At 62.0% G+C, this 45,965-nt stretch carries 34 protein-coding genes, 1 tRNA gene and 1 pseudogene; 11 read left to right on the forward strand and 25 right to left on the reverse strand.

The features are described from left to right. Positions 1-227 precede the first annotated feature (227 nt). From BTIS_RS01520 to BTIS_RS01535, 4 genes are all read left to right on the forward strand, one after another. Positions 228-2,378 (forward strand): GmrSD restriction endonuclease domain-containing protein, encoded by a 2,151-nt coding sequence (locus tag BTIS_RS01520; protein ID WP_094661993.1) that lies wholly within the window; start codon positions 228-230, stop codon positions 2,376-2,378. Between the two features lie 126 nt (positions 2,379-2,504). Further along, positions 2,505-3,125: a hypothetical protein gene (locus BTIS_RS01525; RefSeq protein ID WP_094661995.1), complete on the forward strand. Its 621-nt coding sequence runs from the start codon at positions 2,505-2,507 to the stop codon at positions 3,123-3,125. A 121-nt stretch (positions 3,126-3,246) separates the two neighbouring features. Beyond that, entirely contained in the window at positions 3,247-4,533 is a 1,287-nt protein-coding gene (locus BTIS_RS01530) for a hypothetical protein (protein WP_094661997.1), read from the forward strand. A 91-nt stretch (positions 4,534-4,624) separates the two neighbouring features. Beyond that, positions 4,625-6,001 (forward strand): hypothetical protein, encoded by a 1,377-nt coding sequence (locus BTIS_RS01535; RefSeq protein ID WP_143248834.1) that lies wholly within the window; start codon positions 4,625-4,627, stop codon positions 5,999-6,001. Between the two features lie 234 nt (positions 6,002-6,235). On the opposite strand, the gene BTIS_RS12190 is transcribed toward BTIS_RS01535, so the two are convergent. The 3 genes from BTIS_RS12190 to BTIS_RS01545 form a co-directional block, all read right to left on the reverse strand. Continuing rightward, on the reverse strand, positions 6,236-6,361 hold the full coding sequence (locus BTIS_RS12190; RefSeq protein WP_275542037.1) for a hypothetical protein: 126 nt from the start codon (positions 6,359-6,361) through the stop codon (positions 6,236-6,238). A 168-nt stretch (positions 6,362-6,529) separates the two neighbouring features. Then, on the reverse strand, positions 6,530-10,306 hold the full coding sequence (locus tag BTIS_RS01540) for a DEAD/DEAH box helicase (RefSeq protein WP_094662001.1): 3,777 nt from the start codon (positions 10,304-10,306) through the stop codon (positions 6,530-6,532). A gap of 76 nt (positions 10,307-10,382) precedes the next feature. Then, positions 10,383-11,057: an alpha/beta hydrolase gene (locus BTIS_RS01545; RefSeq protein WP_094662003.1), complete on the reverse strand. Its 675-nt coding sequence runs from the start codon at positions 11,055-11,057 to the stop codon at positions 10,383-10,385. Positions 11,058-11,350: 293 nt separating this feature from the next. Here BTIS_RS01545 and BTIS_RS01550 point away from each other — a divergent pair. The 4 genes from BTIS_RS01550 to BTIS_RS01565 all read left to right on the forward strand — a co-directional run bounded on the left by BTIS_RS01550 (position 11,351) and on the right by BTIS_RS01565 (position 13,710). Next, positions 11,351-11,427 (forward strand) — tRNA-Arg (locus BTIS_RS01550). A 243-nt stretch (positions 11,428-11,670) separates the two neighbouring features. Further along, complete coding sequence (locus BTIS_RS01555) at positions 11,671-12,381, forward strand: hypothetical protein (protein WP_094662005.1); 711 nt, start codon at positions 11,671-11,673, stop codon at positions 12,379-12,381. Positions 12,382-12,457: 76 nt separating this feature from the next. Further along, positions 12,458-13,093, forward strand: coding sequence for a pyridoxamine 5'-phosphate oxidase family protein (locus BTIS_RS01560; RefSeq protein WP_094662077.1), 636 nt, complete (start codon positions 12,458-12,460; stop codon positions 13,091-13,093). Between the two features lie 74 nt (positions 13,094-13,167). Beyond that, entirely contained in the window at positions 13,168-13,710 is a 543-nt protein-coding gene (locus tag BTIS_RS01565; RefSeq protein WP_094662007.1) for a DNA-deoxyinosine glycosylase, read from the forward strand. On the opposite strand, the gene BTIS_RS01570 is transcribed toward BTIS_RS01565, so the two are convergent. Next, positions 13,688-15,022 (reverse strand): gluconate:H+ symporter, encoded by a 1,335-nt coding sequence (locus tag BTIS_RS01570; protein WP_094662009.1) that lies wholly within the window; start codon positions 15,020-15,022, stop codon positions 13,688-13,690. The genes BTIS_RS01565 and BTIS_RS01570 overlap by 23 nt on opposite strands. Positions 15,023-15,296: 274 nt before the next feature. After that, positions 15,297-16,070, reverse strand: coding sequence for an SDR family NAD(P)-dependent oxidoreductase (locus tag BTIS_RS01575; RefSeq protein ID WP_094662011.1), 774 nt, complete (start codon positions 16,068-16,070; stop codon positions 15,297-15,299). 290 nt (positions 16,071-16,360) lie between these two features. Between BTIS_RS01575 and BTIS_RS01580 the strand changes: the two genes are divergently transcribed. Next, positions 16,361-17,395, forward strand: coding sequence for a LacI family DNA-binding transcriptional regulator (locus tag BTIS_RS01580; protein ID WP_094662013.1), 1,035 nt, complete (start codon positions 16,361-16,363; stop codon positions 17,393-17,395). Positions 17,396-17,439: 44 nt separating this feature from the next. On the opposite strand, the gene dnaG is transcribed toward BTIS_RS01580, so the two are convergent. The 3 genes from dnaG to BTIS_RS01595 all read right to left on the reverse strand — a co-directional run bounded on the left by dnaG (position 17,440) and on the right by BTIS_RS01595 (position 22,084). Further along, positions 17,440-19,548: a DNA primase gene (dnaG, locus tag BTIS_RS01585; protein ID WP_094662015.1), complete on the reverse strand. Its 2,109-nt coding sequence runs from the start codon at positions 19,546-19,548 to the stop codon at positions 17,440-17,442. Positions 19,549-19,779: 231 nt separating this feature from the next. Beyond that, positions 19,780-21,138, reverse strand: a complete 1,359-nt coding sequence (gene alr / locus BTIS_RS01590) for an alanine racemase (protein ID WP_094662017.1) — start codon at positions 21,136-21,138, stop codon at positions 19,780-19,782. A gap of 97 nt (positions 21,139-21,235) precedes the next feature. Continuing rightward, on the reverse strand, positions 21,236-22,084 hold the full coding sequence (locus BTIS_RS01595) for an ATP-binding cassette domain-containing protein (RefSeq protein ID WP_094662019.1): 849 nt from the start codon (positions 22,082-22,084) through the stop codon (positions 21,236-21,238). 260 nt (positions 22,085-22,344) lie between these two features. Here BTIS_RS01595 and BTIS_RS01600 point away from each other — a divergent pair. Then, positions 22,345-23,781: pseudogene (locus BTIS_RS01600) on the forward strand (APC family permease); the annotation flags it as partial. Positions 23,782-24,075: 294 nt separating this feature from the next. Here the strand turns inward: BTIS_RS01600 and BTIS_RS01605 are convergent. The 12 genes from BTIS_RS01605 to BTIS_RS01660 all read right to left on the reverse strand — a co-directional run bounded on the left by BTIS_RS01605 (position 24,076) and on the right by BTIS_RS01660 (position 37,622). Then, positions 24,076-24,864, reverse strand: coding sequence for a FadR/GntR family transcriptional regulator (locus tag BTIS_RS01605; protein WP_245819197.1), 789 nt, complete (start codon positions 24,862-24,864; stop codon positions 24,076-24,078). A 237-nt stretch (positions 24,865-25,101) separates the two neighbouring features. Continuing rightward, on the reverse strand, positions 25,102-25,890 hold the full coding sequence (gene nagB / locus BTIS_RS01610) for a glucosamine-6-phosphate deaminase (RefSeq protein ID WP_094662024.1): 789 nt from the start codon (positions 25,888-25,890) through the stop codon (positions 25,102-25,104). A gap of 46 nt (positions 25,891-25,936) precedes the next feature. Beyond that, on the reverse strand, positions 25,937-26,893 hold the full coding sequence (locus BTIS_RS01615; RefSeq protein WP_094662025.1) for a dihydrodipicolinate synthase family protein: 957 nt from the start codon (positions 26,891-26,893) through the stop codon (positions 25,937-25,939). A 122-nt stretch (positions 26,894-27,015) separates the two neighbouring features. Further along, complete coding sequence (locus BTIS_RS01620; protein WP_094662027.1) at positions 27,016-27,861, reverse strand: ABC transporter ATP-binding protein; 846 nt, start codon at positions 27,859-27,861, stop codon at positions 27,016-27,018. Next, on the reverse strand, positions 27,858-29,933 hold the full coding sequence (locus tag BTIS_RS01625) for a dipeptide/oligopeptide/nickel ABC transporter permease/ATP-binding protein (protein ID WP_094662029.1): 2,076 nt from the start codon (positions 29,931-29,933) through the stop codon (positions 27,858-27,860). The genes BTIS_RS01620 and BTIS_RS01625 overlap by 4 nt, the downstream gene beginning before the upstream one ends. A gap of 1 nt (position 29,934) precedes the next feature. Next, positions 29,935-30,891, reverse strand: a complete 957-nt coding sequence (locus tag BTIS_RS01630; protein WP_094662031.1) for an ABC transporter permease — start codon at positions 30,889-30,891, stop codon at positions 29,935-29,937. Between the two features lie 272 nt (positions 30,892-31,163). Beyond that, positions 31,164-32,735 (reverse strand): ABC transporter substrate-binding protein, encoded by a 1,572-nt coding sequence (locus BTIS_RS01635; protein ID WP_094662033.1) that lies wholly within the window; start codon positions 32,733-32,735, stop codon positions 31,164-31,166. 354 nt (positions 32,736-33,089) lie between these two features. Continuing rightward, a complete protein-coding gene (locus tag BTIS_RS01640) occupies positions 33,090-33,764 on the reverse strand; it encodes an N-acetylmannosamine-6-phosphate 2-epimerase (protein WP_094662035.1) in 675 nt (224 codons plus the stop codon). Positions 33,765-33,796: 32 nt separating this feature from the next. Beyond that, on the reverse strand, positions 33,797-34,810 hold the full coding sequence (locus tag BTIS_RS01645) for an ROK family protein (protein ID WP_245819199.1): 1,014 nt from the start codon (positions 34,808-34,810) through the stop codon (positions 33,797-33,799). Further along, complete coding sequence (locus tag BTIS_RS01650; protein WP_094662037.1) at positions 34,807-35,721, reverse strand: DUF4862 family protein; 915 nt, start codon at positions 35,719-35,721, stop codon at positions 34,807-34,809. Before BTIS_RS01650 ends, BTIS_RS01645 begins: the two co-directional genes overlap by 4 nt. A gap of 390 nt (positions 35,722-36,111) precedes the next feature. Beyond that, positions 36,112-37,005, reverse strand: coding sequence for a phosphogluconate dehydrogenase (NAD(+)-dependent, decarboxylating) (gnd, locus tag BTIS_RS01655; protein ID WP_094662039.1), 894 nt, complete (start codon positions 37,003-37,005; stop codon positions 36,112-36,114). 86 nt (positions 37,006-37,091) lie between these two features. After that, positions 37,092-37,622 carry a gluconokinase gene (locus BTIS_RS01660; RefSeq protein WP_094662041.1) on the reverse strand — a complete coding sequence of 177 codons (531 nt, stop codon included), beginning with the start codon at positions 37,620-37,622 and terminating at the stop codon, positions 37,092-37,094. Positions 37,623-37,969: 347 nt separating this feature from the next. Between BTIS_RS01660 and BTIS_RS01665 the strand changes: the two genes are divergently transcribed. Continuing rightward, complete coding sequence (locus tag BTIS_RS01665) at positions 37,970-38,725, forward strand: FadR/GntR family transcriptional regulator (protein WP_245819201.1); 756 nt, start codon at positions 37,970-37,972, stop codon at positions 38,723-38,725. A gap of 187 nt (positions 38,726-38,912) precedes the next feature. Here BTIS_RS01665 and BTIS_RS01670 read toward each other — a convergent pair whose 3' ends face one another. The 5 genes from BTIS_RS01670 to BTIS_RS01690 all read right to left on the reverse strand — a co-directional run. Continuing rightward, positions 38,913-39,407 carry an S-ribosylhomocysteine lyase gene (locus BTIS_RS01670; RefSeq protein ID WP_094662045.1) on the reverse strand — a complete coding sequence of 165 codons (495 nt, stop codon included), beginning with the start codon at positions 39,405-39,407 and terminating at the stop codon, positions 38,913-38,915. Positions 39,408-39,663: 256 nt separating this feature from the next. Next, complete coding sequence (locus BTIS_RS01675; protein WP_245819203.1) at positions 39,664-41,610, reverse strand: RecQ family ATP-dependent DNA helicase; 1,947 nt, start codon at positions 41,608-41,610, stop codon at positions 39,664-39,666. Positions 41,611-41,725: 115 nt separating this feature from the next. Continuing rightward, complete coding sequence (locus tag BTIS_RS01680) at positions 41,726-42,898, reverse strand: cystathionine gamma-synthase (RefSeq protein ID WP_094662049.1); 1,173 nt, start codon at positions 42,896-42,898, stop codon at positions 41,726-41,728. Positions 42,899-43,056: 158 nt separating this feature from the next. Further along, entirely contained in the window at positions 43,057-44,085 is a 1,029-nt protein-coding gene (locus BTIS_RS01685; protein WP_094662051.1) for a cystathionine beta-synthase, read from the reverse strand. 827 nt (positions 44,086-44,912) lie between these two features. Continuing rightward, the coding region (locus BTIS_RS01690) for a glycoside-pentoside-hexuronide (GPH):cation symporter (RefSeq protein ID WP_094662053.1) at positions 44,913-45,965 on the reverse strand (1,053 nt) is incomplete at its 5' end.

A 45,965-nucleotide genomic window follows, 5' to 3' on the forward strand; every position in this document is an offset into this window, starting at 1 on the left:
CTTTACTCGGCAACAAACCCGCAGCGAAGGGTCTCCCTCAGTGCGGGTTGTTCACGGCCATAGGGCAAACCCGCAGATAACGGGCCTCTCCGCTGCGGGTTTATCGAGGATTGGCACCCAACCCGCAGCAAACGGCCAACGACCAGCCACACCACCGCAACACGCAACTCGAATACTGTCCGCATCGCGGCGGCTATAGTCGGAATCAACCAACGAAGGGAGTCGGGATGGGTATCAACGCAAGCGAAAAGCCACTGGGCAAGGTGTTCTCCACCGACTACCAATTCGTCATCCCCGCATTCCAGCGCGCCTACTCGTGGCAGGTGAGCAACATGCTGCAGCTGGTGGAGGATCTCGAGGACGCCGCACGCGACCCGGAGCATCCATACTTCCTCGGCTCGCTGATCCTGGTGGGCGGCACGGATTCCACCGGACGCCTGTATCAGGTGATCGACGGCCAGCAGCGACTCACCTCGCTCACCATCATCATCGCCATTCTGCGCGATCTCGAAACGGACCCCGAACTCGTCGCCAACCTCAACACGCTGATCCTCGAGGAAGGCAACCGACTGTTCGGACGCGAGGCCGAACCGCGTCTGGCACTACGCGAACGCGACGCCGAGTTCTTCCGCAACTACGTGCAGGAAGGCAATCTCGAATCGCTGTTCGATCTGCGCGACAGCGACATGGAATCGAACGCGCAACGCAACATCGTGCAGAACACCAAGGCCGCCTACGATGCGCTGGATGCGTTGGACGAGAAGGAGCGCAGGGCCCTGGCAGGCTATCTGGTAAGCAACGTGTTCCTGATCATCGTGCGCACCGACGATCTGGCCGGCGCGCACCGCATCTTCGACGTGATGAACATGCGCGGACTGCCGCTGACCGCATCCGACGTGTTCAAGGCCAAGGCCGTATCGGCAATCCCGCTGGCCGACCGCGACATCTACGGCAAACGCTGGGATGATGCGATCGATCCGCTGGGCGACGACGTGGAGGCGTTCTTCAACGATCTGCTGCTGGTCACCTCGCCCAAGTCCGGCATGCGCGGACCGGTCGACGGATTCCGGATCAAGGTGTTCGACGAGTATCTGAAGAAGAACACAGCCGCAGAATTCATCAACGGCATACTGGCGCCGTACGCCCGCGCATGGCTGATGGTGAACCAGCCGCACGCGTTCGCGCTGCCACAGGAGGTGTCGGACTGGCTCGTGTCGCTCAACGATTTCCAGTCCACCGAATGGAAGCCCGTGGCCATGTGGGCGCTGACGAACATGGGCGGACTACAGTCCCTGACGAACGGCGACGTGAACGGCACCGCAGCCAACGCAGCCAACGACGACACGGCAGACACGGCAGACACAGGCGGCAAGACCGGCAAGGATGCTGACAGGGCGGAGCAGCAGATGCGCAAACTCGTGAATCTGCTGGCCGCACTGGAACGCGTGACCGGCGTGGACAATCTGGCACGACAGACATCGGCTGCACGCCGCACCCGCGTGGTGCAGATCCTCAAGGATCTCAAGAAGGGCAAGGACATCGGCAAGTCCACTGGATTCGCGATCAGCGACGATGAGCGCAAGACCGCGCTCGCCCGACTGCGCGGCGAACTGCAGGCCACAGGCACGCTCAAGAAGCTGTTGCTGCTGCGCGCCAACGATCAGCGGGCCGGCGAGCGCATCGTACGACCACGCAACATCAACGTGGTGCGCATACTGCCGGAACGGATCGGCGCGAATTCGTCGTTCGCGGTATGGCCGGAGTCCACGCGCGACCATTGGGTGGACAGGATCGGCAATCTGGTGCTCACCTCCACGAACGAGCAGATAATCGCCAAACTCGACAGCTACGCCCCACGCGCGGAACGGATTCTGGCCCAGCACAAATCGTTGAAATATCCGCTGACCGCCGAGCTCGAATCGGTCCGGGAGCTCACGCCGGATGTGCTGGAACGCCGGCAGGAGGAGATCGTGCATCTCATCGCCGAATACTGGCGGATCAGGTTCGATGCCGACAAGGTCGATCTGACCACGCTCAGCGAGGATCATCTGACGCGCGGCAGTGGCAGGTCGACGACCGGGTCGAAACGCATCACGATCGCACAGGTAATCGACGCCGGGCTGCTGGTGCCGGGCGAGACGCTGGTATGGAAGCGGCCGCGACTCGGCCAGGAGTGGATCGCCACGGTGACGCGAGACGGCAAACTGCAGCTGGAGGACGGATCGAAGCATTCCACGCCCACGGCGGCGGCCCGCGCGGCAAGCGGCAAGGCGTCGGGCGCAGGGCTGGACGTGTGGCGGAGGCAGTCGAACGGGCAGAAGCTCAGCGAGATCTGGCAGGCGTACCGTCTCAAGGCACTGGGTGGCCGCGGCCAATAATTCAACGCAGCATGTCGCACGTATGAACACTCGGCAAATCCTGATATACGCGCCTTTCCCGCCCGCATACCCGCGGAATACTGGAATTACGGGGTTGTTGCAGTATTCAATGCAAAGGGGGAGCGAGTGGAAGACGACGCATACGCGCACATTGGCATCAAGCGCGCCAAACGTAAGATGGTCACCAAAGTGATTCTGTTTGGCGTCGCGACCGTGCTTCTGACAGGACAGTTGATATCGTCGCTGTCCCTGCTCGTAGGCCCGGGAATGTTCCCGACTATGGTGGGGATGCTGTTGATGACGAACATCATTCCGATCATCCTGCTCATCGTATGTGTATGGAGACTGGTGGTCTGGCTGAAGGCGCTGAACACTCCCCCATCTCAGGATCATGGCGTGGTGGCGGAATTCAATACCACCACCGATGACGATGACGACACCACCACAACACATATCCTGCAACTCGACAACGGGAAGAGGGTGGATCTCAGCGACAAGTTGTCGTCGATATTCCAAGGAGATGACGAGACACGGAAGCGGCTGATCACCCCCGGTACACGAGTGGTCCTCATCTGGTATCGCGACACGCCGGTCTATGCATCGATTGCACTGGAGCAACCGCAGCAAGTGCAACAGGCAACGGCACAGCAGGCTCAGACGCCGCTGGCACCGCAGACATCATTGCCGCCGCAGACGCCGGTACAGCCAAATGCCGCGCCGAACCCGATCCATACCGCTCGCGCATGATCGACCTGATCGGCGCTGACAACACACGACTCGTACAGATGCACGCAATCACAGGATCGCAGGATTCACGATATACGCGGAAACCAAAGCATTCCAGATCATTCGGAAAGGAATCGGATAGATGATTCGCCTGATTGAGCGGTTGACGGCTGCGGGATTCGGCATCATTGTCGCGCTGTACATCATCTGGTTGGCCGTCGTGGATATTGCGAGTGGGTCGTCGAATGCCGGCGGCGCGATGGCCGGCGGCGCGATGGCGCTGGCACTGCTGTGCTTCTGCCTGTACAAGGCTGCCATCTATGTGATCGCCCTGCATCGAGGCCCCCGTACGGCTCACGCCATGGTTTGGCGGTATGTGCAGGTGCATGGTACGGATTCTGATGGCGATCCGACCACTGACACCATTCATACCCTACGACTGGATGACGGGGAAATCATCCATGTGTCGGACATCAGGATCGAATCCCTGCGCGACGGCATGACCATGAGGCAATTCACCACGCCCGGCGAGCATGTGATCATCACCTGGTATGAGAAACCGTTCATCTGCACGTCGGTGATCCTCGATCCGGAACGTCCGGTCCGCGCCACGCCCGAAGAACGCCATCGTATCCTCAACCCCAATTGGACGCCAGGCAATACGACCACCACGGCCAGCACGGCATCTGTTGTCGGAAACGGAACCGACTCCCCCGACGACGGATCATGGATCGACACCGATAATCTCGCTCCATCAGACGGTCCGAAACCCACCATCAAGGATCTGGCGCCGACGGCGTTCCGCACACTGAACTACGTACTCACCACCATCACGGGCGTACTCATTGCGGCAGCGGCGTTCACCTCGTCCCGACTGGGACAGTACGGCATACAGAGCGTGATCAAGGGTCTGCTGATCGGTCTGATACTCGCATGGTTCGCCCTGTGGGTATTCATTCATATGGTCGTCAAGCAGGTGCTCATGCATCGGGCCGTCACGGATCCGAACTTTCGCGCACGCGATGGGCATGAATCGATGTATCTGCCGCAGGAACAGGTCGATAACGAACAGCGTCGCAGTCTCATCCATCATCTTCTCGGCGTGATCGCCCTGTCGCTTCTGCCGGCATTCGCGCTGTCCCAATCGGTGGGTGCCCTGATCGAAGGCCCCCAGACCGTACCTGTCACCTATCAGGGCGTGGAACGACGCGTGGAGGAAGGCGACGATTCCGTCAATATCTACGCCGACTTCCAGTTCCGCACCGAAGACGATAAGACGATCACCATCACCACCGATTGGGACAAACGAGCCACGATTGAGCGGCAGGTGGGCGAGGAGAGCGGTCGGCATCTGCTGCTCACCTACTGGACCGACAACGGAAGCGTACCCACCTTTGACAACGCCAAACCGGATCCGAAATACGAGTGATCACATGTCGTGCGCGAACGGGCGTCGATTCACGCATGACAGGAGCAGCAACGACAGACAACGGCAATGACGCCTCAGGAAAGGTAGAAACATGGGTCGACTTATTGTGCGAATGGCGGCGGCGGGATTGGGCATTCTGATCTCGTTGTGGAACATATGGGGCGCGGTCTATAATCTGCTGGCCCCGGTGCCGTTCGCGTGGATGCGGAATGTATTCGGCGATATTGTCGGCTTTGTCATATTTCTCCCCTTGCTGTGCTTCTGCATATACAAGCTCGCCATGTATATCGGTCTATTGCGTCAGGGACCGCGGAACGCTTACGGCATGATCTGGGAGTACAGCAAGACGGAAACCACGGATTCCGATGGGGATACCGTAACGAGCATCACGCACACGATTCGTCTGAACAGCGGCGAAATGATCAACGCCAGTAGTATTCCCCAGTCGGCGTTTCAGGACGGTATGATGTGGCCGCAATTCATCACGCCCGGCACATACGTGATCCTGACCTGGTATGAGAAGCCGTTCATCCCCGTGGCATTGCGGCCCGATCCCGTGCATCCGGTGCCGGCGACCGACGATGAGCGTCATCGAATCATCGACCCGACCTGGAGGTCGGAGCCGACGATGACGCCGGTGCCAAATACGGTCTTGGCGGGAACGACGAATGGCACGCCTTCTGCCGTGACGAGCGACGATGCCGTTACGAACGGGACCGGAGCCGATGCCAACAACAACAGACACGTGGCACAAGCCGACACCAAGGACGCCGCCAAGGATTCGGAATCCACGCCAAGTATCGAGAAGCTGAATCCGAAGCCGTTCAAGCGGCTGAACGCCATCTTCAACATCATCATAGTGTTCGTCCTCGCCGGGGTCATGCTGCGATCGACTGGCCTCACGCCGTTTGGTATAGAGGGTATATACAAGCGCATGGCGTTGGGAGTGGCCTTTGGCTGCTTCGCCGTATGGACACTAGTGCGCATGGTCGCCCAATATGTGCTGCTGAGCGTTGTCGGCAAAACTACAACGATACGCGATCACGTTACGGGGGATCAGGTTCCGCTGCCGCAAGACACCATAGCCGCAGAGAAGAAAACCACCCTGATAATGCATCTGATCGGCGCAGCCATCGTGGCGGTAATCGCCACATTCATGCTGATCGGGCCCGTGCAGACGCTGATCGCCGGCCCGCAATCCGTGTCCGTCACCTATCAGGGCGTGGAGCGCCGCGAGGAGACCGATGAGGACGACGACACCACCAGCGTCTACGCCGACTTCCGCTTCCGTACCGAAAACGGGGAGACCCTGACCATCACCACCGATTGGGATTGGCGTTCCACCATCGAGAAACAGGCGGGAAACAACGGCAACCATCTGCTACTCACCTATTGGGGTAGCCAGAACAATTTCTTCGACCACAAACTCATCTTCGACAATGCAAAACCGGACCCGAAGTATTCGTGATCATATTGAAACAAAAAACCAGTGCCATTACAGCACTATTACCGAATAAAAGATGAACAGGACACGGACGCCATTGGCCGTATCTTCTTCAATGATTGGAGATGTATTGCAAATATAATGCAATGCGTTGGAACCGATGCAATATCTAGGATGATTCCGAATACCTGCAACGATTCCGGACATCCGAGACGATTCCGAAATGATTGTCTGATTCGCGAATGGCGAATCATTGAATCACTTCTCCTCTTCGAGCTGACGAGCCACGTACTGCATGGTCTTCAGCGTCTCACCGTTCACGTAATCGGTAGAGGCAAAATCAGCCATGGCCAGACCCAGAGACATCATCTTTCTGAACTTCATAATTTCCTCCTTGGTTATCGTGTTGGATCATTTCCAACTGACACCTGCGACTATAAGAACGCGATTATTACATGGCAATGATTTTCCACCTGTTGCACGCGGATTCCACAAAAAAAAGTTACGTAGATCACGTTTAGAACCTTCATATATTACGTAATGTATAGCAGATCACATTTGTCCAAGCAGGCGAAGCAGATCGTCCTTGGTGAGCGCGCCGATGGCGTTGCCGCCGGTGGATGCGGCATCCACGAAGCGTGACGCGAGATCGGTTTTGGTGTGTTGCAGGTTGAGGATGCGCTCCTCGATCGTGTCCTTGGCCACGATCTGATACACGTTCACGTCCTGCGTCTGCCCGATGCGATGCGCGCGGTCGGTGGCCTGATTCTGCGCGGCGGCGTTCCACCATGGGTCGGCGTGCACCACCACGCATGCGCCGGTGAGATTGAGGCCCGTATTCCCGGCCTTGAGCGAGATGAGGAACACGGGGGTGTCGTCGCGGTTGAAGGCGTCGACCAGCTCGAGCCGCTTGCGTTTGGGCGTGGAACCGGTGATCACGTCGTAGGGCACGTCGTCGGCGCGCAGCCGCTCGGCGATGAGGTCGAGATAGCTGGTGAACTGCGAAAAGATGAGCATCTTGCGTCCGGCATCGCGGCAGCTCGACACCAGTTCCTCGATGGCGTCGAGCTTGGCGGACGAGGCACGTCGTCCTGCCCGATGCGTGGTTGCACCAGCCGTGGCTGCGCCAGCCCCATCACCCGTACCGTTCTCATTCTTCTCACCGAACGCGAGCCTCGGATCGCAGCACACCTGGCGCAACCGTGTCAGCTGTGCCAGCACCTGGATCTTGGACTCGTCGAAGTCCTTGCCCTTCTGGTGAAGGATCGTATCGCGCAGCCGCTGCTCGAGCGCCGCATACAGTCGCCGCTGCTCACCAGTCAATTGCACGGTGATCACGTTTTCGATCTTGTCGGGCAGATCATGGAGCACATCGGCCTTGAGCCGTCGCAGAATGAACGGATTGACGAACGCCCGCAGCTTGTCCTGCGCCTTCGAGTCACCGGCGAGGATCGGCATTTCGAACCGTTCGCGGAAATGCGCGTACGATCCGAGCATGCCCGGCATGAGGAAGTCGAAGATGCTCCACAGTTCGCTCAGTCGGTTCTCGATCGGCGTGCCGGTGAGCGCAAACCGATGCCGCGCCCCGATGCGCCGTACCGCACGCGACACCTTGGTGGCGTGATTCTTCACGTACTGTGCCTCGTCGAGGGCCATCACATCGAAATCGATACCGTCATAGTCGTCGATATCACGACGCAGAAGATCGTATGAGGTGATGACCACGTCATATTCGCCGTGCGCGGCGGCTTCGATCATCGTGCGACGTGCGGCCTTGGTGCCGGCGATCGCCACCGCACGCAATCCGGGTGCGAACCGTCCGCATTCGGCGAGCCAGTTGTAGACCAGTGACGCCGGGCAGACGATCAGATTCATTGCCGGAGTCGCCGCCTGATTCGCTGCCTGATTCGCCGTCGCATCGGCACTCGCCCGCTCATGACGCTCCGCCCTCTCATGACGCGCCACCAGCAGCGACAGCAGCTGCACGGTCTTGCCCAAGCCCATCTCGTCGGCCAGAATCCCGCCGAATCCCTTGTCGCACACCGCATTCAGCCAGCGGAATCCCTCCACCTGATACGGTCGCAGCACACCGGCCAACGAATCAGGAACCGTATAGGTCGTCGGGTCGATCACACGCAGATCATTCAGATATGCGGTGAAACTCGCGCTTTTGTCGGCATCGTCGACTTGATGATCAAGATAGTAGGCCTCGTAGGCGGGCACCTGCAGCGTTCCCGTTTCCAGACTGGCGGCGGAAACGCCCAGATCGGCGGCAAGCTCGTCGATGGCACTGGTATCCACGTCACGCATCTCAACGAACGCGCCGTTCGACAGTCGATGAAACCGGCGTTTGCGACGATAACTGTTCAGCAGCGCCGGCACATCCTTGGGATCGATCTCATCGGCGATGGGCGAAATCCGAACCAGATCGGACGCAACGGACAGACCGACCCGGATCTTCGGACGCGGCGTGGCGGTCAGACCGTCGAACGCAGGCGTGGCGAACACCTCACCGAGCCCGCGCAGCACCGGCAGCCCTTCGGTGATCAGTCGGTGAATGGCCTCATCGTCGGATTCGGGAATGCGCGCCACCACATCGTCGGGCTGGGGGAAGTAATGCCGCACCGCCTCCACGGCAAGCCGTTCGGTATCCGCATCACGCGTCACATCGCCGGGCGCAATGCCGGCGAACACGTGGAACCGCCGATCGCCATACCGTGCCTGTACATCGCAGCTCACACCGTCACGCCCACGGTCCAGATAGGTTTCGATCACACATGGCAGACGCTTGCGCCGCAGCAGATCACTGGGCAGTTCGGCCGGAATGCCATGCGTTTCGGTCGAACCGTCCGCGTTCACGGTCACGCTCGTCCCCAGATACGGCAGTATGGTTCGGCTGAACGTGTCCAAGTCGTCACGATTCAGGAACAGCCCATGCTCCGAATCGTTGCACAGGATGGACAGCATGTCGAAGTCCTTGACGAACCGTGCGCTGCATCGGTGAAACACCGGCTGTCGTGAATCCGCCGTCCGTCGCACAACAACGTAGGACGTGTTGCGTCCCTCGGCCAGCAGATCAAAATACGTACTGTGTTCGATCACATACCCGTCTCCGGATTCGCTTTCCCGGATCGTGAGTCCCGGATCGGGATCGCCGTCGACCACCGCGGCGGCGACCGGGCCACGCGATGCGCCCAATCCGACCGACGCGGATAACGATGCCGGAGAAGCAACGGGAATATAGTCGATGGTCTCATCGGCATCGCAATACAGGTCCAGCAGTTCGACAACCTCATCGACGACCAGCGACATCTCGTTCGCGGTGGATTTCCGATGGTAGTAGTAGCTGTCGTACGGCTCGGTCACGCCAAGCGCCGCGCGGATATCGAACGCCTGCGTCAGCACGTCGATCAGCCGGCGAGAACGCTCGTCGAACGCATCACGGGAATGGACGAACCCGAGTTTCTTGCCGTAGTACAGATACGTGCCGACGCGTATCGCCTGCAGCAGCTCGCGAATGTTCTTCACCGCATATTCGATATTTCGATCGGGAACGCGAATTCGCAACTTCAGCCGCCATCCGTCATCAGACGGGTGCAGACATGGCCGCAGACGGACGCTACCGATGGGCATATGCCGACTGCCGTCGGCGGCACTCCCCCGGACGAGCGAAGACCGATCCGACGGCCCTTGGGAATCGCCGTGGGAATCAGCGAGCGCACTGACCTGTTTGAGCAGGTTCAGCCGCTGCTCGCGCATGGCCTGCGCCGCGTCATGCTCCCGTTGCCGCATGTAGACCTGCAATAGCCGCGAGGTGTGATGCGTGGCTGCCGCACGCGTGGGATCTCCAGTCTGGGTGAACGATTGCGGATGGTCGTTGTATTGCATGATCAGTGCGATCACATGCTTGCAAATTCCGCTGTACACCCCGTAGGCGGGGCAGGTGCAGGCCGAGTCGACCAGTTCGTGGTCGTTTTCATCGATGGTGGCGTGCACTTCGTAGTCGCCGCGGCCGCTGGCGTTGCTGCGGACGAGTGCGGAGATCACCGTGTCGCCGTCAGCGTCCGCATCGCAGTGCAGGTCGTGCATGCGGCCGCTGGTGATCACGTTGTAGGCACGGTAGAAGGCGGTGCCGCCGAGTGTGCGCAGTTCGTATTCGGGTATGGCGTCGGACTGGTGGCCGTAGGCGGATGTGTCGGAATGGCTGTCGTCGTCGGGGTCGACGGTGTAATCGTCGTAGTAGCCGTCAGCGTTGCCGAAACTGCCGCCGAAACTGCCGGCACCGCCGGTTCCACCGTTACGCCCGTATACGTCCGACCGCCAGTTCATTCACGCGCCTTTCGATCAGCCGGCCGATCAGCCGGCCGCATCCGCTTCGACCATATCAGCCACGACCGTCAGCGGCTCAGATGCGCGGCAGGGACTGCAGAAAACGGTGAACGTCGGTGAGTTCGGCGTCGCAGACGTCGTGGCGCATGCCGAGGTAGGCGCGTTCCTCCACGGTGGCGAATGCGGCGAGCGCCGCGCGGATCGACGTCTTCTGTTCTTCGGGGATCTGACGGTCAAGACTGCCGTAGCCGAGGAAGACCTTGGGACGACGCGTCGGCTCGGCGAATCGTGGCTGTTCATCGTGAAACGACGGCGCAAGCAGCACTGCGGCCGCAAACGTATCGGGGTGGTCGGCGAGAATGCGGTATGACAGGTATCCGCCCTGCGAGAAGCCGACGAGCACCTTGCGGCGCCCTTTGAGCGCCGACGAATCAAGCATGGACACGATCTGATCGCCGATGGCGGAACACTGCGACTGGATGCGCGCGTTGTCCCAGCCGGCGCTGTCGTACCAGGCATGGCCGCCGAGATACTGGCGATGGATGGGTCCCTGTACGGAGATGTAGTCGCTACTGGGGTCCACCGCGTCGATGATGCGGACCATTTCATGCTCGTCGTTGCCGTATCCGTGGAACATCACGTACACGATGTCGCTGGTCGCGGTGTCCGGCGGCAGAATCTGCCCGGTGATGGGTTCGGCGGGCGATCCGGCCGATTCCATGGTCAGTCGGGTCAGCATGTTCAGTCGCATATCAGCTCTCTTTCCTCAACAACGCCCACCAACGATACCATCCATATTCAGTCACTGCGCACGTCGACCCTAGTGATGACGACGACGGTGACGGTGACGACTGCGGCATAGTTGTGCAGCGGGCAGCCGCCTCTCCCTATCGTAGGCCTCCGATCCGATATGCTACGGAACTGCCATATGCCCGGCATCACCATGCACCGATTGTGTAACGATCTGCGATTCGTTCCCGATTCCACGACGTTCCCATAGCGAAAACGGCATGAGGTTGCTACAATGGCTACTCGTTGCTTTTCGGCCCCGTAGCTCAGTTGGATAGAGCAACTGACTTCTAATCTGTAGGTCGCCGGTTCGAATCCGGCCGGGGTCACCATCGAACCCCTTGGAAACACTAGGATCCAAGGGGTTCACTCATACCGGGTATTCCACCATAGGGATGCACTCGGATGCACCAAGCGCGGATGCTCTCCCCCTCGCCATTACATCCGCCACATCATCCAATCCAACCCGGCACTATTCCGCCACCTCGCACGATCCGTCATATCGTGACTATGGACGCCAACGCCGCACATGGAGTGCGGAGTGCTTATGGACGTCGGAAGGACTTGGTGATCATATGTGGATTGACGATCGTGATGGAGGATACGATTACGCGATTCAAAACGTGAAGACGGGGCTCTACTGTGCAAAAAGCGGTAGGGCGACTGCGAAATACGACGATATCCTTCTCGCCGAGGACATGGAGGAGAGTGACCTCAACGTGGTCGAGATGTTCCGCGGCCATCTTGACACCGATGCGCTCGATGCCGTGGAGCGCGAGGACTACTGGCAGGAGTCCGAGGCCTACGAGTTCGGCAAGCGGTTCGTCCTCCCGGGATTCCGCTTGGTTCGCATTCCGTTTTTCAATTGGGATATGGACGATGACGACCAGTTCTACGACGAGGACGGCAATTTTGATTTTGTGGCGATCCGTGACTTCGTGTTCGGTAAGGATCAGGCCATTGCTATGCCCGGTGAGGTCGTGCCCGACGATGCTCCGTGGTCCGCATGCGATGGCGATACGCTGCTTGACCGTCTTGCCATACCCAATTATGGCGATGAGATCGATTACATCGCGGTTCTCAACCATACCAACGACCAAATCAACCAGGCACTCAAGGAAGCCGGCGAACGCGACGGAATCACCAACCCGTTTGAGTGGGACTCCCGGTATCCGGACATCGTCGAAAGGGTCCGGGCCGAGGAAAATGCCAAGCTGCAGGAGAGGATTGCTCTCGGCAACGCCCGGATGAGTCAGGAACGACGCAGTCGGGGAACGCGGCGCTGACTCTGGTTCATGACCGGTTCGTGTGAACGGGACGGCCCCGGAACCCCGTTCACATGAACCGGCTACAGTGTCGATCATGACCGATGAACGACCTGAGGATCTGGCGGCGCTACGCAAGCCCGCCAAGCGTCATGACGAAAGAACCGTCGCCGGAGCGCATCGTCGCATGCGCCGCGCCGACCGCGAAGTGACCGACACCGAGCAGATACGACAGATCATCGACCATTGCGACGTGGTGCATGTGTCGTATATGGATGCGGAGGGCCTGACGATCGTACCGGTGAACTTCGGTTACGAATACACGGATGCGGCCCCTGCCGACGATGCTGGCACGCTGGTCCTGTACATGCATTCCGCGCCGGAGGGTCGTAAATTCGACGCGATTCGCACGGCCGGCAACGCGCTGCCCGTGGCGTTCGAGATGGATACGGATCGCGAGATCATCGAGGGGCGTGCCTGGTGCAATTGGGGCGAGGCGTTCAAGTCGGTGGTCGGCAACGGCACGGCAAGCATCGTGGACGATGTGGATGAGAAGATTCATGGCCTGCAGTTGCTGATGGGGCAGCAGATGGGCAAGTGGGGTGTCCCGTTCACTCCGCAGCAGGCCTCCAGCGTGATGGTGTGGAAGATTACGGCGACGCATGCGACCGGCAAGATCCACGCAAAAGTGCGGCAGGCGGCTCACACATCGGCGATGCCGGAATCACGGTGAGCGTTTGCAACGATCAATCATCGGCCGTCCCGTGTTGTGAACCGCAATTACGCTGAACAAATTCGCTGAATATCATGACGATTCATTCCAATCCGACCCACGTGACCCATGGATTCGGCCCGGTGTGGGATGCGGATTCCCGCGTGCTGATCCTCGGTTCGATGCCGAGCCCGAAGTCCCGCGAGGCGTCGTTCTACTACATGCACCCGCAGAACCGGTTCTGGCCGGTGATGGCGGCCTTGTTCGATGAGCCGGTGCCGGAGCCGGACCCCGAGATTCGTAGCGATTTCGCCCTACGGCATCGGTTTGCATTATGGGATGTGATCGCCGAATGCGATATCGTCGGAGCCAGTGATTCGTCGATCCGCAATGCCGTGCCGAACGATCTTGCGCCGATCATTCGCGCATCACGCATCAGTCACGTGTTCACGACCGGCGGCAAGGCGGCGCAATTGTATCGTCGTCTGTGTGAGCCGCATCTGGTCGAGAACGGCATCACCGTTCCCATGACTCCCCTGCCATCCACGAGCCCGGCGAACGCGAGAATGCGGCTGCCGGATCTGACAGCCGCATATCAGGTCGTGGTTCAGTCGATCACACGAACAACGACAGTGTGAGCACGGAGATCAGTCCCATCACCGACATGACGGTGGTGGCGGCCGTCCACGACATGAACGTCTCCTTGAGCGAGAGGCCGAAGTATTCCTTGATCATCCAGAATCCGGCGTCGTTCACATGGTCGGCGATCACCGAACCCGCACCCACGGCCAACACCATGAGCGCCGGGTTGACGCCCGACATGGCGACCATCGGTGCCACCAGACCGGCGGCGGTAAGCGAGGCGACCGTGGCCGAGCCGAGACACAGGCGCAGCACGGCGGCCACGATCCAGGCAGCGAGCAGCGGCGGCATGTTGATGTTGGCGAACATGGTGGAGATGTAGTCGGAGATGCCACCGTCCACAAGCACCTGCTTGAACGCGCCGCCACCGCCGATGATGAGCAGCATCATGGCGATCTGCTTGACGGATTCGGTCATGCTGCCGGCGATGTCGGCCATGGTGCGCTTGCGGGCGAGGCCCATGGTCCAGACGGCGAACAGCATGGATAGCAGCATGGCGGCGTCGGGGGCACCCACGAACTGGATCACCTGATTGACGATGTTGCCTTCGGGCAGCACGAACGTACAGATGGTGGCCACGGCGATGAGGATGACCGGCATCATGGACGTGACGACGGAGATGGCAAAGCCCGGGGTGTCCTCCTCCTTGAACTCCTTGAATTCGCCGAGCGCGGTGACCTCGACGTCGGTGTGGTACAGGTCGGGCTTGATGCGGTGCAGCAGCGAGTTGAACAACGGTCCGGCCACGATGATGGTTGGGATGGATACGATGATGCCGTACAGCAGCACGTGACCCATGTTGGCGCCGAGCGTGGAGGTGATGGCGGTGGGCGCGGGATGCGGCGGCAGGAACGCGTGGGCCACGTTGAGCGTGATGGCCATGGGGATGCCGAGGTACATGAGCGGCATGTCGAGCTCGCGCGCGATCACGAAGATGATCGGCAGCAGCACCACGAGTCCGACCTCGAAGAACAGGGCGATGCCCACGATGAACGAGGCGAGCACCACGGCGATCTGGATGTGCTTGCGGCCGAAGCGCTTGATCAGCGTCATGGCGATGCGATGGCCGCCGCCGGAGTCGGAGACGAGCTTGCCGAGCATGGATCCGAAGCCGAAGATCACGGCGAGATGGCCGAGCTGGCCGCCGATGCCGGTTTCGATGGTGGTGGGGATCTTGTCGACCGGGATCTGCAGGACGAGCGCGGTAAGGAATGAGACGATGACCAGCGAGACGAAGGTGTTGAGCTTGAGTTTGACGATGAGGAAGATGAGCACTGCGACGGCGCAGGCCACGATGACCAGAGGCATGGGAGCTCCTTTGCTGTTCTCTGGGGAGGTAGGTATCGAGTGAAAAGAAAGAAGTGAGATAGAAACCGGGTACCGTTCAGCCGTTCAGCCCCTTATTCAGGGTCTGAAAACCCGTAAGGAGGAAGACCGCCCTCCTTAGTGTGATCACACTAACCATGTCAGGATCAAGACCCTATCAGGCAAGAAGATGGCGCACGGTTCCTTAGTGTGATCACACTAACTGTGCCAGGGTGAAAACCCATCAGGCGGGAAGAACGGAACGGGGAAAAGCGAATCAGCGCAGCAGGTAACCGCCGTCGACGGGCAGCATCACGCCGTTGATGTAGTCGGATGCGGCGGAGCAGAGGAACACCATGGCACCCATGAGCTCCTTGGGTTCACCCCAATGTCCGGCGGGGATGTGCTCGCGGATCTCCACGCTGCGCACCGGGTCCTCCTGCAGGGCCTTGGTCATGGGCGTGTTGATATAGCCGGGCGCCAGTCCGTTGACCTGGATGTTATGCGGCGCGAGCGCGTCGGCGTAGGCGCGGGTAAGACCCATGACGGCGTGCTTGCTGGCTGCGTACGGGTAGATGAACTTGCCGGCGCGGTAGGACTGCATGGAGCCGATGTTCACGATCTTGCCGCTCTGCTGTTTGATCATGATCTTGGCGACCTCATGCGAGAGATAGTACAGGGCGTTGAGGTTGAGTTCGATCACGGCTTGCCAGTCGGAGTCGGGGAATTCGACGAGATCGTGCCGACGCTGCATGCCGGCGTTGTTGATGAGCACGTCGATACGACCGTATTCCGCCATGGCACGATCGACGATCTTCTTCGCCGCGCCGGGTTCGGTAATGTCCTGCAGCATGAAAACGGCCTTGCATCCATTGGCCTCGACCGCGGCACGGGTCTCCTCCCATCCCTTCTGGTCGTAGGACACGATGAACACGTCGGCACCGACCTTGCTGACGGCCTGCGTGTAGTACTGCCCCAGTCCGCTGGCGCCTCCGGTGATGAGCACCACCTTGTCGGTCAGATCGAAGCTCTTGATGGAAAACTCGGCCATGATTCCTCTCCTTTGGGTATTGGCTACGTTGCGGGCGGCTCACGTCTGTACGATATCGGTACTTCGATAGGTTATCGATACCATCACAACATCATACTTCCTTGCTTTTGTTGTGGTGTATCGATATCCCAAAGATATACCCGACCATCGAATCATGTCAACGCGGCGTGTTGCCGCGATTTGTCGGCGTTTTCGAAAACACGTTCGCGACGCACCTGCGGAACGCATTAGACTCGCACTAGAGAACCCGCACACCGGCAACGAAGCACAGCACACGCAGAAGGAGCACCATGGCCAAGGTAACCATCGCCGATATTGCACGCGAGGCGCAGGTTTCGGTGACCACGGTCTCACGATTCATCAACGGCAACTACGGCAAGATGAGCCAGGCCACACGCACCCGCGTTCAGGAGACGATCGATCGTCTTGACTACCGGCCGAGCGCGTCCGCCCGACGCATGCGCCAGCAGTCCACGCATGTGGTGGGCGTGATCGTCGCCGATATCTCCAACGTGTTCTCATCGTTGCTGTTCAGCGGCATCTACGCCGAACTGCAGCCCGCCGGATACGACGTGATGCTGATGAACGCGAACAATTCGGCCACGCAGGAACGGGACGAGATCAACCGTCTGCTCTCGCAGGAGGTCGATGGGCTGATCATCCAACCGAACGCACGACGGTTCGCCGCATACGAGCCGATCGTCTCATCGAAAACCCCACTGGTGATGGTCGATCGCGAATGTGCCGACCAGCCCGACGGCATGGCCTCGGTTGTCGCCGACAATGAGGATTCATGCCATCGGATGGGCATCGCACTGGCCGACATGGGATACGACAACATCGTGGTGCTCAGCCGCACGCGCAGCGAGATCTCCGCGCAGGCACCGCGTGTGGCGGGATTCACCAAGGCCGCGGAGGAACGGCATGTGCTCGTGGTGCCGATCGAGGCCGATTCGCACGACGATGCCTGGCTGCAGCAGCGAATCCGCACCACGCTCGATCATCTCAACGGCCGCACCGTACTGGTGTCGCTGATGGGACCGCTGCTGTTCGATATCCTCGCCGCGTTGAAAACACTGGGGATTCGTTTCCCCGACGACGTCGGTCTGGTGAGTTTCGACGATTGGCGATGGTCGCAGTATGTGCAGGATGGCATCTATCTGCTGGAACAGGATCCGCAGGCGCTGGGCCGCGAGGCGGCGAGGAATCTGCTCGAACAGATCGGCGCTCGGGGCGAAGACCGCACCGGCGACCCGTACGCGAAGAGCCGCAGGATCATCCTGCCCGTCACCGAGGTCGAGGCAAGTTCCGTCACCGAGGGCTGACGCGCAGCGCAATCGAACGCCGCAACACCAGCCGGACCGTGTTACTACCCGACCGTGTTGCCGTAGATCTCGGCCTGCAGGTTCTTGCGGGCAGCCTCCTGCTTGGTGATCTCGCCAAGCAGTCGGAACTTCTCCTCCCCCTCCGGCAGCAGATTCATGCGGCGCTTCCACATGGCGATCCTGCGCATGCACGCCATATCGAGCAGACGCACGAGCAGCTCCGAGGCATACTGACGCTCGGCCTCGCTGGCCGGACGCAACGGATTCGCGGCACCGTTGGCCTGTGGGTCGATCGGACCGTCCGAGCCCGCCACACCTCCCGCGGCGGCACCGGAGCCACCCTTGTCCAGATTCGGCAGCGGCAGCGGCATCACGGCAAGCTCGTTGACCACCTGTTCGAGCATCGGTCCCGTGGCCTTTGACAGGTTGTGCAGCCACAGCCCCTGTGGCGTATCGTCCGACGGCAGTCCACCGGCGGCCTCCAACGCCTGATACAGCGACCGGAACACCGGCGTGATGAAGCTCTCCTCATCCAGCCGTGAGAACAGGTCGCGGTTCACCGCGCGCGGCACCTGAATCAGAATCCCCATGAACTGCTGTTCGCAGATGAACACCGAATCGTCCACCCGGTAGTATCCCTGCGCCAAGGCGTCCTGATGCTCGATGCGTCGACGTCGCGCCGGACTGATCGTGCCGCGATCCTCACCGTAGTCATTGCCGAACCGGTCACCGTTGCCGCCATTGCCGTACCGGTTGTTGCGCGGCGCATACGCGTCCTCGTCGCGCACATGCTGCCGACGACGGGCCGTCTGCACCTCACGGATCATCACGTCCAGATCCACGCCGATGCGACGGGCCGTCTTGCGCGCATAGATATCGACAAGGGAACGGTCGCGAATCTGCGCGATGATCGGCGCCACGGCCTTCACCGCACCCATCTGTCCGGTCGTGTACTCGATGCCGAACTGGTCGATCGCCGCGTTGATCACGAAGTCATACAGTGGCGACGCGTTCTCCACCAGCGTGCGCACGGCCTTGTCCCCCCGCTGGATACGCAGATCGCACGGATCAAGATTGTTGTCGGCCACGGCCACGAACGTCTGCGACAGGAACGCGCCGTCAAGACCGAACGCGTGCAACGCCGCCTTCTGCCCGGCCGCGTCGCCATCGAACGTGAACACCACGCGCGACGTGTGATTCCTACCCGGTCCGATCAGCTGCAATGCGCCGAGCTTGTCGTCGGAGATCAGTCGCCGCACGATCTTCGCATGCTCATTGCCGAACGCCGTGCCGCACGTCGCCACCGCCGTATCCACACCGGCCAGATGACAGGCCATCACGTCGGTATATCCCTCGACGATCACCACCTGACGCTTCTTCACAATGTTCGCCTTGGCCAGATCCAGGCCGTACAGCACATGATTCTTGTGATACAACGTGGTGTCGGGCGTATTGATGTACTTCGCCTGAATCGTGTCGTCATCGAACAGCTTGCGCGCGCCGAAACCAAGCGTACGACCCGTGGCATCACGGATCGGCCACGTCACGCGACCGCGGAAATAGTCGTATACGCCACGCTGGCCCTGACGGGCGAGGCCGGCGTCAAGCATCTCCTGCTGCGTAAACCCCTTGGATGCGAGATGACGGACCAGGTTATCCCAGCCCTGCGGCGCGTATCCGCAGCCGAAGCGCTCACAGTCGGCCTGTGAGAAATTACGGCCGGCGAGCAGCTTGCGTGCGGCGAGCGCCTCCTTGCTCATGATCTGGGAGACGAAGAACCTCTGCGCGGCCTCGTTGGCCTCGAGCAGTCGGGATCGTTTGGAGCCCTGACGCTGCTGCGGCTGGTTGGAGTCGTAATGCAGTTCGATGTGGTATTTGTCGGCGAGGATCTCCACGGCGTCGGCGAATCCGACGTTTTCGGACTGCTCCACGTATTTGAACACGTCGCCGCCCAGACCGCATCCGAAGCAGTGCCACGCGCCGAGTCCGGGGCGCACGGAGAAGCTCGGCGTCTTCTCGTCGTGGAACGGGCACAGGCCCATGAATGTGCCGGAACCCGACGGCTTCAGCGTGACGTCGGCGGAGACGATGTCGTACAGGTCGGCTGCGGCTCGTACTTTCTCAATGTCTTCTTTCAGAATCAAACCCGGCATAACGCTTCAGTCTACGCGGAGGTCGGGTCGGATGAGTCGGCATGACCGGGTGCGACGGTCGACGTCCGATAGGCGGTCGGCATGACCACTGGACCTTCGACCATCGCACCCGACCATCGCACTAGGAATGCCGTAACGAGAATGCCGTAACGAGAATGCCGTAACGAGAATGCCGTAACGAGAATGCCGTAACGGCACTGGCCGGTTGATGCTGCAGCAGACTACAGCAGACTACAGCAACGACGCCGGATCGAGCTTGACCAGATCCTCGGCCGGCAGCACCTCGGCGGCGTTGAGATACAGGCGCGGAATGCGGTTGCGCAGGCAGGTGAAGATCTCGTAGCTGATCGTGCCGGCGGCGCGCGCCCAGTCGTCGGCGGTGGGCTCGCCGTTCGCCTCGCCACGGCCGGGGCCGAACAGCACCACGGTGTCGCCCTCGTGGACGTTGAGCTCCTCGCACTTGCCGTGCAGGTCGATCATGAACTGGTCCATGCACACGCGGCCGGACACATGGTAGACCTTGGGGCCTTCGGACGTCATCACGCGCACCGGACCACCGTCCTTCTGCACGTGCTTGGCGCCCTGCATGTCGAATCCGGATGCGGAGCGGTGGATGCCGTCCGCGTAGCCGAGCGGCACGATCGCGGTGGACGTGTCGTCGGGGGTCAGGTAGGTGCGGCCGTAGGAGATGCCGTGGCCGGCCTCCACATGCTTGACCGTGCCAAGCTGCGCCTGCAGCGTCATGGCCGGCTTGAGATCCCACGTGGAGGGGGTGCCCATGGCCGGGTCCGGCTCGTAACCGTACAGGCCGATGCCGGGGCGGGTGAGTTCGAAGTGGATCTCAGGGCGGTCGAGCGTGGCCGCCGTGTTGGCGAGATGACGGATCTCGGGGGCGATGCCGGCCTTCTCCATGCGCGCGGTGAACGCGTTGAAATGCTCGATCTGACGGTCGGTGGACGCCACGAATTCGGGGACGTCGGGCGAGTCGGCCACGGCGAGGTGACTCCACTGGCCCACGATCTGGAACACGCCCTCATGCGCGAGCTCCACGAACCGCTTGAGGGCCGCGTCGAACGTCTCCTCGGTGAAGCCGTTGCGGCCGAATCCGGAGTCGACCTTCACATGCACGCGGGCGGGCTTGCCGACCGCGCGCGCGGCCTCGGCGGCGGCCTCGATGCCGGCCATGGAGCCGATGGAGATGTCGATGTCGTTGTCGATGAGCTTGCCGAACGGCACGTTGCGGCCGTTGTACACCCAGGTGAGAATACGGCAACGGTCCGGTCCGATGCCCGCCTGACGCAGCAGCAGCGCCTCATGCGACTGCGCGGTGCCGAGCCATGTGGCACCGCCGGCGAGCGCGGCGAGCGCGGCGGGAATCAGTCCATGTCCGTAGGCGTCGGCCTTGACCACGCCCATCACCGCGGTTCCGGATTCCGGCCCTCCGACCACGTCGACCAGGTGGCGCATATTGTCACGCAATGCCTTGAGATCGACGATGCACTGCGCGGGGTACTGCTCGCATGCCCGCGCATAGTTGTTCCGTCCGGTTTCCGATGAGAAAGCCCATTCGGGCGCTGCACTCAATGTCATGTGCCCTATTGTGGCCCGGCTATGCGACGGATCAGCGACGTGTGTCATTTTCCTTTGATTTTCTTGACATTCACGCCGGCTTTATCGCCGTTCGCTATCACCGCTCACTGTTGTTGCCTGCCTTCATGCGTTCGTAGCGCTCGCGGATCAGATCGTTGTAATGGTCGACGGCGTCGTTGGGCGCGCCGTCGAAGACCACGCGATGTTCGTCGAGCACGAGCACGCGGTCGATGGCGTAGATCGGATCGGTCACCAGGGTCAGGTCATGCGTGGCGAAGACGACCTGTCGATCGTAGCTGAACAAGGCGCGGGCCACGTTGCGGGTGGCGGGTTCGTCGAGGCCCTTGGTCGGCTCGTCGGCCACGATGGCGGCCGGGCTGATGGCGAGCGCGCTGACGATGGCGAGCAGATGGCGTTTCTCGCTGTCGAGCGCGTCGGCCTTCTGACGGGCGTGGGCGGTCAGGCCGAAGTGGGCGAACAGTGCGCCGATGGTCTCGTTGCGCATGGCATCGGGCATCTTACGCTTCTTCAGCGGCGCGTCCAGGGCTTCCGAGATGTTCTCCGCCATGTAGTAGCTGTTGGGGATCTCCTCACGGCGCACGATGCCGATGATGTCCTTGAGCGCCTTGGCGTCGGATTTGTGCGACGGATCGTAGGCGGTGTCCTGCCCGTCGACGGGCTCGTCGTTGTCGTCGAGGATGTGCCGGACCACGCTCACGGTTCCGGATGCGGGCGTCATCGCACCGTCGATGAGCTTGAGCAGCGTGGATTTGCCGGCACCGTTGAGGCCGATCACAGCGACGCGTTTTTCGGAGATGGTCAGCGTGGTGGGTTCGAGTCCGATTCGACCGTCGTCATATACAGCTTTCGCATCGTTGAGCACGAACGAGAGCGACCGTCTGCGCGTGTCGATCTCCTTGCGTGTGAACATATCCAGCAATCCCATGGGTTCCTCCTCGTCGTTCCCGTGAATCGACTCGCGGTTTCCATACTAGCCCGGCCGTGTCGGGCCGGCGGGATTGGTCCGACTCGCCGGGCGACGGTAATTCAAGAAAGCGGCGTGTCGTTATCGTGAAGATCAGTGCCCACTGTCCTATAATTTGAGATTTTTTGCTGTTTTCAGACATCCGAAACATAAACGCGCATGTTATGCCCGTATGATGTGAGAGTTTCGTAATTATGAATTATTGAATACGAGAGGGAATCATGAGCAGCAGTCTTCTGCGCAAAAAGGACGTGGCGACCATCGTCGCCGAGTCCACCCCGCTGAAACGTACGATGAAAACCTTCGACCTGACGATGCTGGGCATCGGTGCGATCATCGGCACCGGCATCTTCGTGCTCACCGGCAAGGGTGCGCTTACCGCGGGTCCGGCGCTGGCGGTGTCGTTCCTGCTGGCCGCCATCTGCTGTGGTTTCGCCGGACTGTGCTACGCCGAGTTCGCATCCATGGCCCCCGTTTCGGGATCCGCCTACTCGTACGCCTATCTGGCGTTCGGTGAACTCGTGGCGTTCATCATCGGCTGGAATCTGATTCTGGAATACGCCCTGCAGGCGGCCACCGTGTCGGCCGGATGGGCGGGATATTTCAACAAGCTGCTGGAAGGGTTCGGCCTGCATCTGCCGGTGGAGCTCACCGCCGCGTACGGCACCACGCCGGGCGTGACCACGTACTTCAACCTGCCAGGCTTCGTGATCGTGCTGATCATCACATGGGTGCTGTCGATCGGCATCAACCAGACCAAGCGCGCCAACGACATCATGGTCATGATCAAGCTCGGCATCATCGTGCTGTTCATCATCTGCACCGTCTGGTACGTGAATCCCGCGAACTGGAAGCCGTTCTCCCCGTACGGCATCTACACGTTCCAGCCCGGTTCGACGCAGCCGTACGGCATCATTCCGGCCGCGTCGATCGTGTTCTTCAGCTTCATCGGATTCGACGCCGTCTCGTCCTCGGCCGAGGAGACCGTCAATCCGAACAAGACGCTGCCCCGCGGCATCCTGATCTCGCTGGCCATCTCCACGGTGATCTACATCGTCATGACGCTGGTGATGACCGGCGTGGTGCCGTACCAGGAGTTCGCAAAGTTCATCGACGCTCCCGTGGCCGGCGTGATCCTGGCGACCGGTCTCAACTGGCTGGCCGTGATCGTGAACCTCGGCGCACTGGTCGGTATGACCACCGTGATGCTTGTGCAGCTGTACGGCCAGTCCCGCATCTGTTATGCGATGGCCCGCGACGGCCTGTTCCCCAAGCTGTTCGGCGAGGTGCACAAGAAGTACCTGACCCCGTTCAAGGGCACCTGGTTCTTCGGCATTCTCACCGCCGTCGCCGGCGGCTTCATCAACATCAACATCCTGTTCGAGTTGGTGAACATCGGTACGCTGTCCGCGTTCATGATCGTGTCGGCCGGCGTGCTGTGGATGCGCAAGACCCAGCCGAACGCACACCGCGGATTCAAGGCGCCGGGCGTGCCGTTCACGCCGATCCTGTCCATCATCTTCTGCCTGGTGTTCATCGCCGGTCTGAACTGGGAGACCTGGGTGCGATTCGCCATCTGGCTGGCGATCGGCCTGTGCGTGTACTTCGGCTTCAGCCGCAGGAACTCCAAGCTCGGTCAGGAGGCGCAGAAGAAGGCGCGTAAGGCCATCGACGCCGCCATCGCCAACCAGCAGCGCGAAGCGGTCGCCGCGGATACGACCGCGACCGCGGCTGCAAGCGTGTCCGAGGAAGCCGCCGAGGCCAAGGCCGAGACCGTGGTCAAGGAGGCTGAGGCCAAGGAGGTCAAGTAAGCGTAGGCGATCCCCCACACTCGCGATCGCGGATCAACGAAAATGGGCTCCCCTCGAGCAACGAGGAGAGCCCATTCGCATATGTGGTGCAACGACGACCGGGACTGGCGGCCGGCAATCGGCGTCACACCGATCGCCGATTCATCGATCGAGTTCGTCGGCAAGAATGGCGTCGATGGGACGGTAATGATCATCCACCGCCCTGCGGTAGGCGTCGGCATCGCCGGCGAGCGCGGCGTCGAGCATGTCACGATGCGCTTCGGCACTGTCCCTGAGCTGTGCGGACACCTGCAGTCCCAGACTGGGCAGCACGGCCATGTGCACCATCCACAGACTGTCGGACAGCTGGCTGAGCACGGCGTTGTCGGCGTAGGCGAGCAGTCGGGAATGGAAGGCGATGTCCTCGTCGAGGAAGCTGTCGCCCTCATTGGCCCGCTGCATCATACGATCGGTGATCTCGACGAGTTCGGGCTGTTCGGTGCCCTTCAGCGCGGCGACGATCGGCTCGGCCACACCCTTGTCAAGTGAACGACGGACCTGCACCACGTTGCGCAGCTCGCTGAAGTCCTGCTTGCTGGTGGCCTTGACCATGGCGCGGAACGCCAGCGTTTCGACGAGCGGTTCCAGGGACAGGTCGCCGACGAACGTGCCCCTGCCGTGCACCACCTTGACGATGTGCAGCGCCTCGAGCTTGCGCACCGCTTCGCGGACGGACGAGCGCGATGCCTTGACCGCCTGGCACAGTTCGGTTTCGGTGGGCAGACTGTCGCCGGGCACCAGCTTGTGGTTGATGATGTACGACTTGATCGCGTCCATGGTGATATCGCAGCGGCTCGGCTGCTGGGGGGTATCCGTATCGATCGGAGAACGATCCAGATAGGACATCGACGGTACGGAAACCACGAAATCACTGACCGGCGTGGACGGCATCTACGTTCCTTTCAGAATATGCATGATCATCGGCGTCGGTACGGACGCTGATATCGGCTACGTAATTGGAGTCGTGTCCCTCCAAACCGCTCCGGGACATGGTCAACGGCAACCACGGATACTCTTTTTATAGCACGGTTCCGGCGTCGAATCAGCGTAAAGGGTCGATTCGACGCCGGGGAATCATTGATTGCACCAGCGGATGTCACTATGTAGTAACCGACATCCGCCGATCGATCAGATGCCCTGCCAGGACGGCTTGTTCACGTAGACCCAGCGATAGTAGTCGGCGAGCCTGAGCTTGCCGGCCGCGGCCTCGTCCACGATGAACGTGGCATGCGGATGCAGCTGCAGCGCCGAGGCCGGGCACATGGCCGAAACGGGTCCTTCGATGCTGGCGGCCACGGCGTCGGCCTTGTTCTCTCCGAACGCGAGCAGCACCAGATGCCGGGCCTTCATGATCGTGCCGATGCCCTGCGTGATGCAGTGCGTGGGCACCTGGTTCATATCGCCGTCGAAGAAGCGGGCGTTGTCGACGCGCGTCTGCTGGGTAAGCGTCTTGATGCGCGTGCCGGATGCCAGAGAGCTGCCCGGCTCGTTGAATCCGATATGGCCGTCGGTACCCACGCCGAGGATCTGCACGTCGATGCCGCCGGCCTCCTCGATGGCGCGATCGTAGTCGGTGCCCGCGGTGGCGATGGTGTCCAGTGATCCGTTGGGTACATGCACATGCCTGGGATCAAGACCGAGTGGCTCCACCACGGTTCGTGTGATCACGCTCCGATAGGATTCCGGATGCTCGACCGGCAGTCCGGCGTACTCGTCGAGCGCGAATCCGCGCACGTGGGAGACGTCGAGGCCGCGGTCGCGCACTTCGAGCGCCAGATGTTCATAGGCCGTGAGCGGCGTGGATCCGGTGGCCAGGCCGAGCACCGCGAAGGGCTTGCGTTCGATGAGATCGGCGACGGCCTTGGCATATAGTGCGCCTGCCTCATCCTGGTTCTTGACGATGATGACTTCCGCCATGGGAGATTCCTTTCAACGATCGTTGATGGTTCAGGGTTCAGATGGTTCAGTGCGTGGAGTTGGTGACGTCCTCGGGGGTGCGCACGGGTTCGAGTCCGCATTCGCGCAGCACGGCGGCCACGGCCGCCACGTTCTCGCCCTGCAGCGCCTGCACCGGATTGGGCATCTGGTTGGTGTCGAACACGCCGAGCAATGCCATGGCGGTCTTGAATGCACCCACGCCCGCACCGAATCCGGACACGCCGGACGTGACGGTGACGATGCGCATGAGTGCGGCGAGCTTGTCCTGTTCGGCGCGCACGGTGGCCCAGTCGCCGGCCTCGCACGCCTGCCACATGCGCACGTATCCGGTGCATTCCACGTTGCCCAGACCGGGAACGCTGCCGTCGGCACCGGCCATGTACGCGCCGTCGACCACGACCTCCTGACCGGTGAGCAGGGTGAGCGGATGGCCGGCCTTGTTGTTGTCATCCACGAGGAAGCGGAAGGCCACGTCGTCGTTCGACGAATCCTTCACGCCGGTCAGCACGCCCTCGAGTCCGAGCCGTACCAGCAGGTCGCCGGGCAGTTTGACGTGCACGCAGACGGGGATGTCGTAGGCGAACAGCGGCAGGTCCACGGCCTGATGGATCAGGCGGAAGTGGTTCTCGATCTCCGGCAGGCCGCCGAGCGCGTAGAACGGCGCGGTGGCGACGATCGCGTCGGCACCGAGTTCCTTGGCGACCTTGGCGTGTTCGATCACACGGTTGGTTTCGGTGTCGATGCAGCCGACGAGCACGGGCACTCGTCCCGCCACGAATTCGATGGCGGCCTCGATGATCTCGCGACGACGACGGTCGGTGCTGAACGCGACCTCGCCGGAGGAGCCGAGGAAGAACAGGCCGTTGACGCCGGCGTCGATCAGTCGATCGATCGAACGTTTGAAGCTGGCACGGTCGAGTTCGCGCTCGGCGGTGAGCGGGGTGACGACGGGCGGGATGACGCCGCGGAAGGTGGTGGTCATGGTTGGGTTTCCTTTGTTCTGTTGTGTTGTGCGATTGTGGTGATTGTGGCGGTATGAGGATGGTGTGACCGATGGCCGGCGGCTGATTCAATCGGTCAGCCGCCGGCCGGTCGCGCATCCGGTCAGATGCATTCGTCCGGCGTGGGGTGCAGCAGCGATGGCGCAGCGCCGAGCAGCATCCGCGTATAGGGGTCCTGCGGGTTGGTGAGCACGTCGTGGGCCTCGCCATGTTCGACGATGGTGCCGTGGTTCATCACCACGATCTCGTCGGACACGTATCGCACGGTCTGGATGTCGTGGCTGATGAACACCATCGACAGTCCGAGCGATTTCTTGAGATCGCTCAGCAGATTGAGGATCTGCGCGCGCACCGACACGTCGAGGGCGCTTGTCGGTTCGTCGGCGATGATCGCGTCCGGGTTGAGCGACAGGGCTCGGGCGATGGCCACGCGCTGACGCTGGCCGCCGGAAAGCTGGCCGGGCAGGGCGTTGAGCGCCGACTTGGGCAGACCCACCATGTCGATCAGTTCGTAGGCGCGCTTACGGCGTGATTCCTCATTGCCGAGGCTGTGCACCACCAGCGGGTCCATGAGCTGCTCCTGTACGCTCATGCGGGCGTTGAGCGCGGTGGCCGGATCCTGGAAGACCACGGAGACCACGCGTCCGATGTCCATGCGCTCCTTGGCCGTGCGCCGGGTGACGTCCTGACCCTTGAAGAACACCGTGCCGCCGGTCACGCTTTGCAGTCCGCACATCACGTTCGCGGTGGTGGACTTGCCGCAGCCGGACTCGCCGACGATGCCGATCGTGCGTCCGGGCATAAGCCGGAGGTTCACCTTGTTGACGGCGGTGATCTTCTTGGGGTGGAAGAGCGATCCGGCGCGGGTGGTGAACACGACCTCGATGTCCTTGAGTTCGATGATGGGCGTAGCCTTGCTGGCGTTGCGCTTGCTGTTCGTCTCACTCATCGCTGTGCTCCTTTCAGCGCCTTGGCCGCCTCGCGGGCCGCCACTTCGGGGGTTGCCGCGAACCAGTCGTAGGTGAAATCGGGGGCCGGGCCCGGTTCGGGGTCGTCGGGCTGGCAGGCCACGTAATGCTGGGTTCCAGGTACGACCTTCATCACCGGGCACACGTCCAGACCGTGGTCGGGGCGCGAGGATCGGGGCGCGAAGCGGTTGCCCTTGGGGAAGTCGGCCGGGCTGGGCACGGTACCGGGCACCTGATGGAGACGGCCCTGACCGGCTTCGATGGAGGTGACGGATCCGAGCAGGCCTCGCGTGTATTCGTGACGGGGGTCGGTGAGGATCTCCTTGGTGGAGGCCTGTTCGACCACCTGTCCGGCGTACATGACGGTGACGGAGTGGGCCACCTTGGCCACGAGCGCCAGATCATGCGAGACGAAGATCATAGCGAAGCCGAGCTTCTCGCGCAGTTCGTTGAGCAGGTCGATCACCTGCTTCTGCACGGTCACGTCGAGGGCGGTGGTGGGTTCGTCGGCGATGATGAGCTTGGGATCGCGGGTGAGGGCCATGGCGATGAGCACGCGCTGACGCTGACCGCCGGAGAGCTCGTGCGGGTAGGATTCGAGCGTGCGCTTCGGGTCCAGGCCCACGAGTTCGAGCAGTTCCTCGGCGCTGCGGGTGCCGCCGCGGGAGGTGAGCTGTTTCATCTGCGCCTTGATGAGCATGGACGGGTTGAGGCTGGAGAGCGCGTCCTGATAGACCATGGCGATCTCGTGGCCGCGCAACGCGTTGTGCTCCTTGGGGTCCATGCCCACCAGGTTCTTGCCGTCGAACAGGATCTCGCCGCTGATCTGGGCCTTGGGGTCGAGCAGTCCCATGATGGCCAGCGAGGTGATCGACTTGCCGCAGCCGGACTCGCCCACCAGGCCCATGGTCTCGCCGGGGCGTACGGAGAACGACAGGTGGTCCACCACGTTCACGTCACCGTGGCGCGGGAACTTGATGCACAGGTCCCGAACCTCGATGACCGGCGGTTCCTGCGAAAGCGGGATGAAGCGGTCCTTGCGCCTGAGCTCCGCCTCGCGCAGCTGGGCGAGACGCAGTTCGAGGTTCTCGTGCTGGGCCTTGTAGGCGGCCACCGGATCGATGAACAGACGATCCTCCTTGCGCTTGAGCTCGGCCTCGTCGGCGGTCTGCCTGATCGGCGCGGTGGGGGCGGCCACCATGGCGTCGGTGATGCCTTCGGACAGGATGTTCAGGCACAGCACGGTGATCATGATCGCCAGACCGGGGAACATGGCCTGCCACCAGTAGCCGTACAGCACGCCGGCCTTGGCGGACGAGAGGATGTTGCCCCAGGTGGGCGTGGGCTCGGGGATGCCGGCGTTGATGAAGCTCAGCGACGCCTCGAACACGATCGCGTCGGCCACCGACAGCGTGGTGAACACCATGACGGGGGCGGCGATGTTGCGCGTCACATGCTTGAACAGGATCCACGGCGCGCGGGCGCCGGAGACGATCACGGCACGCACGTAGTCCTTGCCGTATTCGCTGATGATGTTCGCTCGTACGATGCGTGCGATCTGCGGCACGTAGAGCACGCCGATCGAGATGATGATGCCGATCATCGACTGTCCGAGAATCGACACGAACACGGCGGCCAGGGCGATCGTCGGCACGGACATGACCACGTCGATCAGTCGCATGATGATTTCGGAGATCCACGTGCGGGAGACGGCGGCGATCGCGCCGATGATCGCGCCCACGACGAGGGCGAACGCGATCGACGTCAGGCCGATGACAAGCGAGTACCGGGCGCCGTAGATCACGCGGGAGAACACGTCTCGGCCGAGGTTGTCGGTGCCGAACCAGTGGTCGCCGCTCGGCGAATCGTAGCTCATGGTGATCTCGGTGGGGTCGTGCGGGGTGACGACGGGCGCGAGGATGGCGGCGAGCGCCAGCACGGCGATCACGATCACGGAGATGCGGGTGCCGATGGTCATGCTCGACCAGCGACGGACCTTGACCTTGGTTCCGGGTTTGCTGAATTCCTTGGTTGCGTTGTTGCTTCCGAACATGTCACACCGTCCTGATTCGCGGGTTGATGAGCACGTACAGCAGGTCGACGATCACGTTGACCACCATGAACGCCAGGGCGACGACGAGCACCACGCCCTGCACGAGCATCGGCTGGTTGTTGTTGATGCCGTCGAACATAGCGGTGCCCATGCCGGGCAGAGAGAAGATGACCTCGATGACGATCGCGCCGCCCATCAGGTAGCCGATCTTCATGCCGAGTACGGTGACCGGAGTGATCAGCGCGTTGCGGAACACGTTGCGTGCCACGACCACGCGTTTGGGCACGCCCGCGCCAATGGCGGTGCGCACGTAGTCCTTGTCGAGCTCCTCGACCATGGAGGTGCGGATGATGCGGGTCAGCGAGCCGGCGACGGGCAGGCCGAGTGCGAAGCTGGGCATGGCCATGCGGGCGAGGTAGCCGGACGGGTCCTGCGTGAATGCGGGCAGTTCGCCGGCACCGGGCAGCCAGGACAGCTGGATCTGCAGCAGGTAGATGAGCAGCACGCCGAGCCAGAACGACGGGGTGGCGATGGCGATGATGGACACGACTCGGATGGTCTGGTCGACCCAGGTGTCGCGGTAGAGGGCGGCGAGTACGCCGAAGATCACGGCGAGGACCACGGCGATGAGCAGACCGATGAACGTCAGCTGCAGGGTGATCGGGAAGGCGTCGGCGATGCGCGCGCCCACGGAGTCCTTGTTGACGCCGTATACGCCGAGGTCGCCGTGCAGCAGGCCGCCGAGGTAGGAGAAGAACTGCTCCCACCAGGGGCGGTCGAAGCCCATCTCGTGGCGGTATGCGGCGAGCGCCTCGGGGGTGGCGTTTTCGCCGAGTGCGGCGACGGCGGGATCGTACTGTGAGAACGACATGAGGAAGTAGACGAGCAGTGTCACTCCGAATGCCATGAATGGCAGGGCGATCAGTCGTCTGCCAAGAAGTCGTAGAAGATTATTCACGTCTGTGTCTCCCAATGAATGGTGAACATGAATGCGGTCGGTCGTGTGGCCGACGGACGGTGAGGCGGCATGGCTGTCGCCGGGCCTTGACGAACAGGAGAAAGAACAAGAGAGGAACCGGCCCGCGGATGCGGATTGTGTGGGTGTTGGATCAGTGATCCGGTCCACGGGCCGGGGCATTGATCAGCCGTTCGCGATCGATGAATGATGGCCGCGAACGGCTGAACGACTGCGGCCGGCTTGCGGCCGTTTGTTGGTTGGGAAGGGGTGGGCTACTTGCTGAGCTTGGCTTCCACCAGATTGATGCCGGTGGAGCCGATGGGCTGGAACTTCTCGAACACGCCCTTCTTGACGGCGGTGGTCGTCTTGCGGTGGAACAGCGGGTAGAGCGGCACCTGCTCGCTGAGCAGGTCGAAGCACTGGTTCCAGTACTCCTGGCGTTCCTGGTCGCTGCTGGCTGCGATGGCCTTGTCCATCAGCTCGTGGAGCTGGTTGTAGCCGTCGGAGTCCTTCCAGAAGGTGCGGGTCCTGGTCCAGGCGTTGTCGCCGTACCACCAGTTCATGAGCAGATCGGGGTCGTTGCCGAACACGGACGGATCACCGGGGGCGAGGACCATCGAGTAGTCGGCGTCGGCCTTGTCGGTCACGTTCGGGTAGAGGGCGGAGGATGCCATGGACTGGATGTCCACGTTCATGCCGATCTGGGCGAGATCGTTCTTGATCTGCGGCGCCAGCTGGGTGATCCAGGACTGGTCGGTGGTGTACAGGGTGAATTTGAGCTCACCGGTCACGCCGGCGTCCTTGAGCAGTTTCTTGGCCTTGGTCAGATCCTGCTTGTAGACGGTGCTGGCCTTGTGGTAGTTGGGGAAGTTCTCGGGCAGGAAGCTGGTGGCGGCGGTGGCCTGTCCGTTCATCTGGTTGTCGATGAGCTTCTGCGTGTCGATGGCGTAGAACACGGCCTGACGCACCTCGGCCTTGTCGAACGGGGCCTTCTTGGTGTTGAACATCAGGAACGGCTGGTTGAAGCCCTGCACGGTGTCGAGTTCGGATCCGGAGGATTCGAGGGTCTTGAACGCGTTGGCGGGCACCATTTCCATGACGTCGGTCTTGCCGGCCTGCATGGCGGTGACGCGGGAGGTGTCGTCCACGGCCACGTTCCACACCATGTGTTTGGTCTGCGCCTTGTAGTCGCCGTTGTACTGGTCGTTCCGGTCGAACTTGACCTGCTGGTCGGTGATCTCGGTGTACTTCCACGGGCCGGAACCGACGGGCTGGGCCTTGAGGTCGGCGTCGCTCATGGAGGTCGGCACGATCTGGATGAGGGCCAGACGCTGCTTGAACATCGGGAAGGCCCGCTTGAGCGTGAAGGTCACCTGGTTGTCGCCCTTGGCCTCCACGTTCTGGATGAAGTCGAGCATGGAGACGTAGAGGCTGCCTTCGGCGGTGGTGCGCTTCCACGAGCTGACCACGTCCTCGGGGGTGACGGCGGTACCGTCGGAGAACTTGGCGCCGTCACGCAGGGTGACCACGTATTCGGTGTCGGACACCTGCTCCGGCTCACCCTTGGCCAGGGCGTTGTAGACGGAGAAATCCGAGTAGTTGAGTGCGTAGAGCGGTTCGGTCACGTGCCAGTTGCCGGCCATGGCGAGGGCGCTGGACGTGGTGGATGGGGCGAAGTCACGGCTGGCGTATGCCACCTGTGCGGTGATGGTGTCGGCCACGGCGGTGCCGGACGAGGTCTTGGCGGTATCTCCACCGCCGCCGCATGCGCCGAGACTGAGCGTCATGGCGCCGGCGACGACCAGGGCCGCGGCCTTGGTCAGTCGGTTCCTGAATAACGACATCGTAGTGCTCTCCTTTGATTTCCTACTTCCTTGAATGCCCGGGATGCCTCGACGCGTCCCGAACTTGGCATAATCATATGACGTCTGATGTCTTACCGCAATACGGAGTGTCGTATGACATCTGATCTCTTGGCTGTCGTACACACTTCGTCGTATATACGCCAATTCCAATCCCTCGGGCACACAGTACGGTACCCATACGACGCACGCATACGTCATATGGGCACCAAACAAACACTACGGTGCCTGTTCAACACACGAATGCGTCGGACAGGCACCGGACGATCGGCTCGGTGCCCATATGACGCAGCCGTGCGTCAGACAGGCACCGAACCCGCGAATCACAAACCGGACTCAGCCTTTGAGCCGCGCGGCGAACCACCGCGTGATGCTGGTCGGATGGGTGATCGCCGTGCCGACGACCGCCGCCCAGGCTCCGCGCCGCATCACCTCGGCCAGTTGATCGGGCGTGTGGATGCGTCCCTCGCACAGCACCGGCACATCGGGGAACGCGTCGACCATCTGCCCGAGCAGTTCGAAATCGGGACCATCGGTTTTCTCCCGTTCGCCGGTGTATCCCGACAGCGTGGTGGAGATGATATCGGTGCCGGCGTCGACGGCCTGCTGTGCATCGGCGAAACTTCCGCAGTCGGCCATCACGATCACACCGTCGCGATGCAGCGCCTCCACGGTCTGCGCATACGTGAGGCCGTCGGGCCGCGGCCGACGTGTGGCGTCGATGGCCACGATGTCGGCTCCGGCGGCTGCGCAACAGCGCGCATGACGCAGCGTGGGCGTGATATACACGCCGTCGTCACCCTCCTTCCAGATGCCGATGACCGGCACCTTCACCTGCCCCTTGATCGCGGCGATGTCGGCGAGACCCTGGCAGCGGATGGCCACCGCCCCGCCGATCTCCGCGGCCATGGCCATCTGCGCCATGGTCTCCGGATGCCGCAGCGGCTCGCCCGGATACGCCTGGCAGCTGACCACCAGACCGCCCTTGATCTGTTCGATGATCGGATTCATATGATGCTCCTTTGCATGATCACGTATGACGATTACGCATGACAGATATCTGAGTATGCGGCGAACGCCGCAGCCGCGCCGATCAGCGGGGCGTCACCGCCAAGCCGCCCGCGCAGCAGCGGCGTGGATCGCAGCAACGGCAGCGCGCCGTCGGCGAACCCCTCGCGCAGGGCCCGCCACCACACCTCGCCGGCGTTGACCACCGATCCGGACAGCACGATCGCCGCCGGGTCGATGAGATTGCCCATGCCGGCGAGGCATTCGCCAAGCGCACGCGCGCTCATGGTCAGGATCTCCACGGCGTACCGCTCCCCCGCCGCCGCGCGCCGCGCGATCGCGGCGGCGTTCGCAGCCGGAGCCACATCATCGGGACGACGGGATTCGAACAGGTCGGCGATGCCGGTGCCCGATGCCACCGGTTCGATATGCCCGCTGGTCGTACCGCACGAACAGCGCATGCCTGTGCCCAGACCGTGTGGCATATGACCGACATGTCCGGCCACGCCATGCGCGCCGGTGATCAGCCGCCCATGATCCACGACCGCGCCGCCGATGCCCGTACCTACGCCCACCGACAGCATGATCGGATATCCGCGACCGGCTCCATACAATGCCTCGCCGATGCCGTGCGCACCCACGTCGCCCACCATATGCACGGGCAGGCCCGTGGCCTCGCCGACCGCCGCCGTGATATGCTGCCCGGCCCAGCCCGGCATCAGATCGGTGGCGGACAGGATCACCCCGGACGACGAATCGACCACGCCGGCCGAACCGATGCCCACACCGACGATGTCCACGCCATCATGCGCGCATCGTTCGATCCGCCGGACTGCGAATTCCACCAGACGTTCGCGCACATCGTCGCCGCCACGATCGGCAAGGGTGGGAATCATCTCGACATCGGCGACCACGGGCTGAGCCAGCGAATCAACGGACGGCAACGACACCACGCCCGACGCGATCTTGGTGCCGCCGATGTCGAAGGCGAGATACCGGCGCTCGCCATTCGCCATGCTGACGCCGTCCGTCGTACCGACGCCGCTCATTGCCCCACCACCGCGTGGTGAATGCGTTCAAGATAACCGACCCGCTCACGCAGATCGCTGTCACCGGGCACGCAGACCTTGGCCCCGATGTATTCCAACGATTCGCACGTCATGGCCGCAGCCACGCATGCGCGGATATGGTCGGAGTCCATCAGCGACGTGGGCTCGTCGGGGTTCATGGGCAGGTGGCCGTCGATCCATGCGTAGCCGTATTGCGTGACGTCCGGACCGGCTCCGGAGAACATGAGTCCGGTGAGCACGCCGGCCTGCGCCGCCGCCGTGACGTGGGCAAGCGGCAGGTTCGCATCCCGCCCCTCCACGCAGCTGCGCCCCCAGTTCACGGTCAGGCCCACGCCGGCCTGTCGGCACAGTTCGATTTCGGCGTCGATCGGCAGGAAGCCCTTCTCCGGCTTCTGTCCGTCGACGAATCGATCGCAGTGTTCGATCACCAGTCGTGTGCCTCGCCAGTCCCATGACGTTAGTTCGGCGAGGGACCGCCGCATGGCGTCGGCATCGGCACGGCCGGTGGGTGCCGAATGCAGCTCCACGAAGGCCACGTCGTTGGCTCCACGACGCTCGGTCAGATCGGCGATGACGTCGTTGATGTTCCGAACGAACTCGATCGCGGCATGACGTCCGTCATCATTAGGACTTGCCAAACCGAAACCGGGATCGCGCCCGACTGCCTGCATGGTGCCGGGAATGGCGGTGATCACGTTGCGGCACCAGACGGGCGGCAACGCGTCGGCGTACCATGCACGATCCGTTGGATCGGCAAGATCGCCGGGGTATGGGATTTCAATGGCGTCGACCCACGACTGTTCGCCAAGCAGTTCATAGTATTTCCGCTGGTCGTCCCTGTGATGCGGGAGCGACGCGTATGCGCCGACCACGAAGGTGGGCTGGATCATCATTCCTCCTTGATACGCCGTTGCGTGACTCATCGTCGAATACGCATATCGTCCGATTCAGTCGGACCGTGCATGTCGGTTGCATAACCCGGCAATGACCACAGTCTACCACGACATCAGACGTCTGATCTATTTCATGTCGGCGTACCGCCCGATAGCCCCCTTGATTACAGCTCAGTCGCAACGCACAATGTGACGCAACCCGCACATCCACCCACGACTACGGCTCGTTCCACAATGACCACGAAAACGTCCATAGCCCCCGATGACGTTCCGTGCCATATACACCGTACAACGAAATCGGCCCGCACCTGGCGAGTGCGGGCCGACGGAAAACAGCAAACAATGCGGCACGGGCAACGACACCTCAGCCCAGCCGAGGCACACCACTCAGTGCGTGGCGATCTCGTCGACCTTGGTGACGTGGCCGCCGAACTGGGCGCGCATCGCGGTGACCACGCGCAGGATGTCGTCGGCACCGCCGCGCGAGGTCTGCCGCTGCCACAGGGCCGCAGCGGTCGCCGGCGTCGGCACGCCAAGCTCAAGGGCCGCCTCGATCATCCACTTCGCCTCGCCGGATTCGTTCGCCACGGCCGGCACATCCGCCAGCTCGGGATCATGCTCGGTGGCGTTGTCGAACAGATCGAGCAGCCAGGACGCCACCACGGATCCCTCGCGCCACGAATCCATGGTTTCGGCCGGATTGTCGATGTACTCGCTTTTCATCATGGTGGCGAAGCCCTCGCCGAACGCCTGCATCATACCGTATTCGATGCCGTTATGCACCATCTTGGCGAAGTGGCCGCCGCCCACGGGCCCGGCCAGCACCAGACCGTGCTCCCCCTCCGGCTTGAGCGTCTCGAGCAGCGGACGCACATATTCGAACGTCTCGCGATCCCCGCCGAGCATGAGCGCATAACCGCGTTCGGCACCCCACACACCTCCGGACACGCCGCAGTCAAGGAACCGGATGCCGCGTTCCGCAAGCGATGCCGCATGGTTGCGATCCTCGGTGTACTTGGAGTTGCCGCCGTCGATCACCACGTCGCCCGGTTCGAGCAGCGCCTTGAGCGCATCGATAGTGGATTCCGTGGGCTTGCCGGCGGGAACCATGACCCATACGATGCGCGGAGCGTCAAGCGCGGCGACCAGCGCCTCAAGACCGTCGACGTCACGCGCCGATTCGGGATTCACATCGAAGCCGACGACGGTGTGTCCGCCCGCCTTCAGACGCCTGACCATGTTGCCGCCCATACGGCCGAGTCCGATCATTCCGATTTGCATAGTGTCCTTCTTTCCGATTCCTGTGATGGTTGTGGTTGGTACTGGTTCGTAATGATTACGGCGATTCCCGGAGCGTTGTCTGCCGGCTACTGCGCCAGCGCACGCTCCTCCTTGGCGGCATGTTCCTTCACCGCGGCGATGGCTCTCTCGACCACCTCCTCCATGGTGCCTTCGATGGAGATCTCGATGCCCGGCTCGTCGGGCTGCAACGGTTCGAGAGCGGCGAACTGGCTGGGCAGCAGCGCCGGCGGCATGAAGTGCCCCTTACGCGCGGCGATGCGCTCGCCGATGAGCTCCGGCGTTCCGGCAAGATGCACAAAAAACACCGGCACGTTCTCACGCAGCACGTCACGATAGGACCGCTTGAGCGCCGAGCTGGAGACGACGGTGGATTCCCCGATCGAATCACGCGCCACCATCCAGCTGTTGATCACGCGCAACCATGGCCAGCGATCCTCATCGGTCAGCGGAATGCCGGCGGACATCTTGTCGATATTGGCCTGCGGATGGAAATCATCGCCCTCCGCCATGGCATATCCCATACGATCCCGAATGGCCTCGGCCACCGTTGATTTGCCGCATCCGGCAACACCCATAACCACTACATGCACGCTCATTGTCCGCTCCTTCGCCTGACTGACCGGTCAGCCGACCGATCCGTTCGTTCCGTCCAATCCAATCGGCTGGACTGACCAACTGATTCAACCGACCGCATTGCCTGAATGTGATTCCCGGATTCCCGACGCCGGTCGTCACACACCGAGACTGTCATGCACCGCGGTTGCTGACATCCACTCTATCGTCAATAAGTACTCTTTGTCAATTTAAAAAGAGTACTTTTAAAAAATGATGATCGGTCCAGTCGTCCGCGGTCGTCCATGATCGACGCAGTCACACCTGGCCGCACAACACGGATCCAACGCATTCCTCGTCCGAGACACACAGAATTGGTAGTCTTTTTCCTATGACAGATACGCCGAAATCCCCGTCGGCATCACCATCGATGCCGCCCAACGCCAACGAATCATCCGCGGACGGCAAGCTTATGCACCTGCCCATCGCCGATCAGCTGGCCATCGACATCATCGACGGACGCTGGATCGTGGGCGGCAACATCACACTGGAGGACATCCAGAACCGTTTCGGCGTCTCCCGCACGGTGGCCCGCGACGCCGCACGCTACCTTGAGGCGGCCGACGCTGTGACGATCCGTCGGCGCGTCGGACTGGTGGCACAGGACCCGTCCGCATGGGCGGCACTCAATCCGCAGGTCATCCAGTGGAAACTGCACTCGAGCCAACGCAAACAGGAGCTCATGTCCCTCACCGAACTTCGACTCGCTATCGAACCGGCCGCAGCCGCCGGAGCAGCCACCCGCGCATCGCTGGATGTGCGCGCCAAGATGCCGGTGCTTGCCATGGAGATGCGCAGGCACGGCGAGGCCGGCGATCTGGAACCGTTCCACGATCTCGACATCGAGTTCCATTCGATGCTGCTTCGCAACAGCGGCAACGAACTGTTCGCATCCCTTGCGCCGATCGTGGCGACCATTCTGCGCGGTCGTGTGGAGATCAACATGTATCCGAGCCGACCGTCGCCCAGCGCACTCGACGCGCACGACGCCGTCGCCGACGCCGTGTGGAAGGGCGACGCCGAGCGAGCCCGCAAGGGCATGCACGACATCGTCGACGAGGTCAGCAAGGTCATCGCCGCACGCTAACGCAGACGGCAGCCAGCAAAATCCGGTACAAAAAGGACGAAATCTGCAATTCGTAGTAGTTTACGGACGTTTTCGTTGCCAAAAACGTCCGTATCACACTACGAATTGCAGATTTCGTCTTTTCCAGCCCGTATTGTTCCGGGCGCTCCCGCATGTTCGAACCGCGGACCGCCGGAACCAGCAGGCCTCACACCACCTTGCGCTCGAACGGATCGGAGCTGATGCCCTTGGCCAGGATGTCCTTGCACCATTCCTTGGCCGTGAACAGGCTGTGGTCACGGTAGTTGCCGCAGCTTTCGATCGTGGTGGCCGGCACGTCGTCCCACGTGGCCTTGTACGCGATGAACTCCAGCGACTCCTTGAGCGCCTTCGCCACATCCTCGGTGGAGTGCTCGCCCCACGTCAGCAGATGGAAGCCGGTACGGCAGCCGAACGGCGAGCAGTCGATGTAGCCCGGAATGCGTTCGCGCAGCAGCACGGCGATCGTATGCTCGATGGTGTGCAGACCGCCGGTCGGAATGGCGTTCTCATTCGGCTGCACCAGACGCAGGTCATAGTTGGAGATCACGTCGCCGTGAGGGCCGGTTTCCGTGTCGATGTAGCGCACGTACGGTGCCTTGACCTTGGTGTGATCTAGCTGGAAGCTCTCAACAACCGGCTTCTCGTGTGTTTCGTCCGTCATGACGACTCCTTTTGACTGTGATTCATGACGACGCATACCGAATCCGTGCCGGCACACGTCGCATCCGTCCGCAACCGCGGCCCGGCGTCCGTCGATCCCGAACGGATCGGGACCCATCCCCTACTGTTGTCCGCGACGGCCGCCAAGTCAACCACCCCGCCACGCATGTCGGTATGAGTGTCGGTTATCGTCCGTTATCAGCGAGTGGCTTCGGGCATCGGTAGGTGCCAAAGGAACCCAACGCCTCTGGCACCCGTCAGTCGCCGAAGTCGCGGATCACAGCAAGAAAGCGCCCGCCGTACTGTTCGAGCTTCTTCTGCCCCACGCCGTTGACCGCCAGGAATTCGCCGTCGTTCCGCGGCCTCCGCACGCACATGTCGCACAACGTCTTGTCGCCGAATACCCGATATGGCGGAATGGCTTCCGCGCGGGCGATCTCCATGCGCAGTTCACGCAATCGTACGAACAGTTCGGCGTCCGCACCGTCGAGTTCGACGGGTACCGCACTGCGGGTCCTACGCGACGAGCCGCCGGTCTTCGAACCGCCCGAACCACCGTAGGTCGTGCCGCCGCCCGAACCGCCGCCATGATCGTCACTGTCAGCCGGCCGGCTCACCTGCTTGATCACCATACGGAAGCCAACCCGCCTCATATCCATGCTGCGAACACCGAACCAGACGAGCGGGAACCGCCCCTCCTCCACCGCAAGATATCCGTCGGCCACCATCTGCGACAGCACATCGCGGATCCGGGAATCCGGCACGTCACGCAGTCTGCCGTACATGGGGCAGGAGTCGAGACGCCGCCAGTCGTGCATTTCCCGGGCATCGGAGCCGCGCAGCACCTGCACGATCTTGCCGGCACCGTATTTTCGCGCCTCCTCGCCCTGCCGTCGGCCGCGCTGCCCCATTTCGGACACGCATTTGCCGATGGACACGGCGATGTCGGTCACGTCGATCGTTTCGAATTCGCCGTCGCAGTTGGAGCACCCCGAACACTTCACCTCGCCGGTCTCTCCGAAATACGAGGTGATGTACCGGTGCAGGCAGTCGGTGGTACGGCAGTAGCCGATCATGCCGTCGAGCAGTACGCGGCGACGGTTGCGCACGGCCTGCGCCTCCTCGTCGGTAAGGCGTTCGTTGCCGTTCTCCATTTCGATGAATCGACGACGGGTGGCAATATCGCCGTCGCTCCACAACAGCGTGCAACGCGAGGCGAGCCCGTCTCGTCCGGCGCGGCCGGCCTCCTGATAGTAGGCCTCGATGCTGTCGGGCATGTTGTGATGGATCACGTAGCGCACGTTGGATTTGTCGATGCCCATGCCGAACGCGTTAGTGGCCACCACCACGGGCGCCTCGTCGTTGACGAATGCGCGCTGGGCCGCATGACGCTCCTCGGGCGGCAGTCCCGCGTGATAGCACACCGCGCGCACGCCATGCGCACACAGGTCGGCGGCGAGCGACTCGGTCTCCTTGCGGGTGGCGCAGTAGATGATGCCGGATTCGTCGGGGCGGGCGGTCACATACCGTTCGATCCACTGCCGTTTGACGGTGGGTACGGCCTTGATCACGTCGAAGTAGAGGTTGGTGCGATCGAATCCGGTGACGCTGATCTGCGGATCGCGCAATCCCACGAGGTTGACAATGTCGCGGCGTACGCGTTCGGTGGCGGTGGCGGTGAACGCGGCGACGACGGGCCTGTCGGGCAGTCGGCTGAGGAAGTCGCCGATGCCGAGGTAGGCGGGACGGAAGTCCTGTCCCCATTGGGATACGCAGTGGGCTTCGTCGATGGCGACGAGCGCGATGTCGAGCGTGGCGGCGAATTCCACGAATCGTTGGGTGTCGAGTCGTTCGGGGGCCACGTACATGACCTTGCAGCGGCCGGATCGCGCTTCGGCGAGCGCGACGGACTGTTCCTCGGGGCTTTGCGTGGAGTTGATGCAGACGGCGTGGATGTCGTTGCCTTCGAGGCCGGCGACCTGATCGGCCATGAGTGAGACGAGTGGCGAGATGACGATGGTGACGCCGTGCATGAGGACGGCGGGGATCTGATAGCAGAGTGATTTTCCGGCACCGGTGGGCATGACGCCGAGTGCGTCGCGCCCCTGCAGGATGGCGTGGATCAGCGGTTCCTGCCCGGGTCGGAATCCGTCGTAGCCGAAGTATTGCCTGAGTGCGGACCGCGCATCGTTCATGTCTGCCATGATCCCGACCATAGCACTCCATAGCACCGAGGGCGGGCGCTGTCGAAACCGACCGGCACCCGCCCTCGATAGGCGATCGTTTTGCTAGACGCTTGCCAGAGCCTTGCCAAGGGGCTTACTGCGCGCTGCGTTCGAGCGCCTGATCGAGATCGGCGATCAGATCGTCCACGTTCTCCACGCCGACGGACAGGCGGATGAGGTTGTCGGGCACCTGCAGGGTGGTGCCGGAGACCGATGCGTGGGTCATGGCGGCCGGGTGCTCGATCAACGATTCCACACCGCCCAGCGATTCGGCGAGCGTGAAGATCTCGGTGCCGGCGGCGAATTTCAGTGCGGCGTCACGGCCGGCGGCCAGCTGCACGGAGACCACGCCTCCGAATCCGCCGTGCATTTGACGCGCGGCGATCTCGTGGCCGGGGTGCGATTCCAGACCCGGGTAGAGCACGCGCTCCACTTCGGGACGGGCCGCCAGATGTTCGGCGATGGCGAGCGCGTTGGCGCTGTGTCGCTTCACGCGCAGTTCCAGGGTCTTGAGGCCACGGGTCTGCAGCCAGGAGTCGAACGGTCCGGGCACGGCGCCGGCGGAGTTCTGCAGGAACGCCACCTTGTCGCGCGTCTCCTCGTCGTTGAGCACGATCGCGCCGCCCACCACGTCGGAGTGGCCGCCGATGTACTTGGTGGTGGAGTAGACCACGGCGTCGGCGCCGAGCTCGAGCGGATGCTGCAGCACGGGCGAGGCGAACGTGTTGTCGACGACGATCCGAGTGCCATGCTCGTGCGCGAGGGCGGCCACAGCCTCCACGTCGGTGATGCGCAGCATCGGGTTCGACGGGGTTTCCACCCAGATGGTTGCGTAGTCGTTGGCGCTGAGAGCCTCACGCACCGCGTCCACGTCGGAGATGTCGACCACGTCCAGCCCGATGCCCCACGGCACGAACACCTTGCTCAGCAGTCGGTAAGTGCCGCCGTACACGTCGTTGCCGAGCAGCACGCGGTCGCCGGGCTTGAGCGTGGATCGCAGCAGCACGTCGATCGCGGCGAGTCCGGAGGAGAAGGCGAGCGCGTACTTGCCGCCTTCGATCGCGGCGAGCTGCGTGTCGAAGGAGTCTCGGGTGGGGTTCACCGATCGGCTGTAGTCGTAGCCGTGGCGCAGCTGGCCGACGCCGTCCTGCTTGAACGTGGAGGTCAGGTAGAGCGGCGGGACGACCGCACCGGTGATCGGATCGGGCTCCTGACCGGCGTGGATGGCGCGGGTGGCGAGCTGGGTGGCGGTGAAGTCGATGGTCATGATGTGCTCCTTTGGATGTGATGGCTGGTGCCGTAGTGAGTGTAATTGCTAAGTGTGGTGATTGCTGACGTGTTGTATTGGTGTTATGAGGTTTGGGATTGTGGCGTATCAGTGCGGTTCACGAGGGACAACGCATGAGGAAGCACCGTGCGTCGCCGTCACGCGTTCGCCGACGTTCCGAGCACCGTATCCACGAGCGAGGGCTGTGCCGTGCGGTCCACGATGTCGCCGAATCCGTTGTCTCGCATCCACTGATCGTTGAAGATCTTGCCTAGGTAGCTGCGTCCGGAGTCGGGCAGCAGCACCACCATGAGCGCGTCCTTGCCGAGCTGGTGTTCACGCGCGTACTTGAGCGCGGAGACGACGGCCATGCCGCTCGAACCTCCCACGAGCAGTCCCTCCTCGGCGGCCAATCGGCGGGTCATCTCGAACGCTTCGGCGTCGTTGACCTGTACGATCTCGTCGACCACGGACGGGTCGTATGCGTCGGGGTAGAAGTCCTCCCCCACGCCTTCGATCTTGTACTGGTGCACGTTGTCGGGGCTGGAGTAGATGGATCCTTCCGGGTCGGATCCGATGACGGTCACCTGGTTGGCGGATGCGTCCTTGAGGAAGTGACCGGTGCCGGAGATGGTGCCGCCGGTGCCGATGCCGGCCACGAAGTGCGTCACCTTGCGGTCGGTGGCCTCCCAGATCTCGGGGCCGGTGGTGCGATAGTGGCTTTCCGGTCCGTTGGGGTTGCTGTACTGGTTGGGCTTGAACGCGCCGGGGATCTCACGGGCGAGACGGTCGGATACGTTGTAGTAGGAGCGCGGATCGTCGGGTTCCACGTCGGTGGGTGCGACCACGACCTCAGCGCCGTACGCGCGTAGCACGGATCGCTTGTCTTCGGAAACCTTGTCAGGTACCACGAATATCGTGCGGTATCCGCGTTGCTGGGCCACGAGCGCGAGTCCGACGCCGGTGTTGCCGCTGGTGGGTTCGACGATCACGCCGCCGGGCTTGAGCTGTCCGGAGCGTTCGGCCGCGTCGATGATGCGGGCGGCGATGCGATCCTTGGATGAACCGCCGGGGTTGAGGTATTCGACCTTGACGGCGATGGTGGCGTCGATGCCTTCGGTGACGTGATTGAGCCGGACGAGCGGAGTGTTTCCAACGAGTGCGGTGATGGAGTTTGCGATGGTCATGATGTTCCCCCTGCGGATTGACCGGTTTTCTATATCCGATTGCTGATTTTGGTGTGGATTGGCCGCCGTGCGCTGTTACCGTATATGTGCGTCGTGCGACCGGATGACACCGCCTGCCCCTTTGCCGGCCGGTGTTGCAATCGCGTGAAACATGACGGGGGAATGATTCGTAAACCGTTAGAGTTCGATTTCGATGACCGTATCGTCGTGGGAATCGTATGATCGACGATCGCCGCACCGGGATGATGCTGGATTGATGATCATGGATTCATGGCCCGACGTGGCCGAAATGAAAAACCGTCCTGTTTCAGTTATGCGTCACTGACCAGCACCCCCATATGCTCCGGTACATCGTACGGTACCCGGTTTGCATACCCAGAGGGGCGGCGGCTAGCGACAACAACATGAAAAGAACGTCATGACTCAAACGTTAGCACACCCGTGCACCCCCGCGTGTCGTTACAATCACACTCATAAAAGAACAATGCAGCACGGCAACGGCCAGTACTCGACCATTCCGTTGATCTTTCAACGCAAATGCCCAAATTCCACTATCACCGTGTCAACATATTGTTTTCACATTCCTCGATCTCATTATGTGAAATCCTGACTTCAGGATCTCCCGATTCGCATCTTCTTGTCGATCTTCAATCGGGGTGAATACACGCGCGCCCGCCGAATATCCGACGTCGTCGTCGGGATTTCGGAACTCCAAGGCCGGATGACAAAGCGGTTCACAACACGGGGATGCCTAGCGATTCCGCCCATTCTTCAATGGTGGAACCAATGGAGTCAAGATATCCCCGTGTTGTGAACCGCTATATGCGCTACTTCCTGGCAGCAGCACCCTCCGCAGCGTTCTCCTCGACGAGATCGGCATCCTTGGCGTCCTCGGACTCGATCTCACCGCTGGCGAGCTTGGCCTCAAGCTCCTCGACGATCTCGGCATGCATCTTCTCATCGATCTTCACGGTGAACATGAACACGAGGAGGCTGGCCACGATCAGGGCGAGCGGCGTGTAGAAGGCGAACATCTTGAAGGTGCGGATGTTGGCGGCGGTCATGTCGGCGGCGGTGGCGGTGCCGACCATGCCGGCGGCCACGGCGATGAAGCCGACGATGCCGTTGGAGAATGCGCCGGCGATCTTGTCGAGCATCGGTCGCACGGACAGGGTCACGGCCTCGTTACGACGACCGGTCTTGAGCTGACCGTACTCGATGGAATCCGTAAGGCTCAGAATGGCGGTCATCTGGATGAACGTGGCGGGGATGTAGAACAGTACGAGGGCCACGATCACGAGGGTGAGGCTCTGCGCGCCGATGATGAACATCACGTAGCCGGCGATCATGAACACCATGCCCGCGAGGTAGAGGTAGCGGCGCGGGATGTAGCGGTTGAGGATCGGGTAGAGCGGCGCGGCGACCAGACCGGTGATGATCGGGATCACGCCGGCGATGGAGAAGGCGGCCGGCTGGCCGAGTACGAACTTGAACAGGTAGAGCAGCACGCCGGTGGTGGCCACGTTGGCGATGGCGTACAGCAGGTAGCTCAGCGCGACCCACAGCAGCTGGTCGTTGTGGGCCAGGGCGCCGAACGCCTGCAGCGGGTTGCCGTTCTCCTGGGCCTTGGAACGCAGTGCACTCTCGTTCTCCTTGGTGCCGAACGCGACGGTGAGCGCGGTGAGGATGCCAAGCAGCGCGACGATGACGCCGAACGCCGTCCAGCCGGACTGGCTTTCGGTGTGGGAGCCGGTGAACACGTAGCTGAAGTAGGTGACGATCGGGATGACGACCACGGTGATGCCGTTGTAGCCGATGGAGCCGGTGAAGGAGCCGAGAGCAGTGTAGACGCTGCGCTCATGGGAGTCCTCAGAGATGGC

Source organism: Bifidobacterium tissieri (genome assembly GCF_002259645.1).
GTDB lineage: Bacteria > Actinomycetota > Actinomycetes > Actinomycetales > Bifidobacteriaceae > Galliscardovia > Galliscardovia tissieri.

Bases quoted from the DNA above. Each gene is read 5' to 3' on its own strand.
- BTIS_RS01520 (WP_094661993.1), top strand. From the start codon at position 228: ATGGGTATCAACGCAAGCGAAAAGCCACTGGGCAAGGTGTTCTCCACC.
- BTIS_RS01530 (WP_094661997.1), top strand. From the start codon at position 3,247: ATGATTCGCCTGATTGAGCGGTTGACGGCTGCGGGATTCGGCATCATT.
- BTIS_RS01535 (WP_143248834.1), top strand. From the start codon at position 4,625: ATGGGTCGACTTATTGTGCGAATGGCGGCGGCGGGATTGGGCATTCTG.
- BTIS_RS12190 (WP_275542037.1), bottom strand. From the start codon at position 6,361: ATGAAGTTCAGAAAGATGATGTCTCTGGGTCTGGCCATGGCTGATTTT.
- BTIS_RS01540 (WP_094662001.1), bottom strand. From the start codon at position 10,306: ATGAACTGGCGGTCGGACGTATACGGGCGTAACGGTGGAACCGGCGGT.
- BTIS_RS01545 (WP_094662003.1), bottom strand. From the start codon at position 11,057: ATGCGACTGAACATGCTGACCCGACTGACCATGGAATCGGCCGGATCG.
- BTIS_RS01555 (WP_094662005.1), top strand. From the start codon at position 11,671: ATGTGGATTGACGATCGTGATGGAGGATACGATTACGCGATTCAAAAC.
- BTIS_RS01560 (WP_094662077.1), top strand. From the start codon at position 12,458: ATGACCGATGAACGACCTGAGGATCTGGCGGCGCTACGCAAGCCCGCC.
- BTIS_RS01565 (WP_094662007.1), top strand. From the start codon at position 13,168: ATGACGATTCATTCCAATCCGACCCACGTGACCCATGGATTCGGCCCG.
- BTIS_RS01570 (WP_094662009.1), bottom strand. From the start codon at position 15,022: ATGCCTCTGGTCATCGTGGCCTGCGCCGTCGCAGTGCTCATCTTCCTC.
- BTIS_RS01575 (WP_094662011.1), bottom strand. From the start codon at position 16,070: ATGGCCGAGTTTTCCATCAAGAGCTTCGATCTGACCGACAAGGTGGTG.
- BTIS_RS01580 (WP_094662013.1), top strand. From the start codon at position 16,361: ATGGCCAAGGTAACCATCGCCGATATTGCACGCGAGGCGCAGGTTTCG.
- dnaG (WP_094662015.1), bottom strand. From the start codon at position 19,548: ATGCCGGGTTTGATTCTGAAAGAAGACATTGAGAAAGTACGAGCCGCA.
- alr (WP_094662017.1), bottom strand. From the start codon at position 21,138: ATGACATTGAGTGCAGCGCCCGAATGGGCTTTCTCATCGGAAACCGGA.
- BTIS_RS01595 (WP_094662019.1), bottom strand. From the start codon at position 22,084: ATGGGATTGCTGGATATGTTCACACGCAAGGAGATCGACACGCGCAGA.
- BTIS_RS01605 (WP_245819197.1), bottom strand. From the start codon at position 24,864: ATGCCGTCCACGCCGGTCAGTGATTTCGTGGTTTCCGTACCGTCGATG.
- nagB (WP_094662024.1), bottom strand. From the start codon at position 25,890: ATGGCGGAAGTCATCATCGTCAAGAACCAGGATGAGGCAGGCGCACTA.
- BTIS_RS01615 (WP_094662025.1), bottom strand. From the start codon at position 26,893: ATGACCACCACCTTCCGCGGCGTCATCCCGCCCGTCGTCACCCCGCTC.
- BTIS_RS01620 (WP_094662027.1), bottom strand. From the start codon at position 27,861: ATGAGTGAGACGAACAGCAAGCGCAACGCCAGCAAGGCTACGCCCATC.
- BTIS_RS01625 (WP_094662029.1), bottom strand. From the start codon at position 29,933: ATGTTCGGAAGCAACAACGCAACCAAGGAATTCAGCAAACCCGGAACC.
- BTIS_RS01635 (WP_094662033.1), bottom strand. From the start codon at position 32,735: ATGTCGTTATTCAGGAACCGACTGACCAAGGCCGCGGCCCTGGTCGTC.
- BTIS_RS01640 (WP_094662035.1), bottom strand. From the start codon at position 33,764: ATGAATCCGATCATCGAACAGATCAAGGGCGGTCTGGTGGTCAGCTGC.
- BTIS_RS01645 (WP_245819199.1), bottom strand. From the start codon at position 34,810: ATGAGCGGCGTCGGTACGACGGACGGCGTCAGCATGGCGAATGGCGAG.
- BTIS_RS01650 (WP_094662037.1), bottom strand. From the start codon at position 35,721: ATGATCCAGCCCACCTTCGTGGTCGGCGCATACGCGTCGCTCCCGCAT.
- gnd (WP_094662039.1), bottom strand. From the start codon at position 37,005: ATGCAAATCGGAATGATCGGACTCGGCCGTATGGGCGGCAACATGGTC.
- BTIS_RS01660 (WP_094662041.1), bottom strand. From the start codon at position 37,622: ATGAGCGTGCATGTAGTGGTTATGGGTGTTGCCGGATGCGGCAAATCA.
- BTIS_RS01665 (WP_245819201.1), top strand. From the start codon at position 37,970: ATGACAGATACGCCGAAATCCCCGTCGGCATCACCATCGATGCCGCCC.
- BTIS_RS01670 (WP_094662045.1), bottom strand. From the start codon at position 39,407: ATGACGGACGAAACACACGAGAAGCCGGTTGTTGAGAGCTTCCAGCTA.
- BTIS_RS01675 (WP_245819203.1), bottom strand. From the start codon at position 41,610: ATGGCAGACATGAACGATGCGCGGTCCGCACTCAGGCAATACTTCGGC.
- BTIS_RS01680 (WP_094662049.1), bottom strand. From the start codon at position 42,898: ATGACCATCGACTTCACCGCCACCCAGCTCGCCACCCGCGCCATCCAC.
- BTIS_RS01685 (WP_094662051.1), bottom strand. From the start codon at position 44,085: ATGACCATCGCAAACTCCATCACCGCACTCGTTGGAAACACTCCGCTC.